The organism is Jiella sp. M17.18 (genome assembly GCF_041027365.1).
GTDB lineage: Bacteria > Pseudomonadota > Alphaproteobacteria > Rhizobiales > Rhizobiaceae > VKMB-3413.
Map to the genome: position 1 here is coordinate 491590 of NZ_JBFTEH010000001.1, position 56777 is coordinate 548366.

Below are 56777 nucleotides of genomic sequence, written 5' to 3' on the forward strand. Positions count from 1 at the left end.
TCTTCGACTGCGATCGCGCCTTCTGGTTCCCGATGCTGATCGCCGTCGACGAGGCGCATCTCTTCGCCCCGGCGATGTCCGGCGAGCATTCGGAGGAAGCGCGCAAGGCCTCGCTCGGCGCGATGACCAACCTCATGTGCCGCGGCCGCAAGCGCGGTCTCGCCGGCGTCATCGCGACGCAGCGCCTCGCCAAGCTCGCCAAGAACGTCGCGGCCGAAGCCTCGAACTTCCTGATGGGGCGTACCTTCCTCGACATCGACATGCAGCGCGCCGCCGATCTCCTCGGCATCGACAGGCGCGGTGCCGAGCGCTTCCGCGATCTCGAGACCGGCAACTTCGTCGCCCTCGGCCCGGCGCTGTCGCGCCGTCCGGTGCCGATCCGGATCGGCCCCACCGAGACGCATTCGCGCGCCGGGCGCCCGTCGCTGATGCCGCTGCCGGAACTGCCGCCGGAGGACCTCGCCGACCTCGTCTTCACCGCCAGCGAGGCCGAGAAGGAGGCGGATCGCCGCGCCGCCGCCCGTCCGGCCTTCGCCGCGCCCCGCCCGCCGGCCCCGCAGCCGAGCGTTCCGACGAGCGAGCTCCTGGAACGGGTGGCATCGGGACCGTCCGCCGGGGAGCGGGCGGAGCCTGCCGAGGACGACGATCCGCGCTCGCCCGAAGAGCGCGCCGCCGCGGTCAACCAGATCTTCGCCGAGATGCTGGAGGATCCGGACGCGGCCTTCCGTCCGGTGCCGGTGCTCTACCAGGAGTTCCTGACGCATTGCCGGCTGAAGCGGCTGCGCGGCGCCGAGACCGACATGGCGGCCTTCCGCCGCCGGCTGTCGCTGGCGCGCGCCGGCGTGTCGGCCGACACCTCCGACGCCGAGTGGCAGATGATCATGGAGCGCTCGGCGGATCTGCCGGAGGAGATGCAGGGCGTCTTCATGATGCTGGCGCGGGCCGCCCGCGACGCGGCGGAATGCCCTTCCGACGAGGCTCTCGCCCGCGCCTATGGCAGCCATTCGCCCTCGCGCGGACGCTTCCTGCTCTCCTTCATGGCCGAACGCGGCCTGATCACCGCCGACCAGGACTTTCGCGGCGACCGCGTCGTCACCATCGCCGGCACCGACTGGCGCACCAAGCTGCCGCAGGTCTCGCTCGACAGCCTCGACGAGGCGCGGGCGCGGCGGGCGGCGCGGCTGGCGCGCAGCGGCAGCTGACCGCCGCCATCTCCGGCGGCGGCCGACGGTGCGTCGTGGACGAACGCAACGGCTACCGCTCGAACGTCGCGACGACGTCGTAGAGGCCGGGATGAGCGGTGCCGAACCGCCGGTTGCCGTCGATGAAGCCGTGTCCTCGCAGCGTCTCCATCACTGCGTGCCACGAGGACATGTCGCGGCATTGGGCGTAGTTCGCCACGCGCGTTCCGTCGTGGCTGCGGTGCAGGCTCGCCGAGAGCCATCCCGGAACGTCCTTGCGGCAGAGGCGGGCTGCCTCGCAAAGGTGGTCGATCAGCGCCTGCTGGCCGCCTTCCGGCACGGTGAAGACGTTGATCTGCGTAACGATGCCGGCCTGCGATCGGATGAGGGGCATTGCGGTTCTCCTTGTCAGAGCCCGCGCGACGGAGAACGAAAACCCTTCTGGACCCTTCGCCGCCAAGCGAGCACGGTTGCTCTCGCTTGTCGTGGGTCCCGGTACCGGGCGCGGAATCTTCTCCTCCGGAGAAGGGGCGGACTCACCTCTGCCGCCCAATTCCTTTTCGACGACGATCTATCTGGCATCCGGCGGCGGACCGGCAAGCGGCTGACGGCTCGTCAGTTCACACCGGCGCGCCGAGAAGCCGCAGCGTCCCCAGCACGAAGCCGTCGCCGACCGCGATTTCGACCGCGGCGTCGAGCGCTAGGGCGAGGGTGAGCGTCGCCCAGAGCGGAAGCCGCGCGGCGAGGGCGAAGCCGAGGACGACGAAGACCGTGTCGCCGAGGGAATTCAGGATGGAATCGCCGGCATAGGCCGCGCCGCCGGCAGGCGCGGCGAACATGTGGATGAGGAGCGGCGTGTTCTCCATCGCCTCCCAGACGGCGCTGGAGGCGACGGCGGTGACGGCGCGCTGGCCCGTCGGCCACCCCGGCCGCATCCAGGTGACGAAGGTGTAGAGCGCAAGCCCGAAGATGACGTGCAGCGCCGAGTACCAGTCGGCGAACTGCTGGCTGTTCCGCCCCGGTGCCGGCGCACCCTGCCAGAGCTTCACGACGCCACAGGGGCAGACCCAGGATCGGCCGGCGAGCCTCAGCCAGACGATCATCGCGATGACGATGAGGAGGCTGGCCGCGACGCTGGCGGTCACGGAGGAAAAGAGGGATCCGCGCGGTGTCGGTTGCAGCGCGTGGCTGGCGCCGGTCATCGAGGCCGCCGCATCGTGCACCGGCCGTGAGGCGCCTCGCAGGCCATCCGGCTGCAAGCGCCCGAGAGATATTGCTGGAAAAGGAGCATGAAACGCACGGCGAGGTGATGACGGGTGGCGCCCGTCCGGCTCGCCGAGGAGTGGCGAAGCGGCGCGTTCGCCTGCTAAAAGGATGAGGCGCCGGCGGGAGGTTTCAAGCCGGCTTGGGATCACGTGCCGTTCATGAGCCACTTCGCCCTGATCTGCCCGCCGTTCTTTTCCCATATCCGCCTGTTCGAGGCGGTGGGGGAGGAACTGGCGCGGCGCGGCCACCGCGTCACCTTCGTCCTGAACGGCGGCGCGGCGTCGCTGGTCGAGCGCGGCGGCGCGAACCTGTCGGCCGTCGATGTCGGGGAGCGGCCGCGCGCCGAGCTGGACGCGGTGATCGCCCGCGCGGCGCGGGGCAGGGGGCCGCTCGCCGTGCTGCGCACCGTGCGCGATTCGGCCTTGCTCACCGACGAACTCTGCCGCAAGGCGCCGGCGCTTCTCGAACGGCTCGGCGTCGACGCGGTCATCGGCGACCAGATGGAGCCGGCGGCGGGACTGATCGCCGCGCATCTGAAGCTGCCGCTGGTCTCGCTCGCCGCAGCGCTTCCCATCCATCATGACCCGTCCGTGCCGCTGCCCTTCCTGCCCTGGCCCTATGATGCGAGCGAGCGGGGCCTGAAGCGCAATCGCGGCGGCGAGACGGTGGCGCGGCTGTTGCTCGCGCGTCAGCGGAGGACGGTCGCGAGCTGGGCGAAGCGGCTCGACCTGCCGCCGCGCGATAGCCTCGCCGACTGTCTTTCCGAAACCTGCCAGATCTCGCAGCTGGTGCCGAGCTTCGATTTTCCCCGGGATCCCTCGCCGATCCGCCACGCCGTGGGGCCGATCCGACGCCGGGACGCGGGCGCGGAGACGCTTCCCTTCCGCCGGCCCGGGCGCAAGCCGCTCGTCTTTGCCTCCTTCGGCACGCTTCAGGGGCACCGCATCGATCTCTTCCGGAAGGTGGCGGCCGCCTGCCGCGCGATCGGCGCCGACTGCCTGGTCGCCCATTGCGGCGCGCTGGACCAGCGCCAGGCGGCCTCGATCGGCGCCACCTTCGTGACCGACTTCGTGCCGCAGCGCGCGATCCTGGCGCAGGCGAGCGTCTGCGTCACCCATGCCGGCCTCAACACCGTTCTCGACTCGCTCGCCGCGGGCGTGCCGATGCTGGCGATCCCGATGGCCTTCGACCAGCCGGGCATCGCCGCGCGCATCGTTCATCACGGTGTCGGCGAACGGTTCTCCCGCGTCCTTTTGTCGGAGGCGAAGATCGTCTTTTGTCTTGAGCGGCTGATGACGGAGGCTAGTTTCCGCGATAGAGCGCGCGTCATCGGGCGTGACATCGGGGCATCCGGCGGGGCGGCATTGGCGGCAGACATCGTGGAACGAGTGGTGCTCGGCACCGGCCGGCGCACCGGCGACGAGCGGCCGGCATGACCGGATCGTCCGCTGCCGCAGTCCCCGAACAGGTCGACGTCGCCTTCGTCGGCGGCGGGCTGGCAAGCGGCCTTGCCGCATACCGCCTGCGGCAGAAGCGACCGGAGCTCTCGCTCGCCGTGTTCGAGGCCGACGATCGCCTCGGGGGCAACCACACCTGGTCATTCCACGACGGCGACCTGACGGCGGCGGAACACGCCTGGCTCGCGCCCTTCCTCGCCTATCGCTGGAGCGCCAATGAGGTGCGGTTTCCGCACCGCAGGCGGAAGATGGCGACCGGCTATGCCAGCGTCTCCTCGGAGCGGTTCCGCGCCGTACTGGAGCCGGCGCTCGGAGCGGCGGTGATCACCGACGCACGCGCCGAGGCCGTGAAGCCGAGGTCGGTGACGCTCGCAGACGGGCGCACGGTTCGCGCGGGCTGCGTGATCGACGGGCGCGGCCACCGGCCGAGCCGGCATCTCAGGCTCGGCTTCCAGAAGTTTCTCGGCCAGGAAATCGAACTCGCCGCTCCGCACGGCCTGATGAACCCGATCATCATGGATGCGACGGTGACCCAGGCGGACGGCTATCGCTTCGTCTACGTCCTGCCGATGAGCGCGACGCGGCTGCTCGTCGAGGACACCTATTACGCCGACGGGGCGGAGCTCGATCGGGACCGACTGCGAGGGGCGATCGGCGACTATCTCGGCGCCCATGGCTGGCGGGCGGAAACGATCGTCCGGGAGGAGCACGGGGTGCTTCCGATCGCGATCGACGGCGATATCGACGCCTTCTGGGCCGAGAAGGACGGCGTTCCGGCGATCGGCCTCGCCGCGGGACTGTTCCATCCGACAACCGGCTACTCTCTGCCCGACGCCGTCCGGCTGGCCGACCGGCTCTCCGCACTGGCAGACCTCTCGGCTGCGGCCGTCTTTGCCGAGACGCGGCGCCATTCCATCGAGACCTGGCAGGCGCGCGGCTTCTTCCGCATGCTCAACCGGCTCCTGTTCTTCGCCGGCGTCTCCTCCAAGCGCTACAAGATCCTGCAGCATTTCTACCGGCTGCCGGACCCGGTGATCGCGCGGTTCTACGCCGCCAAGCTGACCCTGCCGGACAAGGCGCGCATCCTGACGGGCAAGCCGCCGGTGCCCTTCGGCAACGCGATCAGGGTGCTCGCGCGCCACCGCCTGACCGGGGAACTCGCATGAAGGACGGCACCGGCAGGATCGGCGGGGAGCAACGCGCCGTCGTCATCGGCGCGGGCTTCGGCGGCATCGCGCTGGCGATCCGGCTGCAGGCGGCAGGCTTCCAGGTGACGCTGCTGGAAAAGCGCGACAAGCCCGGCGGCCGTGCCTATGTCTACGAGGACGAGGGCTTCACCTTCGATGCCGGCCCGACGGTCATCACCGATCCGTCGGCGCTGGAGGAACTGGCGGAAGCCGCCGGCCGCCGGCTCTCCGACTATGTCGAACTGCTCCCCGTCTCGCCCTTCTACCGCCTGTGCTGGGAGGACGGCTACGCCTTCGACTACGTCAACGACCAGTCCGAGCTCGACCGGCAGATCGGCGCCAAGGGCCCCGCTGACGTCGCCGGCTACCAACGCTTCCTCGCCTATTCCCGGGATGTCTTCCGCGAGGGCTACGAAAAGCTCGGCACGGTGCCGTTCCTCTCCTTCCGCGACATGGTCCGGGCCGGGCCGCAGCTCGCCCGGCTGCAGGCCTGGCGGAGCGTCTATGCCAAGGTGTCGGAGTTCATCGCCGACGAGCAGTTGCGGCAGGCCTTCTCCTTCCATTCGCTGCTGGTCGGGGGCAATCCGTTCGCGACCTCCTCGATCTATGCGCTGATCCACGCGCTGGAGCGCGAGTGGGGCGTCTGGTTCCCGCGCGGCGGCACTGGCGCGCTGGTGCGCGGGCTGATCCGGCTGTTCGAGGACATCGGCGGACAGGTCGAGACCTCGGCCGAGGTCGCCGAGATCGAGGTGCGGGACGGCCGGGCGCGGGCGGTGGTTCTGAAGGATGGCCGGCGCTTTGCGGCCGACTGCGTCGCCTCGAACGCCGACGTCGTCCACACCTACGGCGCGCTGCTCGGCGGCACGGCCCGCGGCCGGCAGGAGGCCAAGCGGCTGGCGTCGAAGCGGTTCTCGATGTCGCTGTTCGTCATCTATTTCGGTCTCAGGACCCACCGGCCGGAGCTGCAGCACCACACGGTCCTCTTCGGTGCGCGCTACCGCGAGCTGATCTCGGAGATATTCAAGGGCCGCGAACTGCCCGGCGACTTCTCGCTCTACCTGCACAACCCTTGCGTGACCGATCCCTCGCTCGCCCCGCCGGGCATGGGCAGCTTCTACGTCCTCTCGCCGGTGCCGCATCTCGGCAATGCCGCGATCGACTGGGCGGTCGAGGGGCCGAAATACCGTGACCGCATCTTCGACTATCTCGAGGCCCGCCATATCCCGAACCTCAAGGCCGATCTCGTGACGAGTCGCATCTTCACGCCGCACGACTTCCGCGATGAGCTGAACGCGCATCACGGCTCGGCCTTCTCGCTCGATCCTGTGCTGACGCAGAGCGCCTGGTTCCGGCCGCACAATCGCGACGCGGAGATCGCCAACCTCTATCTCGTCGGTGCCGGCACGCATCCGGGGGCCGGCGTGCCGGGGGTCGTCGGCTCGGCCAAGGCGACGGCGGGCCTGATGATCGCGGATGCGGGGCTGGCCGTCTGATGTCCTCCACGACCCTTGCGGCCGGCCTGCCGCTCGACGCGGCGGCGCGGGCCGATCTCGCGGCGATGGCCGAGGATTCAATCGCCCGGGGCTCGAAGAGCTTTGCGGCGGCGGCGCGGCTGTTCGATCCGGAGACGCGGGCGAGCGCGATGATGCTCTATGCCTGGTGCCGGCATTGCGACGACGCCATCGACGGCCAGGTGCTCGGCTACGGACGGGGACCGGGCGCAGGGGCTGCGAGTCCGGCCGGAAGGCTCGCGACGCTCGAGGCCGAGACGCTGGCGGCGCTGGACGGCGCCCCGACGCGGGAACCCGCCTTCCGCGCCATTGCCGATGTCGCGGCGCGCCACGGCCTGCCGCGGACGCTGCTTCTGGAGCACCTCGACGGCTACCGCATGGATGTCGAGGGCCGGACGTACCGGACGATCGCGGACACGCTCGACTACTGCTACCACGTCGCCGGCGTCGTCGGCGTGATGATGGCGGTCGTGATGAAGGCGAAGGACGGCGAAGCGCTCGACCGGGCCTGCGACCTCGGTATCGCCTTCCAGCTGACCAACATCGCCCGCGACATCGTCGAGGACGCGCGTGCCGGACGCGTCTATCTGCCGGGTGACTGGCTCGCCGAGGCGGACCTTCGGCCGGATCAGGTCGCCGATCCGCGCTCGCGCCCGGTGGTCGCGGTCCTCGCGCACCGGCTGGTGGACCTCGCCGAGCCCTATTACGAGTCCGCCTTCTACGGCCTTGCCGCCCTGCCGCCGCGATCGGCCTGGGCGGTCGCGACGGCGCTGGGCGTCTACCGCGAGATCGGGCTGGAGGTGAAGGCGAGGGGACCGGCGGCGTGGGACGCGCGCATCGCCACCAGCCGCGCGGCAAAGCTCCGCCACGTAGCGCTCGGCGCAGGCAGGGTCGCGCGCGCCCGCCGTGCCGCTCCGCGCCCGAGGCTGCCCGGGCTGTTCACCCGGCCGAACGCCGCCGATTGATCCGCCGACGACGGGCTCGCCCTGCGAAGCCGAGGCCGCCGCCTCCTGACATGGTTGTGATCCGCTCGAAATGCCCGCGGCACAGGCGTTTCGCCGCCGTCGGCGCTCGGCCAAGCACATCACCTGGAACGGGACCGACCCCGCACGGTTGACGCACAGGCGTCGGCTGGGAGGAGCTCGGCCGGCTCGACCGAAATCCGACAGCGGAGAGCCTCCATGAACCGTCATTTCCTGCTGGCATCGATCCCGGCCGCCCTGCTTCTCGCCGCCTCCGGCGCGCAGGCAGCGAGCAGCACCGCCAGCGATGCCGCGTCCTCGTCCGACCACCAGCTCCTGACCGGCGAGAAGGCCTATGGCAGCTGGGAGCAGGCCAAGCCCGGCCTGAAGCTGAAGATCACGCCGGCCGACATGCCGAAGCCCTACGCCACGAAGTCGGCGAGCAACTCCCCCGGCATCGGCCAGCGGCCCGACGGCGCCAAGCCCAAGGTGATGGACGGCTTCCAGGTCTCCGAATTCGCCAGCGGTCTGCAGGAGCCGCGCGTCATCACCATCGCCCCGAACGGCGACGTCTTCGTCGCCGACAGCTCGGCCGGAACCGTCCACGTCTACCGGATGGGCGAGGACGGCAAGGTGACGAAGAAGGGCGTCTTCGCCAGCGGCCTGAACCGGCCCTATGGCATCGCCTTCTATCCCAAGGACGATCCTAAATACGTCTATGTCGGCAACACCGACAGCGTCGTGCGCTACCCCTATTCGAAGGGCGACATGAAGGCCTCGGGCAAGGCCGAGACGATCGTGCCGAAGCTTCCGACCGGCTATCACTGGACGCGCGACATCGTCTTCTCGCCGGACGGCAAGACGATGTACGTCTCGGTCGGCTCCGACTCGAACGTCGCCCTCGACACGATGAATCCGCATCCGCCGGGCGGCTTCGTCGACAAGAACCCCAAGGGGGCCGCCTGGGGCGACGAGCGCTGGCGCGCCGACGTCCTCGCCTTCGATCCGGACGGCAAGAACCGCCGCATCTACGCCACCGGCCTGCGCAACTGCTCGGGCATGACGATCCAGCCGGCGACGAAGGATCTGTGGTGCGTCGTCAACGAGCGCGACGAACTCGGCAACAACCTGCCGCCGGACTATGCGACGCATGTGCAGGAAGGCCATTTCTACGGCTGGCCCTGGTACTATATCGGCGACAATCCGGACCCGCGCTGGAAGATGGCCCCGCGTCCGGAGCTCGCCAACGACGTGACGGTGCCGGACGTCCTGTTCCAGCCGCATTCGGCCCCGCTCGGCATCGACTTCTACACCGGCGACATGTTCCCGCAGGACTACAAGGGCGACGCCTTCGTCGCCATGCACGGCTCCTGGAATCGCGACCACCGCACCGGCTACAAGGTCGTGCGGCTGATCTTCAAGGACGGCAAGCCGACCGGCGTCTACCAGGACTTCCTGACCGGCTTCGTCCTGTCCGACCAGCAGGTCTGGGGCCGGCCGGTCGACGTCACCATGGCGCATGACGGCTCGCTGCTCGTTTCCGAGGATGGCACCGGCACCATCTGGCGCGTCTCCGCGACCAAGCAGCAGGCGGCGAAGTAGGCGCCTCGACAGCATCGCCCGCGCGTCTTCCTCCCTTCGGAGAAGACGTCCAAGTCCATGGCCGCCGCGCTCGTCGCGGCGGCCTTTTCGCGCCCGGCGACGCTCGACCGGTGGCCCTGGCCGCTCATCCCGGCTTCGGCCGCCGCTAGCGCGGCCTGACGAGCGGTGCGTTATGCTCGTCTATGACGGCGGCGAATCGGCGAAGCGCATGAGGGCGGCCAGAGCCGTCCGGCGATGCGGCCGGTCTCGAAAGATTTTCCAGGCCGTTGCTCCGCCCGCTCGGCTCATTCGGGCGTTGCGATCGTACTAGCGAACTCATACAGTCATCGAGGCCAAGAGGCATCTCCGACCCGCAAGGTCCCGACTCGGCGCCTGTGCGAGATCGCTTCGTCACCGCGCCAGCAGTAAAGCCGGGCATTCGAGGGATGGGAAGCCTCGCTGCATATTTCGTTTGGTTCGAGAGATAGTTTGCTCTAAAACCAGGCTTGCTGAATTTCGAGGCAGGTCGAGACACGGGGTGAGGGGACAGTTGACGATTCTTTGCAGTCGCCAGAGAGCCGCAGCGAATGACGGCCACCGCGGCATCGTCAGATCGGGGTGCTGCGGTTGAGCCCGTCCGGTGATCCCGTCCTGGCGCTGGAGGATTTCTCCCTGCGCTTTGCTCCCGGCAAGAATCTGGTCGATGGCGTCGCCTTCGCGGTGAGGGCGGGTGAGACGCTCTGCGTCGTCGGCGAGTCGGGCTGCGGCAAGTCGGTGACGTCGCTGGCGCTGATGGGCCTCCTGCCCACCCCGCCGGCCGACATCGTCTCGGGAACGGCGATGTTCGAGGGGCGCGACCTCTTCCATCTGTCCGACTCGGCGATGGCGGATCTGCGCGGCAGCCGGATCTCGATGATCTTCCAGGAGCCGATGACCTCGCTGAACCCGGCCTTCACCGTCGGCGACCAGCTGATCGAGACGGTGCGGCGCCATCGCAGGGTCGGAAAGGCGGAGGCTGCGGCGATCTCGCTCGACATGCTGAAGAAGGTGCGCATCCCGGCGCCGGAGAAGCGCATGAGCGATTATCCGCACCAGCTCTCCGGCGGCATGCGCCAGCGCGTGATGATCGCGATGGCGCTCGTCAACGAGCCGAAGCTTTTGATCGCCGACGAGCCGACGACGGCGCTGGACGTGACGATCCAGGCGCAGATCCTGGCGCTGATCGCGGGCCTGCAGAAGGAGACGGGGACCGCGGTGATCCTGATCACTCACGATCTCGGCGTCGTCGCCGAGACCGCCGACCAGGTGGCGGTCATGTATGCCGGCCACATCGTCGAATACGGCACGGCCGAGGCGATCTTCTCCGACCCGCAGCACCCCTATACGATCGGCCTGATGGGCGCGATCCCGTCGCTCGGCCGGCGTTCGGGCAAGCTCGCGACGATCGCCGGCACGGTGCCGCCGGTCCAGCGCATGCCGGACGGCTGCCGCTTCTCGCCGCGCTGTCCGTTCGCGCAGGCCAGATGCCTGGAAGCGGTGCCGCCGCTGGCGCCCACGGCCGGCGATGCCGGCCACCGGGCCGCCTGCTGGTACGCGCCGGTCGAGGCGCATTTCTCGGAGGTGGCGTGATGGCCGACACATCTGCCGCCGCGACGCCGATCATCGAGACCGCCGACCTGGTGAAGCACTTCGGCGGCAAGCGTCAGCTCCTGAAGCGCTCGCCGCTGGTCCAGGCGGTCAACGGCATCTCGATCAAGGTCGTCGAGGGGGAGACGCTGGCGATCGTCGGGGAATCCGGCTGCGGCAAGTCCACCCTCGGCCGGCTGATGATCCGCCTGATGGAGCCGACGGCCGGCGACGTGATCTATCGCGGCCGCAACCTCGGCAGCCTCGCTCCGGACGAGTTGCGCCGGCTGCGCAGCGAGCTGCAGATCATCTTCCAGGACCCGTTCGCCTCGCTGAACCCGCGCATGAGCGTCTGCGACATCGTCGGCGAGCCGATCTGGCTGAAGGGCGGCATGACGAAGGCCGAGCGGCGCGAAAAGGTGCTCGACATCTTCGAGACCGTCGGCCTGCGGCCCGACATGGCGGACCGCTATCCCCATGAATTCTCCGGCGGCCAGCGCCAGCGCATCGGCGTCGCCCGGGCGCTCGCGGCCGAGCCGCAGCTGATCCTCGGCGACGAGCCGGTCTCGGCGCTCGACGTCTCGATCCAGGCCCAGATCGTCAACCTCCTGGAGGAGCTGAAGGAGCGGCTGAAGCTGACGCTGGTGATCGTCGCCCACGACCTCGCCGTCATCCGGCACATGAGCGACCGCGTCGCGGTGATGTATCTCGGCGAGGTGGTCGAGCTCGCCCGCACCGACGACCTCTACGACGCACCGCTGCATCCCTACACGCAAGCGCTCTTCGCCGCGATCCCGCAGCCGAGCGCGACGCTGAAGCACAGCATCCAGCCGCTCGAAGGCGACGTGCCGAGCCCGACGAAGCCGCCCTCGGGGTGCAAGTTCCACACCCGCTGCCCGCATGCCCGGCCGCGGTGTTCCCAGGAACATCCGGATCTGGAGACGGTGGAGGGCGGCCGTCAGGTCGCCTGCCACTTCTGGCGCGAGATCCAGGCGGCCGGCAGCGATCCGCGGCCGATCGCTGCGCCGAGCGCCAGGCTGGAGAAGCGCATCGCCCTCTACACCGCGCGGCAGGCGGGCCGCGCGGATCTCATCGCCAACCCGTAACGACAAGCCCAACCGCAACAGGGAAGCAATCCATGCTCAAGACGCGACTTGCCGTCCTCTCGCTCAGCCTCCTGGCCTCGTCCATGGCCTATGCGCAGACGCTGCGCATCGGTCTGAAGGAAGACCCGGACGTGCTCGATCCCGACCGTGCCCGCACCTATGTCGGCCGCATCGTCTTCACCGCCCTCTGCGACAAGCTGGTCGACATCTCGCCGAAGCTCGACTTCGTGCCGCAGCTCGCGACGTCCTGGTCCTACAACGACGACGAGACGGCGCTGACCTTCAAGCTGCGCGACGGCATCACCTTCCAGGACGGCACCAAGATCGATGCCGAGGCGGTGAAGGCCAATCTCGACCGCTCGATGTCGCTGCCCGACTCCAACCGCAAGAGCGAGCTCTCCTCGGTCGACCACGTCGAGGTCGTCGACCCCTCGACCGTGACGATCCACCTGAAGCATCCGGATGCGACGCTGCTCGCGACGCTGTCGGATCGCGCCGGCATGATGATGTCGCCGGCCGCCTTCAAGGGCGACAAGACCTTCTCGCAGGACCCGGTCTGCTCGGGCCCCTACAAGTTCGTCAAGCGCGTCCAGAACGACCGCATCGAACTCGAGAAGTACGACGGCTACTGGGACGCCAAGGACTATCCGATCAAGAAGGTGGTCTATCTGCCGATCACCGACGCGACGGTGAAGCTCGCCAACCTCAAGGCCGGCGACATCGACATGCTGGAGCGGCTGGCGCCGACCGACGTGCCGCAGGTCAAGGCCGACAAGAGCCTCGACTTCGAGCCGGTCACCGGCCTCGGCTGGCAGTCGATCACCATCAACACCAACAATGGCGACCGCGCCAAGAGCAACCCGCTCGCTAAGGACAAGCGCATCCGGCAGGCGCTGGAATACGCGATCGGCCGCGACGTCATCAACCAGGTCGCCGGCAACGGCATCTATCCGCCGGCGCAGCAGCCGTTCCCGCCCTCCAGCCCGTATCTCTCCGACAAGTTCCCGGTGACCGAGCGCAACGTCGACAAGGCCAAGGAGCTGCTGAAGGAGGCCGGCGTGCCGAACCCGAAGTTCGAGCTCGTCTTCGGCACCGGGTCCGACAACCAGCAGCTCGCCGAGCTGATCCAGGCGATGGCCGCCGAGGCCGGCTTCCAGATCACGCTGCGGGCGACCGAGTTCGCCGCCATGCTGGACGAGCTCGACCGGGGCAATTTCGACGCCTCGCTGATCGGCTGGTCCGGCCGCGTCGATCCGGACGGCAACATCCACCCCTTCGTCACCTGCAAGGGCGCCCTGAACTACGGCCGCTACTGCAATCAGCAGGTCGACAAGGACCTGAACCAGGCGCGCCAGGTGTCCGGCGTCGAGAAGCGCAAGCCGCTCTACACCGACGCTCAGACGATCCTGCAGCAGGACCTGCCGGTGATCTACACCTACTACCAGCCCTGGCCGTTCGTGCTGAACAAGAACGTCACCGGCTTCGTGCCCTATCCCGACGGCATGATCCGCCTGAAGGGCATGAACGTTCAATAACCGGCGCTTCGTGCGGCGGGCGGCCTCGACGGCTGCCCGCCGCCGTCCTGCAGAGGCCTTCCCATGGCGGAACTGATCCTTCGGCGTGTGCTCGTCGCCATCCCGACCATCATCATCGTCTCGATGCTGGTCTTCTCGCTGCAGAAGCTCCTGCCCGGCGATCCCGCGCTGATGATCGCGGGCGAGGAGCACGATCCGAAGGTGATCGAATACATCCGCGAGAAGTACCACCTGAACGACCCGATCCCGGTGCAGTACGGCATGTGGGTGAAGCAGGTGGTGCAGGGCGATTTCGGCAAGTCGTTGCGGACCGACGTGCCGGTGACGCAGCTGATCGACTCGAAGCTGCCGGTGACGATCCAGCTCGCGGTGATGGCGATGATCGTCGCCGTCCTGATCGGCATCCCGACGGGGATACTGTCGGCCGTGCGAAAGGAGACGGCGGTCGACTACGTGGCCAACGTCGTCGCGCTGTCGGGCCTGTCGATCCCGAACTTCTGGCTGGGGATTCTCCTGATCTTCCTCGTCTCGGTGCAGCTCGGCTGGCTCCCGGCGTCCGGCTACGTGCCGCCGTCGCAGGACTTCTGGCTGTCGATCAAGACCATGCTGATGCCGGCCTTCGTGCTCGGCACCGCGCTCTCGGCGACGCTGATGCGGCACACCCGGTCGGCGATGATCGGCATTCTGCGATCCGACTACATCCGGACGGCGCGGGCGAAGGGCCTTCGGCAGGGGAAGGTCGTCTACAAGCATGCGCTGCGCAACGCGCTGGTGCCGATCGTGACGCTGATGACGCTGCTCTTCGGCGAGCTTCTCGGCGGCGCGGTGCTCACCGAGCAGATCTTCACAATCCCCGGCTTCGGCAAGCTCGTCGTCGACGCGGTCTTCACCCGCGACTATGCGGTGGTGCAGGGAATCGTCCTGTGCACGGCGATCGGCTATGTCGGACTGAACCTTCTCGCCGACGTCCTCTACATCCTGATCAACCCGCGGCTGAGGGGCGCCTGATGAGCCACGTTGCAGCCTCGGACCGCGCCGCCCGCGATCCCGGCACCGCCCATGCGGAGCCGGTCGACGTCAAGGTGCCGGAGATCGGGCCGACCGACGAGCCGCTGGAGGGCCGCGGCAACCGCGCGCTCCGCAAGTTCTTCTCCAACCGCGCGGCGATCGTCGGCGGCCTCTTCGTCCTCGTCTTCGTGCTGTGGGCGGTGCTGGCACCGCTGGCCGCGCCTTATGATCCGCTGAAGACCAGCTTCCTCGCCATCCGCAAGGCGCCGTCGCTGGCGCACTTCTTCGGCACCGACGAGCTCGGCCGCGACATCTTCTCGCGCATGGCCTACGGGGCGCGCGCCTCGCTGCTCGCCGGTGTCGTCTCCGTCGCGATCGCCGTCGTCGTCGGCGTGCCCTTCGGCATCCTCGCCGGCTTCTTCGGCGGCTGGACCGACATGGCCGTCAGCCGCGTCGCGGACGCGCTCCTGTCGATCCCGTTCCTGATCCTCGCCATCGCGCTCGCGGCGTTCCTCGGCCCCAGCCTCACCAATGCGATGATCGCGATCGGCCTCTCCGGCACGCCGATCTTCGCCCGGCTCGCACGGGCGCAGACGCTGTCGGTGAAGGCGGAGGACTATGTCGAGGGGGCGCAGGCGATCGGCCTGCCGAACCGCTGGATCCTGATCCGCTACATCTTTCCCAACATCCTGCCGCCGCTGATCGTGCAGGCGACGCTGACGATCGCGACGGCGATCATCGCCGAGGCCAGCCTCTCCTTTCTCGGCCTCGGCCAGCAGCCGCCGGACCCCTCCTGGGGCTCGATGCTGAACACCGCCAAGAATTTCATGAACCAGGCGCCCTGGATGTCGATCTTTCCCGGCGCCGCCATCTTCCTCCTCGTCCTCGGCTTCAATCTTCTCGGCGACGGCTTGCGCGACGCGCTCGACCCGCGCGAAAGCTGAACCCGCATTTCCAGTCTGAAAGGCAGTCTCCGCATGTTCACCACCAGACCCGAGCTTCTCGGCACGTTCGGCGCCGTCGCCTCGACCCATTGGCTCGGAACCGCCGTCGGCATGTCCATGCTGGAGCGCGGCGGCAACGCCTTCGACGCCGGCATTGCGACGGCCTTCGTGCTGCAGGTGGTGGAGCCGCATCTGGTGGGGCCGGGCGGCGACGTGCCGATCATCTTCCACTCCGCCAAGACCGGGAAGACCGAAGTGATCTGCGGCCAGGCGCCGGCGCCGGCCGGAGCGACGCTGGAGCACTACAAGCGCGAAGGCCTGACGCTGATCCCCGGCAACGGCCTGCTCGCCACCGTCATCCCCGGCTCGTTCGACGCCTGGATGCTGCTCCTGCGCGACCACGGCACGATGAGCGTGCGCGACGTGCTGGAGCCGGCGATCTACTATGCCGAGAAGGGCCATCCGATCCTGCCGCGCGTTGCCGACACGATCAAAGGCCTGACGAGCTTCTTCAAGACCGAATGGCCGACCTCGGCCGCGGCCTTCCTGCCGAACGGCTCGGCGCCGGAACCCTGGTCGCTGTTCAGGAACGAGGCGCTGGCGAAGACCTGGCAGAGGATCGTCGCCGAGGCGGAATCGGCCGGCGGCGACCGCGAGCGCCAGATCGAGGCGGCTCGCAACGCCTTCTACAAGGGCTTCGTCGCCGAGGCGATCGACGCCTTCGTCGAGAAGACCGAGGCGATGGACGAGAGCGGCAGCCGCCACAAGGGCGTCCTGACCGCCGAGGACATGGCCGGCTGGCAGGCCGGCGTCGAGGCGCCGCTGACCTATGAGTACGGCGGCCAGACGGTCAACAAGATCGGACCGTGGGGGCAGGGGCCGGCCTTCATCCAGACGCTGGCGCTGCTGAAGGGCTTCGACCTCGGCGCGACAAAGCCGGCGGGCGCCGAGTTCATCCACCTCCTCACCGAGGCGATGAAGCTCTCCTTCGCCGACCGGGAGTGCTACATCAGCGACCCGAACTTCGTCGACGTGCCGATCGAGACGCTGATCTCCGACGCCTATGCCGACGAGCGCCGCAAGCTGATCTCCGACAAGGCCTCCTTCGACCTCCGGCCCGGCCGCATCCCCGGCTACGAGGATCAGGTCGACCGGATGATGGCGGCGCTGGAGCGCCTGTCGGACGCCTCCGGTACCAAGAAGGTGGACGAGCCGACGACGGCGGCAATGCAGGCCTCGGTCCGGCGCGGCGACACCGTCCATATCGACGCCGCCGATCGCTGGGGCAACATGATGGCGGCGATGCCCTCCGGCGGCTGGCTGCAGTCCTCGCCGATGATCCCGGAACTCGGCTTCATGCTGAACTCCCGAGCCCAGATGTTCTGGCTGGAGCCCGACCTGCCGGCATCCCTGGCGCCGGGAAAGCGCCCGCGCACGACGCTGACGCCGACGCTGACGATCCGCGACGGCGAGGCCCACATGGCCTTCGGCTCGCCGGGCGGCGACCAGCAGGAGCAGTGGCAGCTGATCCTGTTCCTCAGGGCGGTCCATCACGGGCTGAACCTGCAGGAGGCGATCGACCTGCCGATGAGCCACACGACGCATTTTCCGAGCTCGTTCTATCCGCGTTCGAGAAAGCCGGGGCACCTCATCGCCGAGGAGAGCTTCGGCAAGGCCGTGCTCGACGACCTCAGGGCGCGGGGGCACGACCTCGAGGTCGCGCCGGAATGGACGGTCGGCCGTCTCGTCGCCGTCGCGCGCGAAAAGGACGGGCTGCTGAAAGCCGCCGCGACGCCGCGCCTGATGCAGGCCTACGCCATCGCCCGCTGAGCGAACGTCCGCCTCCGGGCTTGTGCCGAACCCGCCGGCGCTGAGCCTTGACTCGGCGCGGCCCTGAGCCGGACAGGGTCGGCAGCTCGCCGGAGACGCGGAGCCGGGCAGGAGAGACCACTGCCGGAGCGAACGACGTGGCCGCAAGGCTGGTGACGCAGCGCCGACGTGCTTTCCGGTGGTCGTTCAACCTTTACCGGCCGTTCATACGCTTTCTTTAAAATTTTGCTGTCGTATTGATTCTGTAGACCGTTGAAGGTTCGCGTCCGTGGAACAGCCTCTGACACGCCGACGCATGCTCCTCCTGGCCACGGGCATCGTCGGTGCCGCGCTCGCAGGATTGGCTCCCGCACTCGCCGCGCCGCCGCCGCTCGGACAGCCGCAGGGACGGCCGATCCTGCGCATCGGCGGCAAGATCACCGTCCACAATGCCGGGGACGAGGCCGTCTTCGATGTCGCCATGCTCGACGCCATCGGGCGCCGGACGTTCTCGACGTCCACCCCCTGGACCAACGGCGTCCACACCTGGGAAGGGGTCCCTCTCGCCGCCCTGATGCAGGCGGTCGGAGCCTATGGAACGCAGATCCGCGCCATCGCCCTCAACGACTATGTCGCGGACATTCCCATGGCCGGCATCGCCGACGAAGGCGGCATCCTCGCCATCCGGCGCGACGGCAAGCTGATGCCGATCAGCGACAAGGGGCCTCTGTTCGTCCTCTATCCGTTCGACCAGGACGTCCGGCTGCAGCAGCAGAGCGTCTTCATGCGCTGCGCCTGGCAGGTCGCGCGGCTCGTCGTCCTCTGACCCGGCCCGTCCGCTCCATGGCCCGCGCGCGAATCCTCGAAGACCGGTGGGAGCTTCCGCTCCTGACCGCGACGGCCGGTCTCGGCTTCGTCGCGGCCTGGCTGTTGTTCGCCAGCGTCAACTACATGACCAGCATCTCGCGGTCGGCGGAGAACAACGTCGTCTACGAGGTGATGACGACGTCGCCGGAACTCGGGCGGCTGCAGGCGACCATTGCCGGACGCTTCATTCCCGGCACCGGGATCACCGACGACGACGTCGCCCTGCGCTTCGCCATCATCGAGAACCGGATGAAGGTCCTGGGAACGCAGTCGTCGCGCCACTTGCGGCGGGACGGCGAGGAGGCGACCGCCCTGCTGGCGAAGATGCAGGCGGTGGTCAGATCGGTGGCGCCAAGGGTCGAGCACCTCGCGACTCCGGCCGATGCCGCAGCCGTCCTCAACGCGCTGGAGCCGCTCAACACCCAGGCGACCCGGCTGGCGGCGCTGACCACTTCGACCGCTGCGACGCGCATCGCGGAGAACGAGAGCGAACTCATCCGGGTGTTCTGGCTGCTCCTCGCCGACATCCTCGGGCTTCTGTCCTGCGGCATCACGCTGGTCGCGCTGCTGCGGCGGGCGCGGCAGAAGGCACGGCACCGCGCGGCGACCGACGATCTGACGCAACTGCCCAACCGGCTGTCGTTCAACCGCCGGCTGGCCGAAGTCCATGCCGCCGCCGGGCCGGGCGCGCTCTCCGTTCTGATGTTCGACATCGATCTGTTCAAGCAGGTGAACGATACGATGGGTCACGCGGCCGGCGACACCCTGCTGCGCCTGGTGGCGGAGCGGCTGGCGCCGGTCCTGCAAGAGGCGGACGTGTTCGCGCGCCTGAGCGGCGACGAGTTCGCCGCGCTCTTTGCCTCGCCGGCCGCCGAGAAGGATGCGCGCGACGCAGCCGAGCGGATCGTCGCGGCTCTGGCGGCTCCGTTCGACATCCTGGATTCGCATCTGCCGGTGTCCGTCAGCATCGGGATCGCGGTGGCGCGGCCGGACGATGTCGATCCCGAGGATATCCTCGGCAATGCCGATCTGGCGCTCTATGCGGTGAAGGAGAGCGGGCGCGGCAGCGTGCGCCTCTACGAGCCCGGTCTCCGGGAAGCCTCGCAGGAACGCCAGACGCTGTCGGAGGATCTGGAAGCGGCGCTGGCGGAGGATCGGCTGGAACTGCACTTCCAGCCGCTGGTCTCGCTTGCCGACAGGCGCACGGTTGGCTTCGAGGCGCTCTTGCGCTGGCGGCACGACGCGTTCGGCTGGGTGCCGCCCGACCGCTTCATTCCGATCGCCGAGGAGACGGCGCTGATCCTGCCGATGGGGCGCTGGGTGATCGCAAAGGCCTGCATGGTCGCCGCGCAATGGCCGGACGACATCGAGGTCGCGGTCAATCTCTCGGCCCGCCAGTTCAACGATCCGCAGCTCGTGACGACGATCGTCCAGGCCCTGTCCACGCACGGCCTGAAGCCGGAGCGGCTGACGCTCGAAATCACCGAGACGGCGCTGATCCAGAACGACCGCTCCGTGCTCGACACGCTGAACGCCCTGCGCGCCATCGGCGTGCGGACCGCGCTCGACGACTTCGGCACCGGCTACGCCTCGCTGAGCTATCTGACGCGCTTCCCGTTCGACATCATCAAGATCGACCAGACCTTCGTCCGGGGCGCACCGCGTCACCACGACAGCTCCACGATCGTGCAGGCGATCTGCTATCTCGCCGCCGAGCTCGGCTTGGCGACCATCGCGGAGGGCATCGAGACCGAGGATCACCTCGCCGTGGTGCGCGGCGCCGGCTGCGACTACGGCCAGGGCTATTTCTTCGACCGGCCAATGCCCGCCGCCGACTGCGCGACGCGGCTGTCGTTGGAGCGGCTCCGAGGCGTGGCGGAGCACAAGGCGCCGGCCGGAACGGAGCCCGGCGAGGATTGCGGGCGACAGGAGATGGCCGGCGACGGCTTCGTCCGGAAGGCCTGAGCGTCAGCCCCGCGCGACCAGTCGCTTCGCCATCATCATGTGGATGCCCTTGCAGCCGTTGACGGTCTGCGTGACGCGCAGGTCGCCGGCGAGGCTGCACAGCGTATAGGCGTCCTCCCGCGACAGGCCGCCCTTGACCTGCAGGAGGCCCAGCATGTCGCGCAGGGCCATCTCGGCGCAGCGGTCGAGATCCGGGTCCATGCCCATGGTGATGTAGTGGGTCGGCGTCTCGGCCTGCGGATAGGTGAGGGCGAGATCGTCGCGCACCGTCAGGGTGAAGGTGCCCCTCAGAGCCGTCTCGATCGCGGTGATGCAGACCTCGCCGTCGCCCTGCGCGCCATGGCCGTCGCCGCAGGAGAACAGCGCCCCCTCGTTGAAGATCGGCAGGTACAGCGTGGTGCCGGCGACGAGCTCCTTGTTGTCGATGTTGCCGGCATGAGCCCGCGGCATGATCGAGGAGATCCGGCCCCAGTGCGGCGGCGGGGCGACGCCCATGACGCCGAAGAAGGGCGAGAGTTGGAGGTCGAGGCCCCAAGGCAGCCGCGCGACGCCCCGTTCCCGGTCGAGCGGGATGTTGAGCAGGCGCGTTCGCTCGAAGTCGTAGGGCAACGTGCCGGCGAGCGGGCGGATGACGTTGTAGCCCCAGTCCTGCCGCAACTCGACCGCCGCGATCGTCACCTCCAGCACCTGGCCGGCCTGGGCGCCCTCGACGGCAACCGGGCCGGTGAGAAGGTGCCCGGGCATCTCCTGTTTCAGCGTCTGGTGGATCTCGAGCAGTTCCGGCGGAACCTCGAACCCCTCGCCGGGCAAGACCTCGGGGCCGCCGGAGATCGTGTCGATCACCACCGTGTCGCCGCTTCGCACGGTGAGGACCGGCTCGCGCTTCGGGTCGAAATAGCCCCAGGCGCAGGTCGCCGGCGAAGCCTTCAGGTGATGACGCATGAGATGTCCTTCTGCTGGAACGGCGCGCCGGGAGACAGCCGGCTGGCGCACCGCAGCATTCTGCGGCGGGGGGACGATTCCGGGAAGGGCCCAGCCTCATGAAAAGCCGCCAGGGGTGCTGGCTAAGGGCTTCAGGCCCGAACCCGCACCTCGACGAGCGCCTGGCGCCGTTCGGTCTCCACATGGGCGATGGCGCGCCGCAGCGTGTCTTCCAGCGCTGCGCCGTCCGTGACGAGAGCCGTCCAGGCGCGGCTCGCCGCGGCGATCTTGGTGAAGTCCGGCGTCGGGCTGAGCGAGGTCAGCGGCATCACGTTGGTCTTCGCCGCATAGCCGTCGGGATAGATGCCGAGGACGGAGTGACGCACTGCGCCCCATTCGGCATTGTTGAGGACGACGACGAGCACCGGCAGCTCCAGCGCCTCGGCGATCTGGTGGCAGGCGGCCGGATTGGCGAAGATGTAGGAGCCGTCGCCCATGGTCGCGACGGTCAGCCGGCCGGGGTCGGCGAGCGCCATGCCGAGCGCGGCGGGAAAGCACCAGCCGAGACCGCCCGAGTGCGGCTCCTGATACCAGCTGCCGGGTTCGGTCAGGGTCAAGGGGCCCAGCGGGCAGCCGAGTTCCGACAGGACGCGCGCCGAACGCCCGGCTATGGCCTTCGACAGGCAGAGGCTCACGAACTCCTTGGTCGGCGGCGTGCCGTCGCCGGTGGAGGCGCGCGACAGCGTCTCCGCGCGCAGCCGCGCGATCTTCGGCGCGACCGCATTGCGTCGATCTGAGCGGCGCTCCGTCGCCGCCTCGGCCAGCGGCCGCACCGCCTCGGCGAGCGCCAGGATGCCAGTCGCCGTGTCGCAGCAAAGCGTGACGTCGGAGCGGAAATGGCGGACCGGGAAGCGCGCGTAGAGCGGATCCTCGCCGAGCTGGATCACCTTGCAGCCGGGCCTTGGTTCGTGGATGTCCGGCGACCAGGGCGCGAGCGAGTCGATCACCAGGATCGCGTCCGCCTCCGCGAGGAACGGCGCGGGATCGGCGCCGGCGGCCATCTCGTGGTCGGTGGCGATCGCCAGCTGGATCGCCCAGTACTGGCAGACCGGGATTGCCCAGTCCTCGGCCAGCCGGGCGAGGGCGGCAAAGCCTTCGGCCGAGCCGGCACCGCGCTGCGCGATGATCAGCGGGCGCTCGGCCTCGGCGATTATTCGCGCCGCCTCCCGGACCGCAGCCGGATCGGGGAAGGCGCGGGCCGGCGCGAGGCTCGGCGCCTCCGACAGGCCGTCCGACGGGCAGGGCTGGCAGAGCGTCTCGCGCGGCAGGCTGACATAGACCGGCCCGCGCGGCGTCGAATTCGCGATCGCATGCGCCCGGTCGACGATCTCCGGCGCCTGCTCGGGGAAGCGCAGCTCGTAGTCCCACTTCACCGCTTCGCGCACGAGGGCCGCCTGGTCGCGCATCTCCTGGCCCCAGCCGATTGGCACCGTGCGGGCGCCGAGCCGGCCCTTCTCCAAAGTCGGGGTGCGGCCGGAAAAGAGGAGGACGGGCACCTTTTCGGTCGCGGCGTTGATCGCGCCGATGGCGCAGTTGGCGAGGCCGACATTGGTGTGCGCCATGACAGCCTGTGCCTTGCCGGTCGCGAGAAAGTAGCCGTGCGCCATGCCCATGGCGGCCCCCTCGTGCGGCATCACCAGCGCCTTCGGCAGGGCGACGCCCTTCGCCTGGGCTTCGGCGAGCCCCTCGATGATCGGCGGGAAATCCGTGCCGGAATTGGCGAAGATATAGTCGACGCCGACGCTCTTCAGCCGGGCGAGCAGCGCGCCGCCGGCCGTCAGCGCGGGACGATGGTCCGGCGCGGAGGAAGCGGCCGAGCCGTCCGGCTGCCTGCCTGTCTTTGTCGCCGCTGCGCCGGCAGCGGGGCTCCGATCGGTCGATGTGCACCCGGTGTCCATGCGCCCCGCTGCTGCCTGTCGTTTCGGTCTGTCTCGAGTATTGACGGGGCTGCGACCCTGTCAATCACTGCGCCGTGCCGGACCCTGCGGCCGAGCGTATTTGCGGCGGCGACAGCCTGTCGGCCCGAAGCCCTAGACGCTCGACGATAGAAGCTCCGGGCGCGGCGACGGCGAGAACATCACGCCCTCCGCCGCCGCGGCCCGACACCTCGTCAGACGTTCACGTATTTCCGCCAGTTGTGCTCTTCCTTGAACCCGAGGACCTCGCGGATCTTGCGGTTCGAGAGCGGCGCCTCGTATTCGCCGAGTTCGCGGGTGACCGGAATCTGCGGGCAGTACTTCGCCAGGAAGTCGGCCGTCGGCATGGTGGCGGTGATGGTGTCGTTGGTGGCGTTGAAGACCTCGAAGCCGAGCCCGTCCTTGGCAAGCGCGAGATCCACCATCTGGCCAAGGTCGCGGGCGTCGATGTAGCTCCAGGCATTGCGCTTGCGCGACATCGGCTTCGCGAGGAAGTCCTTGAACATGTCGTATTCGTGCGGCTCGATGACGTTGCCGATCCGGAAGGCATAGATGTCGGCGTCGTAGCGCATGGCGAAGGCGCGGGCGGTCTTCTCGTTCACCACCTTCGAAAGGCCATAGCTGTCCATCGGGTCGATGTCGTAGTCCTCCTCCAGCGGGAAGCGGTGGAAGTCCTTGTCGCCCTCAGCGAAGCAGACGCCGTAGGTCGTCTCCGAGGAGGCGATGACGACCTTGCGGATGCCGAGCTTCATCGCCGCTTCGATGACGTTGTAGGTGCCGATCGTGTTGACCCGGAAGGTCTCGTTGTCCGGCTTGATCAGGACGCGCGGGATCGCGGCGAAGTGCACGACAGCGTCGATCGGCGCGGGGCCCTTGCCGGTCTCGAACTCGTCCATGCCGAAATGCTGCGACAGCGCGTTGAACACCTGACCGCTGTCGGTGATGTCGGTGATGAGCGTGTTGACGCCGGGATGGTCGAACGGGACGAGATCGACGTTGAGAACGGTGTGGCCCTTGTCGAGGAGGTAGGGCACGACGTGGCGGCCGGCCTTGCCGGTGCCGCCGGTGAAGACGATGCGCTTGCTCAAATGATCTCTCCCTTGATGGTCGTGCGGCTCGCAGGCACGGCGTGTCGCCGGCCTGCGCGCCGCATTGGAACGATGATGGCGGCAAAATGCCGGCCGCCTCGCCGATGTGGGGCAGATCGGGTCTGCGGGCAGGGGCGGGGCGGCGATCCGCGGCTATTCGCGCAGGCGCAGATTGCGCAGGCGGTCGAACAGGACGGCCATGATGATCGCGCCGCCGATGAAGGCGCCCTGCCAGAAGGCGTTGATGCCGAGCAGGCCGAGGCTGTTGCGGATCACCTCGATGAGGGCGGCGCCGACGAGCGCGCCGAGCGCCGTGCCGACGCCGCCGGCAAGGTTGGCGCCGCCGATGACCGCGGCGGCGATGACCTGCAGTTCCAGGCCGGTGCCGATATTGGTCGTCACCGCGCCCAGCCAGCCCGTCTCGATGACGCCGGCAATTCCCGCGGTCAGCGCCGACACCATGTAGACCGCGACCTTGATCCGCCGCACCGGGACGCCGGTGAGGGTGGCGGCCCGCTCGTTGCCGCCGATGGCATAAAGGTGCCGCCCGAACCGCGTCCAGCGCAGGATGAAGGCGGTGATCAGCGCCAGCACGATCATGTAGACGACCGGATTGGGGATGCCGAAATAGGCGCCGCCGCCAAGCGAAAGCAGCGCCTTCTGGTCCGGCCCGAACTCGAAGACGACGGTGTTGTTCGAGGCGACCATCGCAAGGCTCCGCGCCAGCGACAGCATGCCGAGCGTGACGACGAAGGGCGGAAAATCCAGATAGGCGATCAGGATGCCGTTGAACGCCCCGACGAGGAGCGCCGTGCCGATCGCCGCGGCGATGCCGACTTCGATGGAGTAGCCGGCATGCATGGTCACCGCGAGAATCATCGAGCACAGGCAGAGCACCGAGCCGACGGACAGGTCGATGCCGCCCGAGATGATAACCATCGTCATGCCGAGCGCGATGATCGCGGTGAAGGTGACGTTGCGGCTGATGTTGTAGAGGTTGTTCGACGTGGCGAAGGAGTTCGTCGCGAAGGACAGGTAGATGCAGGCGATGGCGACGGCGACGACCACCCAGAAGGTCTGGCTCGACAGGAGCGCGCTCAGCCGCCCGTGCTGCCTGTGGTCGATCGTCTGCTCCAAACTGATTGCCATGGTGGGCCTTTTTCAGCTGCTGTTGCGGGACCGCGGACCCTTTGAGGTCCCGTTCAGGCGTGTTCGATCGCGCCGGTGATCAGTCCGGTGACTTCTTCCGGCGAGCTCTCGTCGACCCGCTTGTCCGCCACCTTGCGCCCGCGCCGCATGACGATGACGCGGTCGGCGACGGTGAAGACGTCGGGCATGCGATGGCTGATCAGGACGACGGTGATGCCCTGGTCGCGCAGGCGCCGGATGAGTGCGAGCACCTCGGCGATCTGGCGCACGGAGATCGCCGCCGTCGGCTCGTCCATCAGCACGATCTTCGCCTCCGACAGCCGGGTGCGGGCGATCGCCACCGCCTGGCGCTGGCCGCCGGACATCTTCTTGACGAGGTCGCGCGGGCGCGTCTCCGACTTCAGCTCGGCGAAGATCTCGCCGGCCCGCCGATACATCGTGGCATAGTCGAGCAGGCCGAACGGGCCGATGCCGCGCCGGATCTCGCGGCCGAGAAAGACATTGGCCGCCGCCGTCAGATTGTCGCAGAGCGCCAGATCCTGATGCACGATCTCGATGCCGTGAGCCCGCGCATCCACCGGCCGGTGCATCACGAGTTCCCGGCCCTCCATGCGCAGGGAGCCGTGGGTCGGCCGGAAATTGCCGGCGATCATCTTCACCAGGGTCGACTTGCCGGCGCCGTTGTCGCCCATCAGCCCCACGACCTCGCCCGCCTTCAGCGAGAACGAGACGTCGTTCACCGCATGAATGGCGCCGAAGTGCTTCGACACGTTTGTCAGTTCAAGAATCGCCACGCGACGTCGTTCCTCCCTGTGCAGACCGATCGATGTCTGGCCGACAGCCGCATTTTTCAGCTCCCCGGGTCGCGAAACGGCCTCCCCGCCATTTCGTCCCCGCGAGCCGCAGCGTCAGCGCCGGACTGCACTTGCCGATATGAGGCACTGTCCGGGCTGCGCCGTCAACGGGGCAAGCGCCGGTTCGCGGAGGTGTCGCGAATTTAATCCGCGCCGAAGCAAAATTGATTGACCGGCGTTTCCCGGCTTGCTTAGATACTTTTCGCAGGCAGAGACGCCTGAATCCGTCTTCTTTTTTACGACGGCCGGCAAAAGCAGAGAGGATGCTTGGTGCGCGGCTGTGAAGTCGGTTCATGCTCGATGTCTGTCGATGAGCGGGAGTCTTCGTAGGACTTGCTTGTGGGCGCTGTGGAGGCGGCGCCTATTGCCGGCTGTCGATCCGATCAGGGCGCCGGAAATCCGGTCGAGATGCAAGCTGACCCTCGGGTGCGACAGGCGCTCGTGGAAAAGACGTCCGTCGCCGCCGCAAGGCGGGCGCCGGTCGTGAGGGCCCGGAGCGACGTCGTCTCCGGGTGGTGAGGATGAGCCGCCGGGCATTTGCCGCCGATCGGCGCAAGGCTCCGGACGGCCAACGGTTTCTGGGAGGAAACATGCGCAAAGTCACTCTACTGGCCGCCGCCGCGGTCCTGGCCCTCGGCGCCGGGCAGGCGTTCGCCGCCAAGAAGCAGCTGGTGATCGTGGTCAAGGGCCTCGACAACCCGTATTTCGAGGCCATGCACCAGGGCTGCGAGAAGTGGAACAAGGAGAACGCCGACTCCGAGTACCAGTGCACCTATACCGGCCCGGCCTCGACCTCGGACGAGGCGGGCGAGGCGCAGATCGTGCAGGACGAACTCGGCAAGCCGGACACCGCCGCGATGGCCATCTCGCCGTCCAACGCCAAGCTGATCGCGCAGACGATCCGGACCGCCAACACCTCGATCCCGATCATGACCATCGATGCCGACCTCGCCAAGGACGACGCCTCCCTGCGCAAGACCTATCTCGGCACCGACAACTATCTGATGGGCCAGAAGATCGGCGAGTACATCAAGAAGGCCAAGCCGAAGGGCGGCACCGTCTGCATCATCGAAGGCAATGCCGGCGCCGACAACATCCTGCGCCGTGCCCAGGGCACGCGCGATGCGCTGAGCGGCCAGAAGGGCCTGAACGAGCTGACCGGCCAGGGCGGCTGGACCGAGGTCTCGGGCTGCCCGGTGTTCACCAATGACGACGGCGCCAAGGGCGTCCAGGCGATGACCGACATCCTCGCGGCCAATCCCAAGCTCGACGCCTTCGCGATCGAGGGCGGCTGGCCGCTGTTCGGCGCCCCGCAGGCCTATCGCGACCTGATGAAGCCCTACGCCAAGCGCATCGCCAGCGGCGATTTCGTGGTCGGCGCGGCGGACACGATCGGCGACGAAGTGAAGATCGCCGGCGAAGGTCTGGTGACGGCTCTGGTCGGCCAGCGGCCGTTCGAGATGGGCTACAAGGCGCCCTCGGTGATGATCGACCTGATCAAGGGCAAGAAGGTGTCGGACCCGGTCTATACCGGCCTCGACGAGTGCACCAAGGACACGGTCGACACCTGCATTCAGAAATAAGCGCTGTTCGGGCGCCATGTTTCGGCGCCCGCATCTCCTTTCGACGCCCGGCTGTGGAAATCCGCAGTCGGGCGTTCGTGCGTCAACCGATACAAGTCGGGCCTCCAGCCAGACGGCGCTGCGCGGTCTTCTGGTCGCCACGCTCTTCAGCTGGGCGGCGTCGCGCGCAAGGGATCGCGACGTTCGGCCTGCCGGCGAACCGGGACGCCTGCGCCTGCGTCCGATGATCGACCGTCAGGCGATCCGCTGGCCGCTCTCCTTGTCGAACAGATGCACCCGCTCGCGCTGGATGCGCAGCGCCAGCCGCTCGCCCGGCCGGTGGATCGCCCAGTCGCGGAAGGCACCGAGCAGCTGCGCGCCGCCGAGGGTCATCAGGACCTGCGTCTCGGCGCCGGTCGGCTCGACGAGGGCGATCTCACCGACCGCGTCGGACGGGCCGGCCGGCGCGGCCGGCTCCACATGCTCCGGCCTGACGCCGTAGACGACGGCGCGCCCCGGCGCGGCCGCGACCCGGGCCGGCAGGGGCAGCGACAGGCCGTCCGCCGAGCGGAAGAGCGGTACGCCATCGCCTGACGCGATCTCGCCGGCGATCAGGTTCATCGAGGGCGAGCCGATGAAGCCGGCGACGAAGAGGTTGGCGGGCTTCTCGTAGAGGTCCAGCGGCCGGCCAATCTGCTCGACCCGGCCGCCGTTCATCACGACGATCCGGTCGGCCATGGTCATCGCCTCGATCTGGTCGTGGGTGACGTAGACCATGGTGGTCTTCAGCCGCTGGTGCAGCGACTTGATCTCGCCGCGCATCTGGACGCGCAGCTTGGCGTCGAGATTGGAGAGCGGCTCGTCGAACAGGAACACCTTGGGATCGCGCACGATCGCCCGGCCCATGGCGACGCGCTGGCGCTGGCCGCCCGAAAGCTCCTTCGGCAGGCGGTCCAGGAGCGGCGTCAGGTCGAGGATCTCGGCCGCCCGCGCCACCGCCTTCTGCTTCTCCGCCTTCGACGCGCCGGCGAGCTTCAGCGAGAAGGCCATGTTCTCGGCGACCGTCATATGCGGGTAGAGTGCATAGTTCTGGAACACCATGGCGATGTCGCGGTCCTTCGGCGCGAGGTCGTTCACCACCCGCTCGCCGATCCTGATGTCGCCGCCGGTGATCTCCTCCAGCCCGGCGATCATCCTGAGAAGCGTCGACTTGCCGCAGCCGGAGGGGCCGACCAGGATGACGAACTCGCCGTCCTCGATGTCGATCGATACGCCGTGCAGCACCTTGTGGTGCCCGAAGCTCTTGCGGACCTCGTCCAGCGCGATCGTCGCCATGGCGTGCGGTTCCTTGTCTCGAAGCGATGTCCCGGCCCGAAGGCCGGCCGTCCTGGCTCAGCCCTTCACCGCGCCGGCGGTCAGTCCCGCGACGATGTGCTTCTGGGCGGCGAAGAAGACGATGATGGTCGGCAGGATGGTCAGGGTGATGAAGGCGAGCACCAGCTGCCAGTCGGTCGAGTATTCGCCCTGATAGACCATGATGCCGAGCGGCCAGGGGTATTTCGCCTGGCTGTTCAGCATGATCAGCGGCATGATGTAGTTGTTCCAGGAATTGACGAAGGCGACGATGGCGACCGTGGCGAGGATCGGTCGCGACAAGGGCAGGGTGATGTACCAGAAGAAGCGGATGTAGCCGGAGCCGTCGACCAGCGCGGCGTCGAACAGCTCTTTCGGCACGTTCCGGAAAAAATTGCGGAACAACAGGATCGCCATGCCGAGGCCGAAGGCGACCTGCGGCAGAACGACGCCGAGATAGCTGTCGAGCAGGCCGAGGTCGCGGATGCGGATGAACAGCGGCAGGATCGCCGTCGCGATCGGGAACATCAGCCCGAGCAGGAAATAGTTCATCAGGAAGCCGGCGCCGAAGAAGCGCACATGGGCGAGGGAGAACGCCGCCATCGCCGCCACCGCCAGCGTCAGGAGCGTGGTGAGCCCGGCGATGATGAAGGAGTTCATCAGCATCTGCCAGTAGCGGACGCTGAAGAGGATGTCGGTGTAGTTCGACCACTGCCACTCGCTCGGCAGGCCGAACGGATTGACCCGCAGATCGCCGAGCGTCTTGAAGCCGCCGAGCGCGGTGGTCAGAAGCGGAACGAGGACGATCGCGGCGACGACGAACAGGCTGCCGTAGATGTAGAGCGCGGCGACGAAGCTCGGGCGCCGGCGGCTCTCGGCATAGCTCGGGTCGGCGGCGGGTGCGGTGGCGGCGAGGTCAGTCATTCTTCATGAAGATCCGTCTGTAGCCGAAGGCGAGGACGACGCAGATCAGGAACAGCACGACGCCGATGGCGCTGCCGAAGCCGACCTTCATGCGGGTGATGCCGTAGGTGTAGAGGAAGGTGACCATGGTCTGTGTCGCGTTGGACGGCCCGCCGCGGGTCAGCGGCATGATCATGTCGAAGAGCTGCAGCGAGCCGATCACCGCGAAGAACACCGACAGGCGGATGGTCGGGGCGAGCAGCGGCAGCGTGACGTTGGTGAACCTCTGCCAGGGCGTCGCGCCGTCGAGATCGGCCGCCTCGTAGAGCGACTTGTCGATCGACTGCAGCCCGGCGATGAACAGCATCATGTGAAAGCCGAAATACTTCCAGACGACGACCGCGAGCACGGCATAGATGGCGATGTGCCGGTCGGCGAGGACGTAAGGCGTCGCGACGTTGAGGAGGCTGGCGATCGAGGCGACGAGGCCGTAGTCGCCGTCATAGATGAAGCGCCAGATCAGGCCGGCCGCGACGTCGGCGAGGACATAGGGCAGGAAGAAGATCAGCCGGAAGGCCGTCGCGCCGGGAATGCGGTTCGAGACCAGCGTCGCCAGCCACAGCGCCAGCGGCAGCTGCAGCACGATCGAGACGAGGATGATCAGGCCGTTGTTGGTCAGCGCCGTGCGAAAGGCGCTGCTCCGGAACAGGATCTCGAAGTTGCGGAGGCCCACATAGTCCTGCGGCCTCCCGTAGCCGCTCCAGTCGAACACCGAATACCAGCCGGCCTCGCCGATCGGCAGGATGACGAAGATGGTGAAGAGCAGAATCGCCGGCGGCAGGAACAGGACGAGCACCGGCCAGGTGCGCCCGATATTGCGCTCGCGCGTGCTGTGGCCGCGTGCCCGGGTCCGCCGGCGCGTGGGCTCGGCAAGCGGGCTCTTCTCCGAGACCAGGCCTGTGGCGTTCGCCATCGGTGGTTCTCCGTTAGGTCCGCTCCGGCCGCGGCAAGCCGCGCCGCGGCCGGAGCGATTCCGGCTACTGGTCGAGCTCGAAGGCGTCCTGGATCTGCTGCGCCGCTTCCTCCGGCTTCATCTCGCCGGAGACGACTTCGACGGTGACGTCGTTGACGACGCGGCCGACCGAGGGGCCGAGATCCTGGTCGAGGAACAGCTGGTGGAAGTGCGACTTCGAGAGCGCCTTGGAGAAGTTCTGCTCGATCGGATCCTTCAGGCCGGATTCGGCGCCCTTGGCCGCCGGGATCAGCATGCCCGCCTCGGCCATCGTCTTCTCGGCATCCGCGCTGGTGAAATACTTCACGAAGTCGATCGCCTGCGGTGAAGCGCCGCGCGAGACCGCCCAGCAGTTCACGCCGCCGAAGGTATCGGACGGGTCGCCGGCGCCGCCCTCGACCACGGGAAAGGCGAAGGTGCCGAGATCCTCTCGGGAAATGCCCTTGCCGTCGGCGGCCGCGGCCGCCTGCCGGTTGGCGCTGTCGTCGAAGGTGAGGAGCATGGCTGCGCGCTTGTCGCCGAAGAGGGCGAGCGTGTCCTGCCAGCGGGTGCCGAGATAGCCGGGCTGGAAAGGTTCCAGCTTGCCGAGCTCGGCCAGCTTCTGGAACGCCTCGACGAAGGGCTTGGCGGTGAAGCCGCCGTCCTTGCCGGCCTTGGCGTCGGCGAAGGCCTGCTCGCCGCCGAGCCGCAGCGCGAGATAGGACCAGTAGAAGTGCAGCGGCCACTTGTCGCCGCCGCCGCCGGCGATCGGCGTGATGCCGGCCGCCTTGAGCTTCTTCACCGCGTCGAGGAAATCCGCCCAGGTCTTGATCTTGGTGGCGTCGACGCCGGCCTTCTCGAACATCGGCTTGTCGTAGAAGAAGCCGATCAGGCTCATCTTCAGCGGCACGCAGAGGACGCGGCCGTCGATCGTGACGCCGCGCATCGCGGCGGGGATGTAGGTCTTCTCCCAGGCGCCGTCGTTCGCCTGCATCTTTTCGGTGAGGTCCTGCACGGCGCCGGCCTTGTACTGCGCCTTCAGCACGCCGCCGGTCCAGGAGTAGAAGAGGTCGGGCGCGTCGCTCGACTGCAGGAGCGTCGGAAGCTTCGCCTTGAACGCCTCGTTCTCGAGGAATTCGAGGTCGATCTTCACGTCCGGATGGGATTTCTCATAGGCGTCGGCGAGCTTGCGCCAGATGTCGACATAGTTCGGATTCGCCTCGACATGCATCAGGCGGACGGTGGTTTCGGCCTGCGCCGTGGCTGCGGCGAAGGGCGCCGCGAGCAGGAAACAGCAGACGGCTGCGCCGCGCGCCAGGCGCGCTCGGAAAGCTTGAGACATCGGTTCCTCCCATTGCCGGCGATTTTTCGCGCTTGGCGGATTTAATACGATGCCTTTCCCGGGGGACTGTCAAGCACTGCGGGTAAAATTTTGGCGGGAGCCGGAAAATCGCGCATTGACAGGCGGTTTTCCGGCGCGCTTATTTCCGGGCTCGGAATTAAATGGCGTGCGAGCGGATATGAAAACGGGCGATCCGGAACTGATGCGGGAGATCAACCGCTTCCATATCCTCAACATCATCCGCCGCCACGGACCGATCTCCCGCGTCGAAATCTGCAGCCGCGGCGAACTCTCCTCGACCACCGTTTCTGCGATCACCGGCTCGATGATCGAGGACGGCATCATCGAGACGCGGCCCGTCGGCGGCATCCACGAACCGACCCGCGGACGGCCGCGGGTCATGCTGCAGCTGAACCCGCAGGCCGCGCGCGTCGTCGGGGTGAAGATCGGTCTGCATCAGATCACCGTCGCCGTCACCGATTTCCGCGGCGACATCCTGTCGAGCCTGGAACTGCCCCTGCGGGTGAAGCGCCAGCCGGTCTCCGTCGTCGCCGACATCGTCGAGGACGTGATCCGCCGCGCCGTCGTCGATGCAGGGCTGACGATGAAGGCGATCGACAGCGTCTGCACGACCATGCCCGGCATCGTCGAATACGGCACCGGCATGGTGCGGATCAGCCCGATCTTCAGCACCCGGGACATCGCCTTCGGCGACGAGGTCGCGCGCCGGCTCGGCGTCCACGTCATCGTCGAGAGCGACGTCAACGCCGCGACGCTCGCCCAGCAATGGTTCGGCAACTGCCGGGACCTTGCGGACTTCGTCGTCGTTTCGCTGGAACAGGCGATCGGCCTCGGCGTCCTGCATGGCGGCGAGCTCTTCCGCGGCGCGCGCGGCCTCAGCCTCGATATCGGCCGCATGGTGATCGGAACGACGCCGGCGGGCAAGCTCCTGCGCCTCGTCGACCTCGCCTCCGAACAGGCGATCGTCACCGGCCTCGAAGCCGATCCGGCGATCGCCGACGCGGCTTACGTCGGGCGGGGCCTGCGCCACGCCGTCGACCATCTCGGCAAGGGCGACGGGGCTGTGCGCGATCTCGTCGAGCGGGCGGGGCGCTTCGTCGGCATCTCCGTCGCCAACATCGTCTCGCTGTTCGCGCCGCCGAAGATCGTCCTCGTCGGCTCGCTGCTCTCGCTCGGCGACCCGTTCGTCAAGGCGATCGGCTGCGGCTTCGAGGAGGCGGTGGCCGAACCCTTGGCCGAAGTCACCGAGATCGTCGTCGAGCCCTTTTCCGACGCGCTCTGGGCGCAAGGGGCGGCCGCGATCGCGCTTCGCGAGCTCTACGGCTCGCCCTGGAACACCACCGGGCCGGTGCAGACCGGCTGACGGCGCCTCGGGAGGAGCGCGCCGCGATCAATCTGGGAGGAAGTCCATGCAACCCGTCGGCATCGGCATCATCGGCTGCGGCAATATCAGCGCGGCCTATCTGAAGGCCGCCAAGTCCTTTCCCGTCCTCGACATCCGGGCGCTCGCCGACCGTGACCCGGCGGCCGCCGGGAGGCGCGCCGAGGAGTTCGGTATTCCCGCCGTCTCCGTCGCGGATCTCCTCGCCGACCCGGCGATCGAGATCGTCCTCAACCTGACCATCCCCGGCGCGCATGTGGAGGTCGGGCTCGACATCCTGAGGGCCGGCAAGCACGCCTATTCTGAAAAGCCGCTCGGCATCGACTTCGCAGACGCCACGCGGCTGGTCGAAGAGGCAAGGAAACGCGGCCTGCGCCTCGGCTCGGCGCCCGACACCTTCCTCGGCGGCGCGCACCAGGCGGCGCGCGAGTTCGTCGATCAGGGAAATCTGGGACAGCCAGTCGGGGGCACGGCGTTCTTCATGTGCCCCGGCCACGAGCGCTGGCATCCGAACCCCGACTTCTACTACCAGCGCGGCGGCGGCCCGATGCTCGACATGGGGCCGTACTACATCACCGATCTCGTCAACCTTCTCGGGCCCGTCGCCCGCGTCGCCGGCATGGCGCCGCAGCCGCGTGCGACCCGCACCATCACCAGCGAGCCGAAGAAGGGTCAGACGATCGACGTCGAGGTGCCGACGCATGTCGTCGGCATGCTGGAGTTCCACTCCGGCGCCGTCGCCTCGATCACCATGAGCTTCGACGTCGCGGCCCACAAGCACCTGCCGCTGGAGATCTACGGCACCGAGGGCAGCCTGATCGTGCCGGACCCCAACCATTTCGGCGGCGAGGTGAAGTTCCTGAAGAAGGGCGGCGAATGGACCGACGTCCCTGTGACGCGGCCCTATGCCGACGGCAATTACCGCTCGCTCGGTCTCGCCGACATGGCGGCGGCAATTCGCCAGGACCGCCCGCACCGGGCGAGCGGTGACCTCGCCCTGCACGTCCTCGAAGTCATGGAGGCGGTCGGCAAGGCCGCCGAGAGCCGCCGGACGATCGACATCACCACACGGCCGGAGCGTCCGCAGCCGCTCGCCGAGAGCGCCGGCCTCGACCGGCTCGCCTGACCCTCGTCTCAATACCATCCGGGAGGATATCGTCATGAAGGAAGCGCTCATCGTCTGGGGCGGCTGGAGCGGCCACGAGCCCAAGGAAGGCGCCGAGATCGTCGGCCAGATGCTGGAGGCGGAAGGCTTCAAGGTCTTCACGGAGAACACCACCGAGGCCTTCGCCGACCCCTCGATCAAGGATCTCAGCCTGATCGTTCCGATCGTCACCATGTCGAAGATCGAGAAGGAGGAGGTCTCGAACCTCCTTGCGGCGGTCAAGGGCGGCGTTGGCCTCGGCGGCTATCACGGCGGCATGGCCGACAGCTTCCGCGACCAGCCGGAATACCAGTTCATGGTCGGCGGCCAGTGGGTCGCCCATCCCGGCAACATCATCGACTACCGCGTCGACGTGACCAAGCCGGAGGATCCGATCATGCAGGGGATCGACGGCTTCGCCTACCACTCCGAGCAGTACTTCATGCATGTCGACCCGTCGATCGAGGTGCTGGCCACGACGACCTTCAACGGCGACCATGCCGAATGGATCGACGGCGTTACGATGCCGGTCGTCTGGAAGAAGCGCTACGGCAAGGGCCGCGTCTTCTATTCCTCGCTCGGCCACGTCGTCTCGGAATTCGAGGTGCCGCAGATGAAGGAGATCCTGCGCCGCGGACTGCTCTGGGCCGCGGCCTGAACGGTCGCGGACGCAACCGAAAAGCGGTCGGCGCACCGCTTCAATTCAATGAGCGCCTGTGCCAATCTCCCGGCAAGGTCGGTCCGTGCGAGCGGATCGACCGGCGGCCGGGAGGAGACGGGCGCCGGACCGGGAGGATGACATGAAGACGATGAAGGGGCCGGGGATCTTCCTCGCCCAGTTCGCGGGCGATGCCGCGCCGTTCAACGACCTGAAATCGATCGCCGAATGGGCGGCCGGCCACGGCTACAAGGGCGTGCAGATCCCGACATGGGACGCGCGGCTGTTCGACCTGAAGAAGGCCGCCGAATCGAAGACCTATTGCGACGAGGTCACGGGCATCTGCCGCGAGGCCGGCGTCGAGATCACCGACCTGTCGACGCATCTGCAGGGCCAGCTCGTCGCGGTGCATCCGGCCTTCGACGAGGCCTTCGACGGCTTTGCGGCGCCGGAAGTGCGCGGCAATCCGAAGGCGCGCCAGGCATGGGCGGTCGAGCAGCTGAAGATGGCGGCGAAGGCCTCCGCCAATTTCGGCTTCTCGAGCCACGTCACCTTCCCGGGCGCGCTCGCCTGGCCGTTCCTCTATCCCTGGCCGCAGCGGCCGGCCGGGTTGATCGACACCGCCTTTGAGGAACTGGCGAAGCGCTGGGTGCCGATCCTTAACGCCTTCGACGAGGCCGGCTGCGACGTCGGCTACGAGATCCATCCCGGCGAGGACGTCTTCGACGGCGCGACCTTCGAGATGTTCCTCGAAGCCTGCGGCAATCATCCGCGCTGCCAGATCAACTACGACCCGTCGCACTTCGTGCTGCAGCAGCTCGACTATGTCGAGTTCATCGACATCTACCACGAGCGGATCTGCGCCTTCCACGTCAAGGACGCCGAGTTCAACCCGACCGGCCGCCAGGGCGTCTACTCCGGGTATCAGCCCTGGCTGAAGCGCGCCGGCCGCTTCCGGTCCCTGGGGGACGGGCAGGTCGACTTCGCCGCGATCTTCTCGAAGCTCGCCGAATACGACTACGATTCCTGGGCCGTGCTCGAATGGGAGTGCGCCATCAAGGACGCCGAGCAGGGCGCCGCCGAGGGCGCGCCGTTCATTGCCGCGCACATCATCACCGTGACCGAGAAGGCCTTCGACGATTTCGCTTCCGGCGGAACCGACGAGGCGGCGAACAAGCGCATGCTGGGAATTGGCTGAGGGAGGGATCGATGGCTATCGAAGGACGCGACGACACCCATTCCGGCCGCATCCGCCTTGGCATGGTCGGCGGCGGCGAGGGCGCCTTCATCGGCGCCGTGCACCGGATGGCCGCGCGCTTGGACGACCGCTACGAATTCGTCGCCGGCGCGCTCTCGTCGACGCCGGAGAAGGCGAAGCGCTCGGCGGCCGCGATCGGGCTCGACCCGCAGCGCAGCTATGGCTCCTACGGGGAGATGGCCGAGAAGGAGAAGGCGAGGAAAGACGGCATCCAGGCGGTGGCGATCGTCACGCCGAACCACATGCACTTCCCCGTGGCGAAGACCTTCCTCGAGGCCGGCTTCCACGTCATCTGCGACAAGCCGATGACGACGACGCTGGCCGAGGCGCGGGATCTGGCCGAGATTGCAAGGCGTTCCGGCAAGGCCTTCATCCTCACCCATAACTATACCGGCTATCCGATGATCCGGCAGGCGCGGGCAATGGTGGCGGCCGGCGATCTCGGCAAGATCCGCGTGGTCGTGGCTGAATATGCGCAGGACTGGCTGGCGGAGCGGGCCGAGGACACCGGCTCCAAGCAGGCCGGCTGGCGCGTCGATCCGGAAAAGGCCGGCGCGGGCGGGGCGATCGGCGACATCGGCACGCACGCCCACAACCTCGCCTGCTTCGTCATCGGCCTCAAGGTGGAGAAGCTCTCGGCGGACCTCTCGACCTTCGCACCCGGCCGCAAGCTCGACGACAACGCTTCCATGCTGCTGCGCTTTGCCGGCGGCGCCAAGGGGATGCTCTGGGCGAGCCAGGTGGCCGTCGGCAACGAGAACGGCCTGACGCTGCGTGTCTTCGGCGAGAAGGGTGGGCTCGAATGGTGCCAGGAGGAGCCGAACAAGCTCTGGTACACGCCGCTCGGGCAGGCCAAGCGGCTGCTCACCCGCAACGGCGCCGGCGCCGGTCCTGCCGCCACCGCCGTCAGCCGCATCCCGGCCGGTCATCCCGAGGGCTATCTCGAAGGCTTCGCGACGATCTACGCCGAGGCCGCCGAGCTGATCCGAGCGGCAGAGGAGGGCCGGGCGCCGCCGGAGGGTCTGGCGCTGCCGACGATCGAGGACGGCATCGACGGCCTCGCTTTCATCGAGGCCTGCGTGAAATCGTCGAAGGAGGACGGCGCTTGGGTCGCGCTGTGATCCCGCGAAGTTTTGCCGGCGGCCGAACCCGCCGGCAAACGGCCTACAGGAAGAGCCGCGATCCTCGAAGCTTCGTCGTTCTCGGGCTCCGTCCCGAGAGTCCAGGGGCGCCGGCCGGGGCGTCGGCGGATTGCCGCGACCGCGTATCAGGCAGTCGCACGCGCCCGACGATTTCTGGATTCTCGGCACGGGGCCCGAGAATGACGATGGCGCGTGGGACGGGCGCAATGGCTTGCTTCCAGGTGCCGATGAGTGCGGCGGCATGACCACCCGCCCCACCCCGATCCTGGAAGCGCGCCGCGCAACGAAATCCTTCGGCCCGGTCGAGGTGCTGCACGGCGTCGACTTCGCGCTGCGGCCAGGCGAGGTGCATGCGCTGATCGGCGAGAACGGCGCCGGCAAGTCGACGCTGATGAAGTGCCTCTCCGGCTATCAGCCGCTGTCCGGCGGCGATATCCTCCTGAACGGCGAGCCGGTGCGTTTTGCCGACAGCGAGGCGGCGGAGAGGGCGGGGGTCGTCCTGATCCATCAGGAGTTCAACCTCGCCGAACAGCTCTCGGCCGAAGCCAACATCTTCCTCGGCCGCGAGATCCGGCGCGGGCTGTTCCTCGACCGCAAGGGCATGAGGGCGAAGGCCGGGGCGCTGCTTCAGGAACTGGCGACGCCGATCGGCACGCGGCTGCCGGTGGGAAAGCTCTCGGTCTCCCAGAAGCAGATGGTCGAGATCGCCAAGGCGCTCGCGCGCAACGCCCGCGTCCTGATCATGGACGAGCCGACGGCGGTGCTGACGACGCGCGAGGCGGAGGTGCTGTTCAACCAGATCGACCGGTTGAAGGCGGCCGGCGTCGCGATCCTCTACACCTCGCACAAGCTGGACGAGATCGCCCGGGTGGCCGACGAGGTGACGGTGCTGCGCGACGGCGCCTTCGTCGCCAACGGACCGGCGGACGAGATGAGCCCCGACCGGATGGCCGCGCTGATGGTCGGGCGCGAACTGAAGGATCTCTACCCGGAGAAGGCCGGCGAAACCGGAGGCGACGTCGTCCTCTCCGTCCGCGACTTCGCCGTGCCCGGCCATGTCGAGGCTGCGAGCTTCGATCTGAAGCGCGGCGAGATCCTCGGCTTCGCCGGTCTCGTCGGCGCCGGTCGCACCGAGCTGATGGAAGGCATCATGGGCCTGCGCCTGGCGAGCGGCACGGTCCGCCGCAACGGTGCGGCCGTGCGCATCCGGGACGCGGCGGAGGCGACGCGCCACGGCCTCGCCTACCTCACCGAAGACCGCAAGGGCCGAGGCCTGCTCCTGAACTACGGGCTGCGCGAGAACCTGACGCTGCTCGGCCTCGACCGCTTCTCCGGCATCTTTGTCGACGAGAAGGCCGAGGAGGCGGCGCTCGACGCGGCGATCCGGCGCTTCGACATCCGGGCGGCCTCGAAGACCATGAAGGTCGGCAACCTGTCGGGCGGCAACCAGCAGAAGCTGCTGCTCGCCAAGACCATGCTGGTCGAGCCGGAAATCGTCATCCTCGACGAGCCGACGCGGGGCATCGACATCGGCACGAAGCAGCAGATCTACGCCTTCATCCACGAACTGGCGCGCGAGGGACGGGCGGTGATCGTCATCTCGTCGGAGATGTCGGAGGTGATCGGCCTCTGCGACCGGGTGATCGTCATGCGGTCGGGACGGCTCGCCGGCGAGATCAGCGGCGCGGAGATCACGGAGGAGGCGATCGTGCGCCGCGCGATGGGGCTGGAGACGACGGGTGCGGCAATGGGACGGGAGGCAGGGCATGGCGGTTGAGGCGAAAGGCCAGCCGGTGGAGCGGCGTTTCGCCGTCGACCTGCACGTGCTCGGGCCGCTGGTGGCGCTGATCGCGCTGGTCGTCCTCGGCGTCTCGCTGAACGAGCAGTTCCTCTCGGCCGGCAACGTCACCAACGTTCTCGCCCGCTCGTCCTTCATCGGCATCATCGCGGTCGGCGCCACCTTCGTCATCACCATCGGGGGGCTGGACCTGTCCGTCGGCTCGATGTCCGCCTTTCTCGCGGGCATCACGATCATCGTCCTCAACTGGCTGACACCGAATCTCGGGGTCAACTGGGGCACGATCATCGTCGGCATGATCGTCTGCCTCCTCCTCGGGCTGGCCGCCGGCTGGCTCAACGGCGTGCTGATCACCAAGGGGCGGATCGAGGCCTTCATCGTGACGCTCGGCACGCTCGGCATCTTCCGCTCGCTGGTCGTGTGGCTCGCGAACGGCGGGGCGCTGTCGCTCGACTTCAACCTGCGCGAGGTCTACCGGCCGGTCTATTACGGCGGGATCGCGGGCGTCGCCTGGCCGATCATCGTCTTCGCCCTCGTCGCGATCGCCGGCGAGATGGTCATGCGGCGCACCGCCTATGGCCGGCACTGCGCGGCGATCGGCTCCAACGAGCAGGTGGCGCGCTACTCGGCGATCCACGTCGACCGCGTACGGCTCGCCACCTACATGCTGCAGGGCATGCTGGTGGGCGTCGCCACCATCATGTACGTGCCGCGCCTCGGCTCGGCCTCCTCGACCACGGGTCTTCTCTGGGAACTGGAGGCGATCGCGGCGGTGATCATCGGCGGCACCATGCTGAAGGGCGGCTTCGGCCGGGTCTGGGGCACGGTGATCGGCGTCGTCATCCTCAGCCTCATCGACAACATCCTGAACCTGACGGACCTCGTCAGCCCCTATCTCAACGGGGCGATCCAGGGCGTCATCATCATTCTGGCCGTCGTCCTGCAACGCGGCCGCAAAGGCGCGTGACAAGCGCCGTCATCTGGGAGGAATGCGCATGAAAGGATTGATGAAACTGGCGACCGGGGCGCTCTTCGCCGCCGCGCTGGCGCTGCCGGGAGCGGCGATGGCGCAGGACTCGAACGCCAAGGCGACGATCGGCGTGTCGATCCCGTCGGCGACGCACGGCTGGACGGGCGGGATCAACTTCCATGCCCAGCAGGCGATCGACAGCCTGAAGAAGCAGTATCCGAACCTGAACTTCGTGCTCGCGACCGCCGGCGACCCCGGCAAGCAGGTCTCCGACATCGAGGACATGATGGCGACGCGCAACATCGATGCGCTGGTCATCCTGCCGTTCGAATCCGACCCGCTGACCGGGCCGGTGAAGCGCGTCGCCGACGCCGGCAAGTTCGTCACGGTCGTCGACCGCGGCCTGTCGCAGCCCGGCATCCAGGATCTCTATGTCGCCGGCGACAACACCGCCTTCGGCAAGGTGGCCGGGGAGTACTTCAAGAAGAAGCTGCCCGACGGTGGCAAGATCGTCGTCCTGCGCGGGCTGCCGACCACGATCGACAACGAGCGCGTCGACGCCTTCAAGAAGGCGATCGACGGCTCGAAGATCGACATCGAGGGCATCGAGTTCGGCAACTGGAACCGCGACAAGGCCTTCGAGGTGATGCAGGACTTCCTGTCCAAATATCCGAAGATCGACGCCGTCTGGGCTTCCGACGACGACATGGCGCTCGGCGTCATCGAGGCGATCAAGCAGGCCGGCCGCGAGAAGGAGATGTGGGTGCTCGGCGGCGCCGGCATGAAGCAGATGATCAAGCGCGTCGAGAACGGCGACACGATGGTGCCGGCGGACGTGACCTATCCGCCCTCGATGATCGCGACGGCGATCCGGCTGACGGCGGACCATTTCGTCACCGACGCGCCGATGGTCGGCCGGTTCATCATCGATTCCGTCCTGGTGACCAAGGACAACGCCAAGGAGCACTACTACCCCGACTCGCCGTTCTGATCCGGCAGAGTTCGGGCGCATCCCGGCACATGGCGAAGGGCGGCGGTCCGGCGGGCCGCCGCCCTTCGTGCTTTCAGGCGCAGGTCCGCCGTGGCCGTCCGCTGCGATCGTCCTGCTCTTGCGCGGCCCTCCTTCGGCCATAGGTGCGCCTCTGGCGGCAGAGCCGATGCACCGCAGCCCGACCGACGATGAGGAGATCGAGATGCCCGACGAGCAGCCAGACGCCGCGCCGGCCTTCGACGACGAGACGCTGCGGCTCGCGGCGATGGTGTTCCAGGCGGCGCGATCCGGCGATGCGGAGCGGATGGCGGACTTCCTCGCCAAGGGCCTGCCGCCGAACCTTCGCAACGACAAGGGCGACAGCCTGTTGATGCTCGCGAGCTATCACGGCCATGCCGATCTGACGCGGCTGCTCTTGGAGAGCGGCGCCGACCCGAACCTGATGAACGACAAGGGCCAGACGCCGCTCGCCGGCGCGGCCTTCAAGGGCGAGATGGCGATCGCCCGGCTTCTCCTCGACCACGGGGCGGCAGTCGACGGGGCGGGGCCGGACGGGCGCACGCCGCTGATGATGGCGGCGATGTTCAACCGCACCGAACTTGTCGACCTGCTGCTGGAGCGAGGTGCCGATCGCCACGCGCGGGCGGTGGATGGCGTCGACGCCCGCGGCGCGGCCGCGACAATGGGCGCGGCCGACACCGAGGCGCAGCTGGCAAGGCTGGCGGAGCGCGACGAGACGGACTGACCCCGCGGGCGCGCGGCAGAGGCTCCGTCAGTGCCCGGACGGCTCGAGCTCGGTTCCCCGGATCCAGACCGAGCGAAGCGCTAGATCGTCGCCGAGATGGAGCATCGACGCCTCTGCGCCGGGCTGAAGATGACCGATGCGGCGATCCTGGCCGACGGCGCGGGCGGGGTAGAGCGAGGCCATGCGGAGCGCTTCGCTGAGCGGCAGGCCGATGCGACGGTGCATGAACGTTACCGAGGACAGCATGTCGATGTCGGCGCCGGCCAGCGTTCCGTCGGCGAGCGTCAGGCGGCCGTCCCGGCGGAAGATCTCGCGCCCGTTGAGCCGGAAGGACGTCATGTCGGTGCCGGTCGGCGACATGGCGTCGGTGACGAGGAAGATATGTCCGGGCCCGCGCTTGGCGCGCAGCGCGATGCCGATCGCGACGGGGTCGACGTGGAAACCGTCGGCGATCAGCCCGACATGCAGGGCGCCGCAGTCGAGCGCATTGCCCACCATGCCCGGCTCGCGGTGGCCGAGGCCGCTCATGGCGTTGAAGAGGTGGGTCACGAGCCGCGCGCCCGCTTCGGCACCCTGACGCGCGGTGTCGCAGCCGGCATCGGAATGCCCGAGGCTGACGACGACGCCGGCCGCCGAAAGCCGCGTGATCGTCTCCGGCGGGACCACTTCGGGCGCGAGCGTCGTCATCACCACCGGCATCGCCGAAACGGCGGCGACGAGCCGGTCGAAATCCTCCGCCTGCATCGGCCGGATATGGCTCGGCTCGTGGACGCCCTTGCGGGCGAGCGAGATGTGCGGGCCCTCGATATGCAGGCCGAGGAAGCCGGGAACGCCGGCCCGGGTCGCCTCGGTGCCCGCCGCGATGGCGCGCACTGTCAGCTCCGGGCGATCGGTGATCAGCGTCGGCAGCAGCGCCGTCGTGCCGAATTTCGCATGCGCCCGGCAGATCGCCGCGATGCCCTCGCGCGTCGGCTGCTCGTTGAGGAGCACGCCGCCGCCGCCATTGACCTGCAGGTCGACGAAGCCCGGCACCAGCAGGCCGCCGGACAGCGCGACGCGGTCCAGCGCGGGCGGAATGTCCGCCTCGGCGACGATCGCCTCAATGTGTCCGTCCTGGCCGACGAGCAGCGCCTTGCCCTCGTGCCAAGCATGCCCGTCGAAGATGCGGGCGCCGGTGACGGCCTTTCCGGAGAGGCTCTGCGTCATAGCGTTTCCGTGACCTTGCGCAGGTTGGGCGGCGCGTCGGGGTCGAGGCCGCGATGGCGCGCCAGCCGCTCGATGAAGCTGTAGAAGGCGGCGATCAGCACCAGCGGATCGGTCAGCGGATGGCCGGTCGCCGCGAAGGGAAGGGGGCGTGCGCTGCCGGCGCGGTCCGAGGTCGCGAACACCTCGGCCCCTTGCGCCACCATCCGCTCGACCGTGTCGGCCATGCTGGCCGCCGCTGCGTCCCGGGCGATCAGCGCGATCACCTTGAAGCCCTCGCGCACGATCGAGACGGGACCGTGCAGCACCTCCGCGGCGCTGTAGGCCTCGGCATGCATGCCGCAGGTCTCCTTGAACTTCAGCGCCGCCTCGTTGGCGATCGCATGCGAGGGGCCGCGGCCGAGGATGAAGAGCGAATCCGTCCCGTCCAGCGCCGCGACGAGGTCGGACCAGTCGCAGGCGACGGCCCGCTCCAGCTGACCCGGCAGGGCGGCCAGAGCCGCCGAGAGCTTCGCGTCGTCCTGCCACTTCGCCAGGATCGCGAGGCCGGCGACGACGGAGGCGACGAAGGTCTTTGTCGCCGCGACGCTGAGCTCCGGCCCGGCGGCGATGTCGACGACGAGGTCGCTCGCCGCTCCCAGCGGCGAGGTGGCGGTATTCGTCAGCGCCACGACGGCTCCGCCGCCGCTGCGCACCGTCTTCGCCATGGCGACGATGTCCGGGCTCTTGCCCGACTGCGAGATGGCGAGGCAGGCGCCGCGCTCGAAGTGCATCGGCGCGCCGTAGATCGAGGCGATGGAGGGGCCGAGCGAGGCGACCGGCACGCCGGCGGTCAGCTCGATGGCATATTTCAGATAGGCCGCGGCATGGTCGGAGGAGCCGCGCGCGATCGTGCCGATGACGGCGGGGTCGCGCTGGCGCAGCAAGGCCGCGGCGCGATCGATCGACGCTTCGGAGGCCGTCAGCAGCCTAGAGACGGCGGCCGGGATCTCCGCGATCTCCTGTTGCATCGCGGTCGGACGCAGGGATGTCGGGTCGTTCATCGGGAGGCCTCGCTGGATTGGGAGCCTTGCGGCTGCGCGCCGGAGAACCGCAGTTCGGCGACGAAGTCGTAGGCGTCGGCGCGATAGATGGAGCGCGTGAATTCGACGACCTTGCCGGTCGCAAGATAGGATGTCCGCTCGATGTTGAGGCTCGCCGAACCGGCGGCGACACCGAGCAGCGACGCGTCCTTTTCCGTCAGCAGCGCGGCAGAGATCCGCTGGATGGCGCGCACCGGGCGCATGCCGGTCCGCTCCAGCGCGGCGTAGAGCGAGCCTTCCACCGCGAAGGGATCGGGGAGCGCGGCGATGGAGAGGGAGGCGCGCTCGATCGCCAGCGGGTCGTCATTGCCGATTCTGAGGCGCGCCACCCGCGCCACCCGTTCGCTGGACGATAGACCCAGCGCGACGAATTCCTCGGGCGAGGGGGAATAGACGCCGCGATCGAGCCAGCGGGAGCGCACCGAAATGCCGCGCGTCGCCATGTCCTCGCTGAACGAGGTGAGGCTCGACAGCGACTGCTCGACGCGGCCGACCCGCGGCGCCACGAATGTGCCGGAGCCGTGCCGCTGGAAGAGCAGGCCCTGGTCGACGAGATCCTGCACCGCGCGGCGCACGGTGACGCGCGACAAGGCCGTGCGCGCCGCGATGTCGCGTTCGGCCGGCAGGGCTTCGCCCGGCTTCAGGCCGCCGCTGCGGATGACCGCCTCGAGCGCGCGCTTCAGCTGCAGGTAGCGCGGACCGGTGCCGCTGCCCCCGAAGCTTTCCGGCGCCAGGACGGCATCGAGAGCGCTGCTCATCGCGCGGCCTTTCCGCCCGCGGCTGCGATCTGGACGGCCATTTGCACCGCCCCCTGCAGCGCATCGCCGAGAGGAGCGTGCAGCCGCCGACGGAATCGCTCCGACATCCGCTCGGCATAGGTCTCGGCCAACCCGCCCAGCAGGCAGATCCGCTCGTCGCCGTTCCCGGCGACCGCCTCCAGCATGCGCTCGGCATTGGCGAGCGCATCCGCGAAAATCGCTTCCGCGACCTCGTCCCCTCGTTCCAAAGCGCCGACGATCTGCGGCGCGAAACTGCCGTAGAAGGCCGGCGGAGCATCCCGCACGGCCTCGACCATCAGGCGGGGATCGCCCTCGAATCGCTGGAGGACGGCATCGGTCAGCGGGCTCGATGCCCGCACGCCGTCATAGGCGAGCAGGGCTTCCTCCAGGAGCTGCCGGCCGAGCCGGGCGCCGCTGCCGAGATCGCCGATCTGGAAGCCCCAGCCGCCGATCATCCGCACCTTCTCGCCGCGTCGGGCGGCGAAGATCGAGCCGGTGCCGAGGATGGCGATCGCGCCGTCATGCGATCCGAGCGCGCCTTGCAGCGCGATCAGCGCATCGCTCACCACGTGGCTGTCGCCAAACGGCAGCATGGTCTGCAGCCGTGCGGCGTGGTCGCCGACATTGCCGCCGGCAAGGCCGAGGACGGCGGTCGCCGAGCGGACCGCGTCCACCGGCAGCCCGGCCGCTGCCGCGGCCTCTTCCGCCGCCGCCACGATGTTGGCGCGCGCGCCGGCGAGATCGGTGCGGATGTTGGCCGAGCCGCTCTTTGCCTGACCCAGAATCCGCCCGGTGCCGTCGGCGATCGCCAGCCGGCAGCTCGTCCCGCCTCCATCGATGCCGACGATGTAGCCCATGTCCACTCCGTTTCCGACAGACCATACCAATCAACGACCAATCTGCAAATCAAAAACCGCAGGGCCGCAGCAGAAAAGAGCTAGATCGCTGAAAAAGTTGGACCAAATGATCCGATCCTGCGCCGAGATGTCTCTCGCACTGATTTTTTCGCTGGACAGCTGGTATGCTTTTGGTTTCATCTGACGCAAAGAGGAATTGCTGGGCATGATGCCACGACGCACAGAAATGTCTCATCGGCGGGCGGCAGGCTTCGACACGTTGGAGCCGCTGTATGCTGCGGGACTTCTCGTCGAGGCGCAACGGGACGCGGCCGGCGCGGTGAGCGAGGCGCTCGTGCCGATCGTGGCGGCAGCCGGCCTTGCGGCCGAACGGCTGAGGGCGGGCGGGCGGCTGATCTATGCGGGGGCCGGCAGTTCGGGTCTGATGGCACTCGCCGACGCGCTGGAGCTGCCGGGAACGTTCGGCGTGCCGCGCGACCGCATCGTCGTCCTCTTTGCCGGCGCGCCCGCCACGCTGGTGGCGATGACCGGCGAGAGCGAGGACGATACGGATCTGGCGCGCCGCGACATCGGCTCGGCCGCGGCGGGTCCCAAGGACTGCGTCATCGCCGTCTCGGCCAGCGGCTCGACACCCTATACGCTGGCTGCCCTCGGCGAGGGAAAGGCCCGCGGGGCCGCGACGATCGCCTTCGCCAACAATGCCGCGGCGCCGCTTCTCGCCGCCGCCGATGTCGGCGTGCTGCTCGCGACGCCGCCGGAACTGGTGGCGGGCTCGACCCGGATGGGCGCGGGAACCGCGCAGAAGATCGCCCTCAACGTGTTCTCCACCCTCATGGCGGTGGAACTCGGGCACATCCACGACGGGCTGATGGTCAATGTCCAGGCCGACAACGCCAAGCTGGTCCAGCGAGCGGTGCGCATCGTCGCCACGGTGGCGCAGGCCGGCGAGGAGCGGGCGGCAGACTGCCTCGAACGGGCCGGCGGGTCGGTGAAGCTCGCCGTGCTGATGGCCTCCGGGGCGGCGAGCCCGGAAGAGGCCGCGCGGCGGCTGGAACAGGCGGGCGGCCGCATCCGGCCGGTGCTCGCCGCTCTGCAGGAAGAATCCGCCGCCGCCGAAGGCGTCGGTGCAACGGGATGAACAGGGAGACTGCGAACATGAAGACTGCATTGGCATCCATCCTGATGGCCTCGAGCATCCTCGCCGGCATCGCGCCGGCGGCGGCCGCGGACGTCACGCTGACCATCGAGAGCTGGCGCAACGACGACCTGCAGGTCTGGCAGGACAAGATCATCCCGGCCTTCGAGAAGGAGAATCCGGGGATCAAGGTCGAATTCCAGCCGGCGGCGCCGACCGAGTACAACGCCGCGCTGAACGCCAAGCTCGCCGCCGGCTCGGCCGGCGACCTGATCACCTGCCGGCCGTTCGACGCCTCGCTCGATCTCTACAAGAAGGGCTATCTGGCGCCGCTGAACGATCTCAAGGGGATGGACAACTTCTCCGAACTCTCCAAGGTCGCCTGGCAGACGGACGACGCCAAGACCACGTTCTGCGTGCCGATGGCCTCGGTGATCCACGGCTTCATCTACAACAAGCAGGCCTTCAGCGACGTCGGCATCAAGGACGTGCCGAAGACCGACAAGGAATTCTTCGCCGACCTCGACAAGATCAAGAAGGACGGCACCTACGTCCCGCTCGCCATGGGCACCAAGGACCAGTGGGAAGCGGCGACGATGGGCTACGAGAACATCGGCCCCGACTACTGGCATGGCGAGGAAGGCCGCAAGGCGCTGATCGCCGGCAAGCAGAAGCTGACCGACGCCGACTGGGTGAAGCCCTTCGAGGTGCTGGCGAAGTGGGCGCCCTACATGGGTGACGGCTATCAGGCGCAGTCCTATCCGGACAGCCAGAACCTCTTCACCCTCGGCCGCGCCGCGATCTATCCCGCGGGCTCCTGGGAGATCCCGAACTTCGAGAAGCAGGCCGACTTCAAGATGGGCGCGTTCCCGCCGCCGGTGCCGGAGAAGGGCGACACCTGCTATATCTCCGATCAGCCCGACCACGCGCTCGGCATGAACGCCCACACCAAGCACCCGGAAGCGGCGAAGAAGTTCCTGCAGTGGGTCGCCTCGAAGGAGTTCGCGCAGATCTACACCAATGCGCTGCCGGGCTTCTTCCCGCTGACCAAGGAGAAGGTCGACATCACGGATCCGCTGGCGCAGGATTTCCTCTCCTTCCGCAAGGAGTGCACGCCGACGATCCGCGCCACCTACCAGTTCCTGTCGCGCGGCACGCCGAACCTCGAGAACGAGCTGTGGACGGCCTCGGCGAACGTCATCAACGGCACCGAGACCCCGAAGGCGGCGGCGGAGAAGCTGCAGAAGGGCCTCGACAGCTGGTATCAGCCCGGCAAGTGAGCCATCATCCGGCGGGGCGCCTTGCGCTCCGCCGCTTCTTCTTCTGACAGGACGTGTTTCGAATGACGGTTTCGGCAACCGCCAAGCGCCCGGTCCGCTGGCACATCGCGGTGTTTCTGGCGCCCGCCGTCCTGATCTACACCGCGGTGATGATCATCCCGCTGGCGGCGACGCTGCAGCAGTCCTTCTACCAGGTGAAGGACGGCGCCACGCACTTTGTCGGCTGGGGCAACTTCCGGACGCTGTTCTTCGACCCGCGCTGGTCGCACGACTTCTGGAATGCGCTGTGGAACAACACCTGGTTCTTCCTGGTGGTGATGTTCGTGCAGAACCCGATCGGGATCCTGCTGGCGGCGCTCCTGTCCAGCAACCGGCTGCGCTTCCGCGCCTTCTACCGCACGGCGATCTTCGTGCCGACGATCCTCTCCTTCGTCATCGTCGGCTTCATCTGGAAGCTGATCCTCAGCCCGCTCTGGGGCGTCGCACCGAGCCTGATGGGCTATGTGGGGCTGCGGCACTGGTTCCATCCCTGGCTCGGCATGGAGCCCTACGCCCTGACGACGCTGGGGCTGATCACCGTCTGGCAGTTCGTCGGCATCCCGATGATGCTGATCTACGCCGCGCTCCTGTCGATCCCCGACGAGATCATCGAGGCGGCCGAACTCGACGGCATCACCGGCCTCTCGCAGTTCTGGAAGATCAAGCTGCCGCTGATCCTGCCGGCGATCGGCATCGTCTCCGTCCTGACCTTCGTCGGCAATTTCAACGCCTTCGACCTGATCTACGTGGTGCAGGGGGCGCTCGGCGGCCCGAACGGGTCGACCGACATCCTCGGCACCTTCCTCTATCGCACCTTCTTCGGCTTCCAGCTGCAGGTCGGCGACCCGCACATGGGCGCGGCGATCGCCTCGATCATGTTCCTGATCATCCTCGCCGGCGTCAGCCTCTACCTCTTCGGCATCCAGACGCGCCTTCGGCGCTACCAGTTCTAGGGGCGCGCGATGGCCAGCCGTTCGACCGCCTCTCTGCCCCGCGCCGCCGCCGCGCATGCGGTGCTGATCGTCTATACGGTGATCGCGCTGTTTCCGGTGCTGCTCATCGTCATCAACGCCTTCAAGACGCGCCGGGCGATCTTCCGCTCGCCGATGGGCCTGCCGTCCGGCGAGGGCTTCTCGCTGGAGGGCTTCCGCACGGTGCTCTCGCAGGGCGATTTCCTGCGCTATTTCGAGAACAGCCTGATCGTCACCATCGTCTCGATCGCGCTGGTCCTCCTGTTCGGCGCGATGGCGGCCTTCGCGCTGTCGGAATACCGCTTCCGCGGCAACCGGCTGATGGGCCTCTATCTCGCGCTCGGCATCATGATCCCGATCCGGCTCGGCACCATCGCGATCCTGCAGGAGATGGTCGCGAGCGGCCTCGTCAACACGCTGACGGCGCTGATCCTCGTCTACACCGCGCAAGGCCTGCCGCTGTCGGTGTTCATCCTGTCGGAGTTCATGGCGCAGGTTTCGAACGACCTGAAGAATGCCGGCCGCATCGACGGGCTGTCGGAATACAAGATCTTCTTCCGCCTGGTGCTGCCGCTGGTGCGCCCGGCGATGGCGACCGTCGCCGTCTTCACCATGATCCCTGTCTGGAACGATCTGTGGTTCCCGCTGATCCTGGCGCCGTCCGAGGGGACGAAGACGGTGACGCTCGGCGCCCAGATGTTCATCGGCCAGTTCGTCACCAACTGGAACGCCGTGCTCGCGGCCCTGTCGCTGGCGATCCTGCCGGTGCTGGTGCTCTACCTCATCTTCTCGCGCCAGCTGATCCGCGGCATCACCTCCGGAGCCGTGAAATGACCGCTGCCACCGCTCCCATCCGCGTGCTCGTCGCCGGCCTCGGCAACATGGGCATGAGCCACGCGCTCGCCTACGAGGCGATCGACGGCTTCGAAGTCGCCGGCCTCGTCAACCGCTCGGCCGTGACCCTGCCGGAGGCGCTGGCACGCCATGGCGTGCGGCCGGATTTCGACGCGGCGCTCGTGGAGCTGAAGCCGGACCTCGTCTCGGTCTGCACCTATTCCGACAGCCATGCCGCCCTCGCCATTCAGGCGATGGAGGCGGGGGCCCACGTCTTCGTCGAGAAGCCGCTGGCGACGACCGTCGCCGATGCGGAACGGGTCGTCGCGGCGGCGAAGGCGAATGGTCGCAAGCTCGTCGTCGGCTACATCCTGCGCCATCACCCGTCCTGGATGCGGCTGATCGCCGAGGCGCGAGCGCTCGGTGGGCCATACGTCTTCCGCATGAACCTGAACCAGCAGTCGAGCGGGCAGGCCTGGGAGACGCACAAGGCGCTGATGCGGACGACCTCGCCGATCGTCGACTGCGGCGTTCACTATGTCGACGTTATGTGCCAGATCACCGATGCCAGGCCGGTCCAGGTGCGCGGCATGGGCGTGCGCCTATCGGACGAGATCGCGCCGGACATGTACAATTACGGCCATCTCCAGGTGATCTTCGACGACGGCTCGCTCGGCTGGTACGAGGCGGCCTGGGGGCCGATGATCTCCACGAGCGCCTTCTTCGTGAAGGACATCATGACGCCGAAGGGATCCGTCTCGATCGTCATGGACGAGGCGGCGAAGTCGGACGACATCGACACCCACACCAAGACCGCGCGGATCCGCATCCACCGCGCCGAGCGGGACGCGTCCGGCCGCTTCGCCGCGCCCGACGAACTCCTGAGCATGGAGGGCGAGCCGGGGCACCAGGCACTGTGCGAACGCGAGCAGCGCTTCCTGCTGGATGCGATCCGCGGCGACGCCGACCTGTCGCGCCACATGGAGGATGCGGTCCGGTCGCTGAAGATCTGCCTGGCCGCCGACGAGAGCGTGCGCACCGGCCGCGCCGTCGACCTTTGATCATCGAGGACGGAAGAGACCTTTGGGATCGCTGACACTTAGCACCATCCGCAAGAGCTATAGCGCCGTCGAGGTGCTGAAGGGGATCGACCTCGAGGTCGCGGACGGCGAATTCGTCGTCTTCGTGGGGCCTTCCGGCTGCGGCAAGTCGACGCTTCTCAGGATCATCGCCGGTCTCGACGACGCCACCTCCGGCGAGGTGCTGATCGATGGGGTGTCGGTGGATGCCGTGCCCTCGGCCAAGCGCGGCATCGCCATGGTGTTCCAGAGCTATGCCCTCTATCCGCACCTGAAGGTCCGGGACAATATGGGCCTCGGCCTCAAGCAAGCCGGCGCCAAGGCGGAGGACATCCGGGCGCGGGTGAGCGAGGCTTCGGCCATGCTGTCGCTCGACGATTATCTCGACCGGCGGCCGGCGGAACTCTCGGGCGGCCAGCGCCAGCGCGTCGCCATCGGGCGCGCGATCGTGCGCCATCCCAAGCTCTTCCTGTTCGACGAGCCGCTGTCCAACCTCGACGCCGCGCTCCGGGTCAACACCCGGCTGGAGATCGCCCGCCTGCACCGGGAGCTGAAGGCGACGATGATCTACGTCACGCACGATCAGGTCGAGGCGATGACGCTGGCGGACAAGATCGTCGTCCTCAACAAGGGCCGGGTCGAGCAGATCGGCTCGCCGATGGACCTCTACAACCACCCGGCCAACCTCTTCGTCGCGGGCTTCATCGGCTCGCCCAAGATGAACTTCATCGAGGCCGACCGGCTCGGCCGGAAGGACGCCGCGACGATCGGCGTTCGTCCCGAGCACATTACGGTCGATTTCGAGAGCGGCGAGTGGAAGGGCAAGGTGCTGCACGCCGAGCATCTCGGCGCCGACACGATCCTCTATCTCGATACCGAGCGCGCCGGCTTCATCTCCGTCCGGCTGTTCGGGGAACAGCGCTACGACGCGGACGACATCGTCTATGCGACGCCTGATCCCGCGCGGATCTACGCCTTCGACGGGGACGGTGCCGTGATCGGCGGCCCAGCCGCGGCCCCGGCGCCTAAGGCGGACGTTCAGAGCTGACCTTCATGTTCCGAGAGGCGTGCATTCGAGCGAAGGGAGACGCCTGATGCAGCCGGATGTCCTCGCCGACGCCGAGCGGCTCTGGAACTTCCACCGGTCGGTCGAGCCCGTTGCGGCGGACGCCCGCTTCGATGCCGTGGTGGGGCTCGGCAGCTATGACGAGGCGGTCGCCCATCATGCCGCGCGGCTCTGCCTGGAGGGCAGGGCGCCGGTCCTCCTGTTCACCGGCCGGCACGGCAACTGGACGGCAGGCCGCCACGAGACGACCGAGGCCGAGCGCTTCCGGGCCGTCGCCCTGGCGGACGGCGTTCCGGCGGAGGCGATCCTCATCGAGCCGACCGCCACCAATATCGGCGAGAACGTCTCGGCCAGCGACCGCCTGCTCATCGAACGCGGATGCCGTTCGGCGCTCTACGTCACCAAGCCGCAGACGCAACTGCGCCTGCACCTGACGCTGCGGCGGATCGGGCGGATGCCGCGCTTCGCCGTCACGGCTCCCGCGCGCAGCCTCGACGACGCCCTGCAACGCTTCGGCGAGCGGCAGATCCTGAACGAGATGGTCGGCGATCTCGACCGGGTGCTGGCCTACCCTGAAATGGGCTTCCAGGCGGAAATCGCGGTGCCGGCCGCCGTCCTCGAGGCCTTCGAGCGGCTGAAGGCGAAGGGCTTTCGCGACCATCTCTTGCGGCGCGGCTGAACTGCCGTGCCGGCGCCGCTGCGGCGCCTCAGGCGATCGGCACAACCTCGACGCGCCGATTGCGATAGACGAGGCCGGTGCGGCCCGTCAGCAGCTCGAGCGCCCGGTCCCCGAAGATCTCCCGCCGCCAGCCGGACAGCGCCGGCACGCCGGCGGTCTCGCCCTTCCAGGCGAGCTTCTCCAGATCGTCGCCCGAGGCTATCATCTTGGCGGCGACGCCTTCCTCCTCCACGACGATCTTGAGAAGGACGCGCAGGAATTCCACGGCAGCGGCGGTTCCCTCCGGGACCTGGGGCGGCCGCGGGATCGCGGGCAGCTCGGATTTCGGCACGGCGAGGGCGCGTGCGACGGCGGCGAGAATCGCCTTGCCCGCGGCGCTGCGCTCGAAGCCCTTCGATACCGTGCGCAACCGCGATAGCGCCTGCTCGTCCTTCGGCTGCTGCTGGGCGATCTCGTAGATCGCATCGTCCTTGAGAATGCGGCCGCGGGGCTTGTCGCTGTCGCGCGCCTCGCGCTCGCGCCAGGCGGCGATCTCCTTCAGGATCTGCAGCTCGATCGGCTTGCGGACCCTCAGCTTCAGCCGTGTCCAGGCATCGTCCGGATGCAGGTCGTAGGTCTGCGGGTCCGACAGGACCGCCATCTCCTCGGTCAGCCAATGCGCCCGGCCGGCCTTGTCGAGCTGCGCCTTCAGCGCGCGATAGGCGTCGCGCAGGAAGGTGACGTCGGCGAGCGCATATTCGAGCTGCTGCTCGGTGAGCGGCCGGCGGCGCCAGTCGGTGAAGCGCGAGGTCTTGTCGATCCGCCCGCTGGTCGTCCGCGCGACGAGCTGGTCGTATGCGATCGAATCGCCGAAGCCGCAGACCATCGCCGCGACCTGGGTGTCGAACAGCGGCACCGGCACCTTGCCGCTCAGCTTGTGGATGATCTCGACGTCCTGCCGCGCGGCGTGGAAGACCTTGAGGACGCCCTCGTTCTGCATCAGTTCGAAGAACGGCTCGAGCGAGATCCTCGGCGCCAGCGGGTCGACCAGCACGGCGAGATCGTCCGACGCCATCTGGACGAGGCAGAGCTCCGGCCAGAACGTCGTCTCGCGGATGAATTCCGTGTCGATCGTGATAAAGTCGGCCTTGGCGAGTTCGCGGCAGGCTTCGGCAAGGGCGGATGTGGTGGTGATCAGCTGCATGCGCCTCTCTTAGCCGGAAGCGAACGAGTTTCGAAGGCTTAACCGTTCGCTGCGTTCGCAAAAGTGCCTGCATCGTGCCGCCGGCGACGATCGGACGGCCGGAAGCACCCGCCAATCTTGACATTCGGGCCACGGCCATGCGCTTGTCGCGGCGATTTGATGACAGCCGTCAGCCCGATCGTGCCGCGCGGGTCTCCCCGCGCGAGCGAGACGGCACGATCGACGCCGGATATGAAGAGAGAATGCCATGCACCGCTACCGCAGCCATACCTGCGCCGCCCTGCGCAAGGACGATGTCGGCCAGAGCGTCCGCCTGTCCGGCTGGGCGCATCGCATCCGCGACCATGGCGGCCTGCTCTTCATCGACCTGCGCGACCACTATGGCCTGACCCAGGTCGTGGTCGATCCGGATTCGTCGGCGTTCAAGGTGGCCGAGACGGTGCGCGGCGAGTGGGTGATCCGGGTCGACGGCGAGGTGAAGGCGCGCTCCGAGGAGACGGTCAACGCCAAGCTTCCGACCGGGGCGATCGAGGTGTTCGCGCGCGAGATCGAGGTGCTGTCGGCGGCCAAGGAACTGCCGCTGCCCGTCTTCGGCGAGCCGGACTATCCCGAGGACGTGCGGCTGAAGTACCGCTTCCTCGACCTGCGGCGCGAGACGCTGCACAAGAACATCATGCGGCGCACGCAGATCGTCACCAAGATGCGCCAGCTGATGAGCGCGGCCGGGTTCTTCGAGTTCCAGACGCCGATCCTGACGGCGTCGTCCCCGGAAGGCGCGCGCGACTTCCTCGTCCCCTCGCGCCTGCATAACGGCATGTTCTACGCCCTGCCGCAGGCGCCGCAGCAGTACAAGCAGCTGATCATGATGTCCGGCTTCGACCGGTATTTCCAGATCGCGCCGTGCTTCCGCGACGAAGACCCGCGCGCCGACCGCTTCTACGGCGAGTTCTATCAGCTCGACGTCGAGATGAGCTTCGTCGAGCAGGAGGACATCTTCCAGGCGATGGAGCCGGTGATCCGCCAGGTGTTCGAGAGCTTCGCCGACGGCAAGCCGGTGAGCCAGACCTTCCGGCGCATCCCGTATGCCGAATCGATGCGCAAATACGGCTCCGACAAGCCGGACCTTCGCAATCCGATCGAGATGCAGGCGGTGACCGAGCATTTCGCCAGCTCGGGCTTCAAGGTCTTCGCCAACATGATCGCGAACGACGACAAGGTCGAGGTCTGGGCGATCCCGGCGAAGACCGGCGGCTCCCGCGCCTTCTGCGACCGGATGAACTCCTGGGCGCAAGGGGAAGGGCAGCCGGGCCTCGGCTATATCTTCTGGCGCGAGGAGGACGGGGCCCTGTCCGGCGCCGGTCCGCTCGCCAAGAACATCGGCGAGGAGCGCACCGAGGCGATCCGCACCCAGCTCGGCCTCGAAGCGGGCGACGCCTGCTTCTTCGTCGCCGGGCGGCCGGAGAAGTTCACCGCATTCGCCGGTGCGGCGCGAACGCGCGTCGGCGAAGAGCTGAACCTCGTCGACCGCGACCGGTTCGAACTCGCCTGGATCATCGACTTCCCGTTCTACGAATGGGACAAGGACAACAAGAAAATCGACTTCGCCCACAACCCGTTCTCGATGCCGCAAGGCGGCATGCAGGCGCTGGAAAGCCAGGAGCCGCTGTCGATCAAGGCGTTCCAGTACGACATCGTCTGCAACGGCTACGAGATCGCCTCGGGCGGCATCCGCAACCAGCTGCCGGACGTCATGGTCAAGGCGTTCGAGCTCGCGGGCTACACGCGGGCGGATGTCGAGGAGCGCTTCGGCGGCCTCTACCGCGCTTTCCAGTATGGCGCCCCGCCGCATGGCGGCATGGCGGCGGGCGTCGACCGCATCGTCATGCTGCTCTGCGGCGCGAAGAACCTGCGCGAGATCGCGCTGTTCCCGATGAACCAGCAGGCCTACGACCTCCTGATGGGCGCGCCCGCCGAGGCGAGCCCGGCGCAGCTGCGCGAACTCGGGCTGCGGGTGGCGCCGGGCGCCGAGAAGAAGCAGTAGGGCACGACCGGCACCGTCACTCGCCGCCCTGAGGGGCGGCGAGCCGGTCTGCAGCCTGACGTGGTCGCGCGGCGCGCCGCAAGTGGGGCGTGACCCGGAATTGTGACGTGCATCGTCGCAGCCTATAGTCGGGGCAGACAACGGCAGGGCCGGATGCTGCGTCGCCGGCAAAGGCCGATAGCGGACGAGCATGCGGACGACGGCACCCCCAGAGCCTTCGCGCCGCCATCGTGATGGCGAGCGCAGCGAGCGCGTCCGGCTCGGCGCGCTCGAAGACTACATCGGCTTCCATCTGCG

At 68.1% G+C, this 56777-nt stretch carries 49 protein-coding genes (2 of these 49 only partly in view); 33 read left to right on the plus strand and 16 right to left on the minus strand.

Annotation, left to right across the window (positions count from 1 at the left end; genetic code table 11):
* On the plus strand, positions 1 to 1202 hold the 3' portion of the coding sequence (locus tag AB5S17_RS02340) for a DUF87 domain-containing protein (protein ID WP_369235707.1). It extends 364 nt beyond the left edge of the window; the window shows 1202 of its 1566 coding nt (coding positions 365-1566); the start codon falls outside the window, past its left edge; the stop codon is at positions 1200 to 1202.
* A gap of 52 nt (positions 1203 to 1254) precedes the next feature.
* On the opposite strand, the gene AB5S17_RS02345 is transcribed toward AB5S17_RS02340, so the two are convergent.
* Positions 1255 to 1575: an antibiotic biosynthesis monooxygenase gene (locus AB5S17_RS02345; RefSeq protein WP_369235709.1), complete on the minus strand. Its 321-nt coding sequence runs from the start codon at positions 1573 to 1575 to the stop codon at positions 1255 to 1257.
* 226 nt (positions 1576 to 1801) lie between these two features.
* Entirely contained in the window at positions 1802 to 2326 is a 525-nt protein-coding gene (locus AB5S17_RS02350; RefSeq protein WP_369235711.1) for a DUF2585 family protein, read from the minus strand.
* Between the two features lie 279 nt (positions 2327 to 2605).
* Between AB5S17_RS02350 and AB5S17_RS02355 the strand changes: the two genes are divergently transcribed.
* The 13 genes from AB5S17_RS02355 (at position 2606) to AB5S17_RS02415 (ending at position 20005) form a co-directional block, all read left to right on the plus strand.
* The gene (locus AB5S17_RS02355; RefSeq protein ID WP_369235713.1) at positions 2606 to 3883 is read left to right on the plus strand and encodes a glycosyltransferase; all 1278 of its coding nucleotides are present in this window, start codon (positions 2606 to 2608) and stop codon (positions 3881 to 3883) included.
* Positions 3880 to 5070, plus strand: coding sequence for a lycopene beta-cyclase CrtY (gene crtY / locus AB5S17_RS02360; RefSeq protein ID WP_369235715.1), 1191 nt, complete (start codon positions 3880 to 3882; stop codon positions 5068 to 5070). Before AB5S17_RS02355 ends, crtY begins: the two co-directional genes overlap by 4 nt.
* Complete coding sequence (locus AB5S17_RS02365) at positions 5067 to 6584, plus strand: phytoene desaturase (RefSeq protein WP_369235717.1); 1518 nt, start codon at positions 5067 to 5069, stop codon at positions 6582 to 6584. Before crtY ends, AB5S17_RS02365 begins: the two co-directional genes overlap by 4 nt.
* Entirely contained in the window at positions 6584 to 7567 is a 984-nt protein-coding gene (locus AB5S17_RS02370) for a phytoene/squalene synthase family protein (RefSeq protein ID WP_369235719.1), read from the plus strand. The genes AB5S17_RS02365 and AB5S17_RS02370 overlap by 1 nt, the downstream gene beginning before the upstream one ends.
* 216 nt (positions 7568 to 7783) lie before the next feature.
* A complete protein-coding gene (locus tag AB5S17_RS02375; RefSeq protein WP_369235721.1) occupies positions 7784 to 9166 on the plus strand; it encodes a sorbosone dehydrogenase family protein in 1383 nt (460 codons plus the stop codon).
* Positions 9167 to 9796: 630 nt separating this feature from the next.
* Entirely contained in the window at positions 9797 to 10774 is a 978-nt protein-coding gene (locus AB5S17_RS02380; RefSeq protein ID WP_369236128.1) for an ABC transporter ATP-binding protein, read from the plus strand.
* Positions 10774 to 11877: an ABC transporter ATP-binding protein gene (locus AB5S17_RS02385; RefSeq protein ID WP_369235723.1), complete on the plus strand. Its 1104-nt coding sequence runs from the start codon at positions 10774 to 10776 to the stop codon at positions 11875 to 11877. The genes AB5S17_RS02380 and AB5S17_RS02385 overlap by 1 nt, the downstream gene beginning before the upstream one ends.
* Before the next feature lie 32 nt (positions 11878 to 11909).
* Positions 11910 to 13412 carry an ABC transporter substrate-binding protein gene (locus tag AB5S17_RS02390; protein WP_369235725.1) on the plus strand — a complete coding sequence of 501 codons (1503 nt, stop codon included), beginning with the start codon at positions 11910 to 11912 and terminating at the stop codon, positions 13410 to 13412.
* Between the two features lie 63 nt (positions 13413 to 13475).
* On the plus strand, positions 13476 to 14420 hold the full coding sequence (locus AB5S17_RS02395) for an ABC transporter permease (protein WP_369235727.1): 945 nt from the start codon (positions 13476 to 13478) through the stop codon (positions 14418 to 14420).
* The gene (locus tag AB5S17_RS02400; RefSeq protein ID WP_369235729.1) at positions 14420 to 15364 is read left to right on the plus strand and encodes an ABC transporter permease; all 945 of its coding nucleotides are present in this window, start codon (positions 14420 to 14422) and stop codon (positions 15362 to 15364) included. Before AB5S17_RS02395 ends, AB5S17_RS02400 begins: the two co-directional genes overlap by 1 nt.
* A gap of 33 nt (positions 15365 to 15397) precedes the next feature.
* Positions 15398 to 17194 (plus strand): gamma-glutamyltransferase family protein, encoded by a 1797-nt coding sequence (locus AB5S17_RS02405; RefSeq protein WP_369235731.1) that lies wholly within the window; start codon positions 15398 to 15400, stop codon positions 17192 to 17194.
* Between the two features lie 295 nt (positions 17195 to 17489).
* Positions 17490 to 17999 carry an oxidoreductase gene (locus AB5S17_RS02410; protein WP_369235733.1) on the plus strand — a complete coding sequence of 170 codons (510 nt, stop codon included), beginning with the start codon at positions 17490 to 17492 and terminating at the stop codon, positions 17997 to 17999.
* 17 nt (positions 18000 to 18016) lie between these two features.
* The gene (locus AB5S17_RS02415) at positions 18017 to 20005 is read left to right on the plus strand and encodes a putative bifunctional diguanylate cyclase/phosphodiesterase (protein ID WP_369235735.1); all 1989 of its coding nucleotides are present in this window, start codon (positions 18017 to 18019) and stop codon (positions 20003 to 20005) included.
* A 3-nt stretch (positions 20006 to 20008) separates the two neighbouring features.
* Here the strand turns inward: AB5S17_RS02415 and AB5S17_RS02420 are convergent, their stop codons facing one another.
* The 5 genes from AB5S17_RS02420 to AB5S17_RS02440 form a co-directional block, all read right to left on the minus strand.
* The gene (locus AB5S17_RS02420; RefSeq protein ID WP_369235737.1) at positions 20009 to 20947 is read right to left on the minus strand and encodes an acetamidase/formamidase family protein; all 939 of its coding nucleotides are present in this window, start codon (positions 20945 to 20947) and stop codon (positions 20009 to 20011) included.
* 131 nt (positions 20948 to 21078) lie between these two features.
* Positions 21079 to 22884: a thiamine pyrophosphate-requiring protein gene (locus AB5S17_RS02425; protein ID WP_369235739.1), complete on the minus strand. Its 1806-nt coding sequence runs from the start codon at positions 22882 to 22884 to the stop codon at positions 21079 to 21081.
* A gap of 212 nt (positions 22885 to 23096) precedes the next feature.
* Positions 23097 to 23990 carry an NAD-dependent epimerase/dehydratase family protein gene (locus AB5S17_RS02430; RefSeq protein ID WP_369235741.1) on the minus strand — a complete coding sequence of 298 codons (894 nt, stop codon included), beginning with the start codon at positions 23988 to 23990 and terminating at the stop codon, positions 23097 to 23099.
* Positions 23991 to 24143: 153 nt separating this feature from the next.
* Positions 24144 to 25139, minus strand: a complete 996-nt coding sequence (locus tag AB5S17_RS02435; RefSeq protein ID WP_369235743.1) for an ABC transporter permease — start codon at positions 25137 to 25139, stop codon at positions 24144 to 24146.
* Between the two features lie 53 nt (positions 25140 to 25192).
* Complete coding sequence (locus AB5S17_RS02440) at positions 25193 to 25933, minus strand: ATP-binding cassette domain-containing protein (protein WP_369235745.1); 741 nt, start codon at positions 25931 to 25933, stop codon at positions 25193 to 25195.
* Between the two features lie 650 nt (positions 25934 to 26583).
* Between AB5S17_RS02440 and AB5S17_RS02445 the strand changes: the two genes are divergently transcribed.
* Positions 26584 to 27576: a sugar-binding protein gene (locus AB5S17_RS02445; protein ID WP_369235747.1), complete on the plus strand. Its 993-nt coding sequence runs from the start codon at positions 26584 to 26586 to the stop codon at positions 27574 to 27576.
* A 234-nt stretch (positions 27577 to 27810) separates the two neighbouring features.
* Here AB5S17_RS02445 and AB5S17_RS02450 read toward each other — a convergent pair whose 3' ends face one another.
* The 4 genes from AB5S17_RS02450 to AB5S17_RS02465 form a co-directional block, all read right to left on the minus strand.
* Positions 27811 to 28890, minus strand: coding sequence for an ABC transporter ATP-binding protein (locus AB5S17_RS02450; protein ID WP_369235749.1), 1080 nt, complete (start codon positions 28888 to 28890; stop codon positions 27811 to 27813).
* Positions 28891 to 28947: 57 nt separating this feature from the next.
* Positions 28948 to 29832, minus strand: coding sequence for a carbohydrate ABC transporter permease (locus tag AB5S17_RS02455; protein WP_369235751.1), 885 nt, complete (start codon positions 29830 to 29832; stop codon positions 28948 to 28950).
* A complete protein-coding gene (locus AB5S17_RS02460; RefSeq protein WP_369235753.1) occupies positions 29825 to 30784 on the minus strand; it encodes a carbohydrate ABC transporter permease in 960 nt (319 codons plus the stop codon). The genes AB5S17_RS02455 and AB5S17_RS02460 overlap by 8 nt, the downstream gene beginning before the upstream one ends.
* A 64-nt stretch (positions 30785 to 30848) precedes the next feature.
* Positions 30849 to 32144: an extracellular solute-binding protein gene (locus tag AB5S17_RS02465; protein ID WP_369235755.1), complete on the minus strand. Its 1296-nt coding sequence runs from the start codon at positions 32142 to 32144 to the stop codon at positions 30849 to 30851.
* 178 nt (positions 32145 to 32322) lie between these two features.
* Here AB5S17_RS02465 and AB5S17_RS02470 point away from each other — a divergent pair, with 178 nt between their 5' ends.
* The 9 genes from AB5S17_RS02470 (at position 32323) to AB5S17_RS02510 (ending at position 42252) form a co-directional block, all read left to right on the plus strand.
* Positions 32323 to 33528: an ROK family protein gene (locus AB5S17_RS02470; protein ID WP_369235757.1), complete on the plus strand. Its 1206-nt coding sequence runs from the start codon at positions 32323 to 32325 to the stop codon at positions 33526 to 33528.
* A gap of 46 nt (positions 33529 to 33574) precedes the next feature.
* Entirely contained in the window at positions 33575 to 34672 is a 1098-nt protein-coding gene (locus AB5S17_RS02475; protein WP_369235759.1) for a Gfo/Idh/MocA family protein, read from the plus strand.
* A gap of 34 nt (positions 34673 to 34706) precedes the next feature.
* Positions 34707 to 35348 carry a ThuA domain-containing protein gene (locus tag AB5S17_RS02480; RefSeq protein WP_369235761.1) on the plus strand — a complete coding sequence of 214 codons (642 nt, stop codon included), beginning with the start codon at positions 34707 to 34709 and terminating at the stop codon, positions 35346 to 35348.
* A 142-nt stretch (positions 35349 to 35490) separates the two neighbouring features.
* Positions 35491 to 36546, plus strand: coding sequence for a sugar phosphate isomerase/epimerase family protein (locus tag AB5S17_RS02485; protein ID WP_369235763.1), 1056 nt, complete (start codon positions 35491 to 35493; stop codon positions 36544 to 36546).
* A gap of 11 nt (positions 36547 to 36557) precedes the next feature.
* The gene (locus AB5S17_RS02490) at positions 36558 to 37727 is read left to right on the plus strand and encodes a Gfo/Idh/MocA family protein (RefSeq protein ID WP_369235765.1); all 1170 of its coding nucleotides are present in this window, start codon (positions 36558 to 36560) and stop codon (positions 37725 to 37727) included.
* A 262-nt stretch (positions 37728 to 37989) separates the two neighbouring features.
* The gene (locus AB5S17_RS02495) at positions 37990 to 39525 is read left to right on the plus strand and encodes a sugar ABC transporter ATP-binding protein (RefSeq protein ID WP_369235767.1); all 1536 of its coding nucleotides are present in this window, start codon (positions 37990 to 37992) and stop codon (positions 39523 to 39525) included.
* The gene (locus AB5S17_RS02500; RefSeq protein ID WP_369235769.1) at positions 39515 to 40513 is read left to right on the plus strand and encodes an ABC transporter permease; all 999 of its coding nucleotides are present in this window, start codon (positions 39515 to 39517) and stop codon (positions 40511 to 40513) included. The genes AB5S17_RS02495 and AB5S17_RS02500 overlap by 11 nt, the downstream gene beginning before the upstream one ends.
* Positions 40514 to 40541: 28 nt before the next feature.
* Positions 40542 to 41507, plus strand: coding sequence for an ABC transporter substrate-binding protein (locus AB5S17_RS02505; protein WP_369235771.1), 966 nt, complete (start codon positions 40542 to 40544; stop codon positions 41505 to 41507).
* Between the two features lie 202 nt (positions 41508 to 41709).
* Positions 41710 to 42252, plus strand: coding sequence for an ankyrin repeat domain-containing protein (locus AB5S17_RS02510; protein WP_369235773.1), 543 nt, complete (start codon positions 41710 to 41712; stop codon positions 42250 to 42252).
* Between the two features lie 27 nt (positions 42253 to 42279).
* Here the strand turns inward: AB5S17_RS02510 and nagA are convergent, their stop codons facing one another.
* Genes nagA through AB5S17_RS02530 form a run of 4 tightly spaced genes read right to left on the minus strand, consistent with a single transcriptional unit; the run spans position 42280 to position 46173 of the window.
* Entirely contained in the window at positions 42280 to 43458 is a 1179-nt protein-coding gene (nagA, locus tag AB5S17_RS02515) for an N-acetylglucosamine-6-phosphate deacetylase (RefSeq protein ID WP_369235775.1), read from the minus strand.
* Entirely contained in the window at positions 43455 to 44498 is a 1044-nt protein-coding gene (locus tag AB5S17_RS02520) for an SIS domain-containing protein (protein ID WP_369235777.1), read from the minus strand. Before AB5S17_RS02520 ends, nagA begins: the two co-directional genes overlap by 4 nt.
* Complete coding sequence (locus AB5S17_RS02525) at positions 44495 to 45295, minus strand: GntR family transcriptional regulator (RefSeq protein WP_369235779.1); 801 nt, start codon at positions 45293 to 45295, stop codon at positions 44495 to 44497. Before AB5S17_RS02525 ends, AB5S17_RS02520 begins: the two co-directional genes overlap by 4 nt.
* Positions 45292 to 46173, minus strand: coding sequence for a BadF/BadG/BcrA/BcrD ATPase family protein (locus AB5S17_RS02530; RefSeq protein WP_369235781.1), 882 nt, complete (start codon positions 46171 to 46173; stop codon positions 45292 to 45294). The genes AB5S17_RS02525 and AB5S17_RS02530 overlap by 4 nt, the downstream gene beginning before the upstream one ends.
* 226 nt (positions 46174 to 46399) lie before the next feature.
* On the opposite strand from AB5S17_RS02530, the gene AB5S17_RS02535 reads away from it, so the two are divergent.
* The 7 genes from AB5S17_RS02535 to AB5S17_RS02565 all read left to right on the plus strand — a co-directional run bounded on the left by AB5S17_RS02535 (position 46400) and on the right by AB5S17_RS02565 (position 53256).
* Positions 46400 to 47311, plus strand: coding sequence for an N-acetylmuramic acid 6-phosphate etherase (locus AB5S17_RS02535; RefSeq protein ID WP_369235783.1), 912 nt, complete (start codon positions 46400 to 46402; stop codon positions 47309 to 47311).
* Between the two features lie 17 nt (positions 47312 to 47328).
* Positions 47329 to 48588: an ABC transporter substrate-binding protein gene (locus tag AB5S17_RS02540; protein WP_369235785.1), complete on the plus strand. Its 1260-nt coding sequence runs from the start codon at positions 47329 to 47331 to the stop codon at positions 48586 to 48588.
* A 62-nt stretch (positions 48589 to 48650) separates the two neighbouring features.
* A complete protein-coding gene (locus AB5S17_RS02545) occupies positions 48651 to 49580 on the plus strand; it encodes a carbohydrate ABC transporter permease (protein ID WP_369235787.1) in 930 nt (309 codons plus the stop codon).
* 9 nt (positions 49581 to 49589) lie between these two features.
* Positions 49590 to 50432: a carbohydrate ABC transporter permease gene (locus tag AB5S17_RS02550; protein WP_369235789.1), complete on the plus strand. Its 843-nt coding sequence runs from the start codon at positions 49590 to 49592 to the stop codon at positions 50430 to 50432.
* On the plus strand, positions 50429 to 51493 hold the full coding sequence (locus AB5S17_RS02555; RefSeq protein WP_369235791.1) for a Gfo/Idh/MocA family protein: 1065 nt from the start codon (positions 50429 to 50431) through the stop codon (positions 51491 to 51493). The genes AB5S17_RS02550 and AB5S17_RS02555 overlap by 4 nt, the downstream gene beginning before the upstream one ends.
* Before the next feature lie 22 nt (positions 51494 to 51515).
* Positions 51516 to 52559 carry an ABC transporter ATP-binding protein gene (locus AB5S17_RS02560; RefSeq protein ID WP_369235793.1) on the plus strand — a complete coding sequence of 348 codons (1044 nt, stop codon included), beginning with the start codon at positions 51516 to 51518 and terminating at the stop codon, positions 52557 to 52559.
* A gap of 46 nt (positions 52560 to 52605) precedes the next feature.
* Positions 52606 to 53256, plus strand: coding sequence for a YdcF family protein (locus AB5S17_RS02565; protein WP_369235795.1), 651 nt, complete (start codon positions 52606 to 52608; stop codon positions 53254 to 53256).
* A gap of 28 nt (positions 53257 to 53284) precedes the next feature.
* Here AB5S17_RS02565 and rnd read toward each other — a convergent pair whose 3' ends face one another.
* Entirely contained in the window at positions 53285 to 54433 is a 1149-nt protein-coding gene (gene rnd, locus AB5S17_RS02570; RefSeq protein ID WP_369236130.1) for a ribonuclease D, read from the minus strand.
* Between the two features lie 253 nt (positions 54434 to 54686).
* Between rnd and aspS the strand changes: the two genes are divergently transcribed.
* Positions 54687 to 56480, plus strand: a complete 1794-nt coding sequence (gene aspS, locus AB5S17_RS02575; RefSeq protein ID WP_369235797.1) for an aspartate--tRNA ligase — start codon at positions 54687 to 54689, stop codon at positions 56478 to 56480.
* A gap of 190 nt (positions 56481 to 56670) precedes the next feature.
* Positions 56671 to 56777 carry the 5' end (the start) of a MarR family winged helix-turn-helix transcriptional regulator gene (locus AB5S17_RS02580; protein ID WP_369235800.1) on the plus strand. Its footprint extends 382 nt past the window's final position, so 107 of the gene's 489 nt are visible here — the first part of the coding sequence; its start codon is at positions 56671 to 56673; its stop codon lies off the right edge, out of view.

What these genes read in the sequence shown, in the direction of transcription:
- AB5S17_RS02550 (WP_369235789.1), top strand. Translation starts at nt 49,590, where the DNA reads ATGGCCAGCCGTTCGACCGCCTCTCTGCCCCGCGCCGCCGCCGCGCAT.
- AB5S17_RS02490 (WP_369235765.1), top strand. Translation starts at nt 36,558, where the DNA reads ATGGCTATCGAAGGACGCGACGACACCCATTCCGGCCGCATCCGCCTT.
- AB5S17_RS02385 (WP_369235723.1), top strand. Translation starts at nt 10,774, where the DNA reads ATGGCCGACACATCTGCCGCCGCGACGCCGATCATCGAGACCGCCGAC.
- aspS (WP_369235797.1), top strand. Translation starts at nt 54,687, where the DNA reads ATGCACCGCTACCGCAGCCATACCTGCGCCGCCCTGCGCAAGGACGAT.
- AB5S17_RS02410 (WP_369235733.1), top strand. Translation starts at nt 17,490, where the DNA reads ATGCTCCTCCTGGCCACGGGCATCGTCGGTGCCGCGCTCGCAGGATTG.
- AB5S17_RS02460 (WP_369235753.1), bottom strand. Translation starts at nt 30,784, where the DNA reads ATGGCGAACGCCACAGGCCTGGTCTCGGAGAAGAGCCCGCTTGCCGAG.
- AB5S17_RS02495 (WP_369235767.1), top strand. Translation starts at nt 37,990, where the DNA reads ATGACCACCCGCCCCACCCCGATCCTGGAAGCGCGCCGCGCAACGAAA.
- AB5S17_RS02505 (WP_369235771.1), top strand. Translation starts at nt 40,542, where the DNA reads ATGAAAGGATTGATGAAACTGGCGACCGGGGCGCTCTTCGCCGCCGCG.
- AB5S17_RS02365 (WP_369235717.1), top strand. Translation starts at nt 5,067, where the DNA reads ATGAAGGACGGCACCGGCAGGATCGGCGGGGAGCAACGCGCCGTCGTC.
- AB5S17_RS02545 (WP_369235787.1), top strand. Translation starts at nt 48,651, where the DNA reads ATGACGGTTTCGGCAACCGCCAAGCGCCCGGTCCGCTGGCACATCGCG.
- AB5S17_RS02525 (WP_369235779.1), bottom strand. Translation starts at nt 45,295, where the DNA reads ATGAGCAGCGCTCTCGATGCCGTCCTGGCGCCGGAAAGCTTCGGGGGC.
- AB5S17_RS02420 (WP_369235737.1), bottom strand. Translation starts at nt 20,947, where the DNA reads ATGCGTCATCACCTGAAGGCTTCGCCGGCGACCTGCGCCTGGGGCTAT.
- AB5S17_RS02400 (WP_369235729.1), top strand. Translation starts at nt 14,420, where the DNA reads ATGAGCCACGTTGCAGCCTCGGACCGCGCCGCCCGCGATCCCGGCACC.
- AB5S17_RS02355 (WP_369235713.1), top strand. Translation starts at nt 2,606, where the DNA reads ATGAGCCACTTCGCCCTGATCTGCCCGCCGTTCTTTTCCCATATCCGC.
- AB5S17_RS02415 (WP_369235735.1), top strand. Translation starts at nt 18,017, where the DNA reads ATGGCCCGCGCGCGAATCCTCGAAGACCGGTGGGAGCTTCCGCTCCTG.
- AB5S17_RS02455 (WP_369235751.1), bottom strand. Translation starts at nt 29,832, where the DNA reads ATGACTGACCTCGCCGCCACCGCACCCGCCGCCGACCCGAGCTATGCC.
- nagA (WP_369235775.1), bottom strand. Translation starts at nt 43,458, where the DNA reads ATGACGCAGAGCCTCTCCGGAAAGGCCGTCACCGGCGCCCGCATCTTC.
- AB5S17_RS02375 (WP_369235721.1), top strand. Translation starts at nt 7,784, where the DNA reads ATGAACCGTCATTTCCTGCTGGCATCGATCCCGGCCGCCCTGCTTCTC.
- AB5S17_RS02475 (WP_369235759.1), top strand. Translation starts at nt 33,575, where the DNA reads ATGCAACCCGTCGGCATCGGCATCATCGGCTGCGGCAATATCAGCGCG.
- AB5S17_RS02470 (WP_369235757.1), top strand. Translation starts at nt 32,323, where the DNA reads ATGAAAACGGGCGATCCGGAACTGATGCGGGAGATCAACCGCTTCCAT.
- AB5S17_RS02555 (WP_369235791.1), top strand. Translation starts at nt 50,429, where the DNA reads ATGACCGCTGCCACCGCTCCCATCCGCGTGCTCGTCGCCGGCCTCGGC.
- AB5S17_RS02500 (WP_369235769.1), top strand. Translation starts at nt 39,515, where the DNA reads ATGGCGGTTGAGGCGAAAGGCCAGCCGGTGGAGCGGCGTTTCGCCGTC.
- AB5S17_RS02540 (WP_369235785.1), top strand. Translation starts at nt 47,329, where the DNA reads ATGAAGACTGCATTGGCATCCATCCTGATGGCCTCGAGCATCCTCGCC.
- AB5S17_RS02480 (WP_369235761.1), top strand. Translation starts at nt 34,707, where the DNA reads ATGAAGGAAGCGCTCATCGTCTGGGGCGGCTGGAGCGGCCACGAGCCC.
- AB5S17_RS02510 (WP_369235773.1), top strand. Translation starts at nt 41,710, where the DNA reads ATGCCCGACGAGCAGCCAGACGCCGCGCCGGCCTTCGACGACGAGACG.
- AB5S17_RS02485 (WP_369235763.1), top strand. Translation starts at nt 35,491, where the DNA reads ATGAAGACGATGAAGGGGCCGGGGATCTTCCTCGCCCAGTTCGCGGGC.
- AB5S17_RS02345 (WP_369235709.1), bottom strand. Translation starts at nt 1,575, where the DNA reads ATGCCCCTCATCCGATCGCAGGCCGGCATCGTTACGCAGATCAACGTC.
- AB5S17_RS02390 (WP_369235725.1), top strand. Translation starts at nt 11,910, where the DNA reads ATGCTCAAGACGCGACTTGCCGTCCTCTCGCTCAGCCTCCTGGCCTCG.
- AB5S17_RS02450 (WP_369235749.1), bottom strand. Translation starts at nt 28,890, where the DNA reads ATGGCGACGATCGCGCTGGACGAGGTCCGCAAGAGCTTCGGGCACCAC.
- AB5S17_RS02530 (WP_369235781.1), bottom strand. Translation starts at nt 46,173, where the DNA reads ATGGGCTACATCGTCGGCATCGATGGAGGCGGGACGAGCTGCCGGCTG.
- AB5S17_RS02465 (WP_369235755.1), bottom strand. Translation starts at nt 32,144, where the DNA reads ATGTCTCAAGCTTTCCGAGCGCGCCTGGCGCGCGGCGCAGCCGTCTGC.
- AB5S17_RS02535 (WP_369235783.1), top strand. Translation starts at nt 46,400, where the DNA reads ATGTCTCATCGGCGGGCGGCAGGCTTCGACACGTTGGAGCCGCTGTAT.
- AB5S17_RS02405 (WP_369235731.1), top strand. Translation starts at nt 15,398, where the DNA reads ATGTTCACCACCAGACCCGAGCTTCTCGGCACGTTCGGCGCCGTCGCC.
- AB5S17_RS02435 (WP_369235743.1), bottom strand. Translation starts at nt 25,139, where the DNA reads ATGGCAATCAGTTTGGAGCAGACGATCGACCACAGGCAGCACGGGCGG.
- crtY (WP_369235715.1), top strand. Translation starts at nt 3,880, where the DNA reads ATGACCGGATCGTCCGCTGCCGCAGTCCCCGAACAGGTCGACGTCGCC.
- AB5S17_RS02520 (WP_369235777.1), bottom strand. Translation starts at nt 44,498, where the DNA reads ATGAACGACCCGACATCCCTGCGTCCGACCGCGATGCAACAGGAGATC.
- AB5S17_RS02565 (WP_369235795.1), top strand. Translation starts at nt 52,606, where the DNA reads ATGCAGCCGGATGTCCTCGCCGACGCCGAGCGGCTCTGGAACTTCCAC.
- AB5S17_RS02370 (WP_369235719.1), top strand. Translation starts at nt 6,584, where the DNA reads ATGTCCTCCACGACCCTTGCGGCCGGCCTGCCGCTCGACGCGGCGGCG.
- AB5S17_RS02395 (WP_369235727.1), top strand. Translation starts at nt 13,476, where the DNA reads ATGGCGGAACTGATCCTTCGGCGTGTGCTCGTCGCCATCCCGACCATC.
- AB5S17_RS02425 (WP_369235739.1), bottom strand. Translation starts at nt 22,884, where the DNA reads ATGGACACCGGGTGCACATCGACCGATCGGAGCCCCGCTGCCGGCGCA.
- AB5S17_RS02445 (WP_369235747.1), top strand. Translation starts at nt 26,584, where the DNA reads ATGCGCAAAGTCACTCTACTGGCCGCCGCCGCGGTCCTGGCCCTCGGC.